Below are 42,497 nucleotides of genomic sequence, written 5' to 3' on the forward strand. Positions count from 1 at the left end.
GCCGCACTGGCGGCCCGACCCGGACGAGCCCCCCGTCCCCACCGCCGCCGCCGCGGGCTACGCGGGGGTGGCCCTCCGGCCCTGACCGGCCCTTGTCGAGTGAACCGACCGGTGCCGATCGACGCCCTGCCGCGCGCGTCGCCCTGACGGCTGCCGCGGTCCCGGGTGTGGGATCTCGCCCTCCCCGCTTCCTCCCGTCACCCGTGCGCCCCCGCGGTCCCGGGACCAGACTGGGTGGTGGACCGCCGCCGCCCCGCGAGGGAGACGCATGCTGCTGGGACTCACCACCGCGCTGGTCGCTACCGTCTGCTTCGGGTTCGGGGCGGTGTCCCAGGCGCGCGGAGCGCGGTCGGCACCGCGCGCGGACCGGGTCCGGGCGGGCCTGCTGGCCGCGCTGCTGCGGTCCTGGCAGTTCATCCTCGGCACCGCCCTCGACATCCTCGGCTTCGTGCTGAGCATCGTCGCCCTGCGCAGCCTCCCGCTGTTCCTGGTGCAGGCCGTCACCAGCGCCAGCCTCGCCGTCACCGCCCTGGCTGCCGTCTGGCTGCTGGGCGCGCGGCTGCTCCGGAGCGACGTCACGGGCATCCTCGCGGTCGTGGTCGGTCTCAGCCTGCTGGCGCTGGGCTCCGGCGCGGAGGGCCGGAACGAAGCCCCGGCGGCCTTCCACTGGGCGCTGCTCGCCACCACCGCCGTGATGCTGCCGGCCACGCTGGTGCTGGTCCGCCGGGACGGCACCCCTGCCGCAGCCGGTCTGGGCCTGCTGGCGGGTATCGGCTTCGGCATCACCAGCCTCGCGGTGCGGGTGCTGGACGCGTCCGGGGTCGTCGCCGTGCTCACCGATCCGGCCGCCTACGCCCTGGCGCTCGGCGGGCTGGGCGGCTACCTGGCGTACGCCCTCGCCCTGCAGCGTGGCACCGTGACGGCCGCGACCGCCGCCGGGACGGTGGCCGAGACCTTCGGTCCGGCCCTGGTCGGGGTGGTGTCGCTGGGGGACTCCGCGCGCCCCGGTTTCGCCTGGTGCGCCCTGACGGGCTTCGCGGTCGCGGTCGGCGGAACGTTCCTGCTGTCCCGGTTCGGTGAACTGGAGGGCGAGTCCGCCGAACTGGCGGCCCCGCACCCGGACGCCGGGGCCGAGCGCGGGCACCGGGCCGGCCCCGCCCCCGGTAGCCCGGACGGCTCTGCCGTGCGAAGGTGACTTGCCGGACAAATCGGACGGCAGAACGTCCACGGAGCGGCAGGTGAGCGATGGCGGAGGACGCCGCGATGGCTGAGGGAGCCCGGTCCCGGCGGTCAGGTTCGACCGACCGTCCCGTCGTGCTGGTCACCGGCGCCTCCTCGGGCATCGGCCTCGCCACCGCCACCCGGCTGGCCGACGCCGGCTGGTGGACCCTGCTCTCCGGTACCGACCGCGCCCGCCTGGACGCCCTCGCCGAGCGCACCGGCGGCACCGCCCTGCCCGAGGACCTGAGCAAACCGGACGGCCCCGCCCGCCTCGCCGAGGCCGCGCTGGCCGCCGCCGGCCGGGTGGACGCCCTGGTCGCCAGCGCCGGCCTCGGCTGGCGGGGACCCTTCGCCGAGACCCCCTCCGACCTCCTCGACCGGATGATCGAGGTCAACCTCGCCGCCCCGCTGCGCCTGGTCCGCCTCCTGCTGCCCGGCATGCTGGAGCGCCGCCACGGCCGGATCGTGCTGCTCGGCTCGATGGCCGGCCAGGTCGGCGTGCGCGACGAGTCCGGCTACTCGGCCACCAAGGGCGGGCTGGCGATGTTCGCCGAGAGCCTCTGGTACGAACTGCGCGGCACCGGGGTCGGCGTGCGGCTCGTCCTGCCCGGCGCGGTGGACACCCCGTTCTTCGACCGGCGCGGCACCCCCTACCAGCGCGAACGCCCGCGCCCGGTCTCGGCCGAACGGGTCGCGGCCACCGTCGTCGCCACCATGGCCACCGAGCGGGACCGCCTCTACGTCCCGCACTGGCTCGGCTTCCCGGCCCGGATCCACGGGGCCGCGCCCGGCGTGTTCCGCCGGATGGCCTCCCGCTTCGGGTGAGCGCCCGGTCCGCGCCCCGGGTCGCCGCCGCGCTCGCCCTCGCGGCGGGTGCGGAGTTCCTGCACCTCGCCCCGGCGGCCGTCCGACTCCCGGCGCTGCGCCGCACCCTGGCCCGCCGCACCGCCGGCTACGGCAGCACCCCCGGCCACCTCGCCCTCACCTTCGACGACGGCCCCGACCCGCGCAGCACCCCGTACGTCCTGGACGCCCTCGACGAACTCGGCGCCCGCGCCACCTTCTTCCTGCTCGGCGCGATGCTGGAGCGCGCCCCCGCCCTCGGCCGCGAACTGGTGCTGCGCGGCCACGAGGTCGCCGTGCACGGCTGGTACCACCGGCAGCAGTGGTACCCGGCTCCGGCCCGCGACCTGCGCGAACTGCGCCGCGCCACCGCTGCGGTGACCGACCTGTGCGGTGCCCGCCCGCGCTGGTACCGCCCGCCGTACGGCGTGCTCACCGCCGGTCCGGCGCTGGCCGCCCGCCGCCTGGGCCTGCGCAGCGTGCTGTGGACCGCCTGGGGCCGCGACTGGACGGCCGAGGCCACCGGCGACTCCGTCTACGCGACCGCCCGCCCCGGCCTCGCCTCCGGGGCCACCCTCCTCCTGCACGACTCCGACTGCACCTCCGCCCCCGAGGCCTGGCGCGCCACCCTCGCCGCCCTCCCGCTGATCGCCGCCCACTGCCGCGCCCAGGCCCTCACCCTCGGCCCGCTGCGCGACCACGCCGTACCGCCCGTCTACCGCGGCGCACGCTCGTCGAGGCCTCGGCTTGACCTCAAGTCGACTTGAGCTGTGAACGTGAGCGGCATGACCGAGAAGACCTTCAACGAGATCACCAACAGGATCACCGACGGGACCACCGGCGGGATCACCCACGAGACCGCGGACGAACCGACCGAGGCCCGGGACGTCCGGGCGATCAGGGAGGTCGTCGCCGTCGTCGAGCGCACGCAACGGGCCAAGGACCCCGACGGCTTCCTCGCCCTCTTCCGCCCCGACTCGCTGTGGACGACCGCCCACGGCAGGGTCCTGGTGGGTTTCGACGCGATCGCCGCCTTCACCCGGGAGGTGCTGCCCCGGGCGGACTGGGACGGCGAGGTGCGGTACGAGGTCGCGCACGTGCAGTTCCTGCGGCCGGACGTGGCGGCCGTCAAGGTCCGGCAGGTCTACCACGGGCCCGAGGGCGACTCCGAGGGCAGTCCGCTGTACGTGATGTCGCGCGACGAGGACGGGCGCTGGCTGCTGCACATCGGCCAGAACACCGCGGTGCAGGCGGCGTAGGGCCGCCCGGCTACCCCAGTCCCACCCGCTCCAGCGCCGACCCGAAACCCTTCTGCCACGCCTTCGGGTCGGCGCCGGTGGACGGTTCGGGGGCCGGGCGGCCGAGGGCGGCGAGTGCGTTGCGGACCACCTCGGCGGGGCGCGCGGTGGCGACGTCGGCGTGGCCGAGTTCCAGCTCGTGCTGGAGGTTGTCCCGGCCGTGGCCCTGGACGACGTCGAGCAGAAGCAGCCGGCGCCCCAGCGCCCGGGCCTCGCTGCAGGTGTCGCCGGAGCTGGTGACGACCAGGTCGGCGGCGGCCATCAGGGCCGGGATCCGGTCGGTGTGGCCGAAGGCGTGCAGCCGCGGCTCCCGGCGGGCGACCGTGCGCAGCCGCTGCTCCAGCTCCCGGTTGCGGCCGGCCACCGCGAGCACGTGCGGCCCGGCGGCGGCCAGTGAGGCAGCGGTGCGGGCGATCGGTCCGAGCCCCCAGGCGCCGGACATCAGCAGCACGCACGGGGCATCCGGCGGCACGCCGAGCTCGGCCCGGGCCGCGGCCCGGGCCGGCGGGCGGTAGAACGGCCGCCGCAGCGGCGCGGGCACCACGGCGACGTCGGCGTCCGGCCGGTAGCGGCGCACGGCGCAGGCGGCGACCTCGGAGGTGACCAGGAACAGGTCGGTGCCCTCCTGCACCCAGAGCCGGTGCGGCGTCACGTCGGTGCAGAACACGAAGTGCCGGAAGTCCCGCCGCGGCAGCCGGTTGACCGCGGAGGTGGCGGTGGCGAACACCGAGACCACCAGCTGCGGCCGCTGCTCCGCGACGAGTTCGCGCAGCGCCGGGACGAGCCGGCTGCGGGCGGCCGCGTCGGCGAGCAGCGCGATCCTGGCGCCCGGGCGCAACGCCGAGAAGTGGAAGGCGTCGTAGACCCCGGGCAGGCCGAGCAGCCGCCGGAAGACGGCCTCGCCGGCGGCCCCCGAGCGCTGCCCGAGCAGGGCCATGGCATCCACGGTGCTGGTGGTCCAGCCGCGTTCGTGCAGGCTGTCGGCGCAGGCCTGGGCCATCACGTCGTGGCCCTGGCCGAGCGATCCGGAGACCAGCAGGGCGTGCGGCATCGGGCGGCCCCCGGTCAGCCGGTGCCGGTCGTGGCGGCGGCGGCCCGGTACCAGTCGGCGTAGCGGCGCACACCCTCGGTGAAGTTGGTCCGCGGCGACCAGCCGAGCAGCCGCTTGGCCTGGGCGGAGGAGATCCGCCGCCCGGTGTAGTCGGCCTTGCGCCCGTCGATGTGCTCGATGGTGACCGGGCCGAACAGCTCGTCGACGGTGTCGGCGATGTCCCGCACCGAGACGGCGGTGGAGCCCTCCAGGGCGAAGGTCTGGTCCTCGGCCGCGGGGGACAGGACCCGGACGTGGGCGTCGGCGAGGTCCTCGACGTAGACGAAGTTGCGGCTCTGCCGGCCGTCCCCGGCGATGGTGATCGGCCGTCCGGCGAGCGCCGCCTGGACGAACCGGGCGACGACCAGCTCGTCGCGCATCCGCGGGCCGTACGGGATGCCGAAGCGCAGGATGGTGAAGTGCTGCCCGTACAGCTCGCGGTAGCTGTGCACCAGCATCTCGGCGGCCAGCTTGGTGGCCACGTACAGGTGCCCGCTGTGTTCCAGCTCGATCGGGACGTGTTCGTCCAACTCCTCTTCGTCGCCGTCGAGTTGCCCACCGCTCAGGGCGGCGCCGTAGACCCACACGGTGCTCGCCAGCACGGTGCGGCTCAGCCCGCTGCGCCGGGCGGCCTCCAGGACGGCCTCGGTGCCGTCGATGTTGGTCCGCACGGCCCGGACCGGGTCGGCGGAGACCTGCTCGACGTCGGCCATCGCGGCGAGGTGGTAGACCACCTCGCTGCCGGCCAGCGTGGAGGTCAGCGCCGGCAGGTCGAGGATGTCGATCCGGGCGTGCTCGGCGTCGGGGTTGAGGTACTTGTCGGTGGTGTCCACGGCGAGGACCTCGTGGCCGGCCGCGATCAGGTGGTCCACGACGTGTGAGCCGATGAACCCGCAGCCCCCGGTGACGGCTATCCGCACGGTCTTGCTCCCTTCGCTCGGCTACCCGGCCAGCCGCCGGTGCACGGCCGTGACGGCCTCGATCACCTGCTCGGTCTCGTCCTCGGTCATGTCGGAGTGCACCGGCAGGCAGACCTGCCGGGCGCAGACGTCCTCGGCCACCGGCAGCGGCCCGCGCCGGTACGGGGCGAGGACCGGCTGCAGGTGCAGCGGCAGGTCGTAGACCTCGCCGGACAGCCGCACGCCGTACTCCTCGGCCACCGCCCGTTTGAAGGCGGCGCGTTCTACGCCGGGCGCCAGCAGCGCCACGTACTTGTAGTAGTTGCCGCGGCTGCCGGGCGGTTCGAGCACCGGCTCCATCCCGTCCAGTGCGGTCAGCGCCGAGTCGTAGCGGCGGGCGACGGCCCGGCGGGTCTCGATGAACTCCTTGAGCCGGCGCAGGTGCACCGCGCCGACGGCCGCGTGCAGCTCGCTCATCCGCCAGGAGTAGCCGAGCCGGACGTGGTGGTTGGTGCTGAAGGAGCCCTTGCCCTGGTCGCGGTAGATCCGGGCCTCGTCGCGCAGCTCCGGCGACTCGGTGAGGACCATGCCGCCCTCGCCGCTGGTGGTGACCTTGGTGGGGTAGAAGGAGAAGGCCCCGGCCAGGCCGAAGGTCCCGGCGGCGCGGCCGTCGTGGCTGCTGCCGTGGGCGTGCGCGGCGTCCTCGACCAGCGGGACGCCGTGCCGGTCGCAGAGCGCGCGCAGGGCGTCCACCTGCGGGGTGACCAGCCCGCCGATGTGGACGAGCACGACGGCCGCGGTGTCCGGGGTGATGGCCGCCGCGAGGGTCTCGGGGGAGAGCGCCAGAGTGGCCGGGTCGACGTCGGCGAACACCGGACGGCCCCCGGCGTGGACCACCGCTCCGGCCGTCGCGTAGAAGGTGACGGCGGGGACGACCACGTCGCGGCCGCGGACGTCGACGGTGCGCAGGATCATCTCCAGGGCCGCCGTGCCGCTGCTCACCGCGACGGCGTGCGAGGCGCCGTGCTCGGCGGCGAAGGCCTGCTCGAAGCGCTCGGTCCACGGGCCGAGCGTCAGGGCGCCGGTGGTGAGCATCTCGGCCACCGCGTCGGCGACGGCCGCGCGGTCGTTCTCGTCGAACACGATGCGGGCGGCTGGCACGCCCATGGGGCACCTCCGGCGGCGGGCTGGGTTCAGCACCGATCGGGACGGGTCGGCCCGAACCGGGTGGAAACGGACGGGCCAGAGGCCCATCACGCTACTTCGCCCGGGCGCTCGCGGCCCGTTCGTCACCTCCGCACGGGTGACCCGCCACTGCTCCCGCCGCAGGCCACAGGGGTGCTCCCGGCTGCTCCCGGTGCGGGGCGTGCGCTCCTCCGTACGGGGGAGGGCCGTACTGCGTCCGCAGTACGCAAACGGCCTGCGCAGGGACGACGACGGAGCAGGGGTCGGCGATCAAGGATTGGTCATGCTGCGAGCGGACCGCCTTCGCGCACCCGCACCCGCACCCGTCCCCGTCCGCACCTTGCTTCCGAATCCGAAGGAGTCCGCTCTCCCGTGGCAACGTTCCTCTACCGCCTGGGCCGATGGGTCTTCGCGCGGCGCCGGCTGGTGGCCCTCCTGTGGGTCGCCGTGCTGGCAGTCGGCGGAGTCCTGGCGGCCAAGGCGCCCGCCGCACCCGACGACGGCTTCTCGATGCCCGGGACGGAGGCCCAGAAGGCCTTCGACCTGATGAACGAGCGCTTCCCCGGCGGCCACGCCGACGGTGCCTCGGCCCGCCTGGTGTTCGTCGCGCCCTCCGGGCAGAAGATCACCGCCGGGCCGAACCAGCAGATCGTGGAGAAGACGGTCGGCGAGCTCGTCCACGGAGAGCAGGTCACCAGCGCGGTGGACCCGTTCAAGATGAAGGGCGCGGTCTCCAAGGACGAGACGACGGCCTACGCCACCGTCAGCTACTCCGCCAAGGCGGGCGAGGTGTCCAAGGGCGCCACCGACGCGCTGCAGCACGCCGCCCAGCACGGGCGGGACGCCGGGCTCAAGGTCGAGGTCGGCGGCAACGCGCTGATGGCCAAGCCCGAGGCGGGCGGCAGCAGCGAGGCGATCGGCATGGCCCTGTCCGCGGTCGTCCTGGTGATCACCTTCGGCTCGCTGGTCGCGGCCGGCCTGCCGCTGCTCACCGCCGTGATCGGCGTCGGCCTCGGCATGTCGCTGATCACCGCGCTCGGCAGCACGCTGGGCCTCTCCTCGACCACCGGCACGCTGGCCATGATGCTCGGCCTCGCCGTCGGCATCGACTACGCCGTGTTCATCGTCTCCCGCTACCGGGCCGAGCTCGCCGAGGGCCGCACCCCGCAGGAGGCGGCCGGCCGGGCCGTCGGCACCGCCGGCTCCGCGGTGGTCTTCGCCGGGCTCACCGTGGTGATCGCCCTCGCCGGGCTCTCCGTGGTCGGCATCCCGATGCTCGCCAAGATGGGCATGGCCGCCGCCGGGACGGTCGTCATAGCCGTGCTGGTCGCGCTCACCCTGGTGCCCGCCCTGCTCGGCTTCATCGGCCGCAAGGTGCTGCCCCGCAAGGTCCGCAGGGCCGAGAAGGCCGGTGGCCCGGTCCAGCCGGCCGGGGCGAAGGAGAACGGCGGCGCCCGCTGGGCCCGGTTCGTGACCCGCCGCCCGCTCGCGGTGCTGCTGCTCGGCGTGGTCGGCCTCGGCGTGCTCGCCTCGCCCGCGCTCGACCTGCGGCTCGGTCTGCCCGGCGACGAGGCCAAGCCCACCTCCACCACCCAGCGCCGCGCCTACGACCTGCTCTCCGACGGCTTCGGCCCCGGGTTCAACGGCCCGCTGACCGTCCTGGTGGACGTCAAGGGCACGCCGGACCCGAAGGCCGCCGCGGGCGAGGTCGCCAAGGCCGTCTCCGGCGTTCCCGGCGTGGTCACCGTGGCGCCGCCGATGTTCAACAAGGCGGGCGACACCGCCCTGCTCAACGCCGTCCCGGCCACCGGCCCGGCCGACGAGGCGACCAAGGACCTGGTCCACACCATCCGCGGCCAGGCCTCCGGACTCAAGGCCTCGACCGGGGCGACGGTCCTGGTCAGCGGTACGACGGCGATGAACATCGACGTCTCGCAGAAGCTCACCGACGCGCTGGTGCCCTACCTCGCGGTGGTCGTCGGCCTGGCGGTCCTGCTGCTGCTGGTGGTCTTCCGCTCCGTCCTCGTCCCGCTCAAGGCGGCGCTCGGCTTCCTGCTCTCGGTGGCCGCCGCGCTCGGCGCGGTCGTCGCGGTCTTCCAGTGGGGCTGGCTGGCCGACCTGATCGGCGTGCAGCAAACCGGCCCGGTGATGAGCATGATGCCGATCTTCATGATCGGCGTGGTCTTCGGCCTGGCCATGGACTACGAGGTGTTCCTGGTCACCCGGATCCGCGAGGACTTCGTCCACGGTGAGCAGCCCCGTGAGGCCATCGTGACCGGCTTCCGGCACAACGCCCGGGTGGTCACCGCGGCCGCCTTCATCATGATCGCCGTCTTCGCGGGCTTCATCGGGATGAGCGAGCCGATGATCAAGATGATGGGTCTGGGCCTCGCCGCGGCCGTCGCCTTCGACGCCTTCGTGGTCCGGATGACGATCGTCCCGGCCGTGCTGGCCCTGCTCGACCGCCGTGCCTGGTGGCTGCCGCGCTGGCTCGACCGCCTGATACCGGACGTCGACGTCGAGGGCAGCAAGCTGCACACCGTCGCCCCCGAACCGGCCCCGGTCCGGGAGCCGGTGACCGTCTAGACCCGGCGCCGGCCGGACCCGGAACCGGCGCCGGCCGGAAGCGGACCCGGCACCACCGGACCCGGCCCGAGCAACCCCTCGGGCCGGGGCCGGTGCCTGGGCCGGTGCCGGTCCGCTCGGACACCGGTTCGAGCGTCAACCGTTACCGTTGCTGTCGGGGCCGCCGCCCGTACGGACGCCCCCGACCCGGCCGCGCCGCCCCCACACCCGGACGCGGCGCGACACCGACTGGCAGAACCCGGCGAGGGTGCGGCCAGGGCACCCCGACCCGGAGAACACGACCATGAGCGACACCTGGCAGCGCCTGCGCCGCGAGCACCCCCGGCTGCTCGACGCCGCCGGAGGTCTGGCCCTGCTCGCGGTCACCGGCCTCGGCGCCACCGTCGACCAGACGGGACACTTCGCCCCGGTCGACCCGGCCACCGGCCTTCTCGCCCTGATCGCCGCCGTGGCCGTGTTCTTCCACCGCCGCCATCCGCGCGCGGTCGCCGCGGTCACCCTGCTCTGCACCATGATGCTGACCTGGACCAGTCCCCGGCTCACCCCGATGCTGGCCACCCCGCTCCTGCTCGCGCTCTACTTCCTCGCCGTGCGCACCGACCGCTCCACCGCGCTGCGCGCCTCGATCACCACGGCCGTCCTGCTCACCGGGATGTCCCTGTTCTTCGGGCCCGGCGGCCCGATCGGCGAGCGGATCGGCGTCCTCGCCTGGGCCCTGCTGCCCGGCGCCCTCGGCGACTCCATCCGCAACCGCCGCGCCCACCTCGCCGCGATCGAGGAACGCGCCGAACGCGCCGAACGCACCCGCGAGGAGGAGGCCCGCCGCCGGGTCGCCGACGAGCGGATCCGGATCGCCCGCGACCTGCACGACGTCGTCGCCCACCACATCGCCCTCGCCAACGCCCAGGCCGGCATCGCCGTCCACCTCATGGACAGCCACCCGGTGCAGGCCCGCGAGGTGCTCAGCCACATCACCGACGCCACCGGCTCCGCCCTTCAGGAGCTGCGCGCCACCGTCGGCCTGCTGCGCCGCGCAGAAGAACCGGCGCCGCTCGAACCCGCCCCCGGACTGGACCGGCTCCCCGACCTGATCAACACCTTCGAGCGGGCGGGCCTGCCGGTCCGGCTCACCGTCGAGGGGGAGTCCCGGCCGCTGTCGCCTGGCGTCGACCTCACCGCCTTCCGGATCGTCCAGGAGTCGCTGACCAACGTCGCCAAGCACGCCCACGGCGCCGACGCCGAGGTCACCCTGTCGTACAGCGGCAGCCGGTTCGCGGTCAGCGTCGCCAACGGCCGCCCGACCACCACCGGCCACCCGCGCACCGCCCTGCTGCCGCCGGCCGTCCCCGGCGAGAGCGGCTTCGGCCTGATCGGCATGCGCGAGCGGGCCGGTGCGGTCGGGGGCCGCCTCACCGCCGACCGCCGGCCCGACGGCGGCTTCCTGGTCACCGCTGAACTCCCGCTGCGCACCGGCGCCCGGGACGACGTCCCTCCCCGGACCGACGGCCCGTCCCGCCCGGACGGCAGCACCGAGAGGGGCGGCCCGGCCGCGCCCGTCGCCAAGGACCGGCCCGCCCACGGCTTCCTGCGCGACTGCGTCGTCCGCCCCACCCGCCCCGACCGCTCCGGCGGCTCCGCCGACCCCGTACGACAAGATCGCGCCATCCGGAAGGACCAGGACCCCGCATGACCATCCGCGTGCTGCTCGCCGACGACCAGGCCCTGCTGCGCGGCGCCTTCCGGGTGCTGATCGACGCCGAGGAGGACATGGAGGTGGTCGGCGAGGCCGCCGACGGCCGCGAGGCGGTGGAACTCGCCCGCGCCACCAAACCCGACCTCGTGCTGATGGACATCCGGATGCCCGGCGCCGACGGCCTCGGCGCCACCGCCGAGATCTGTGCGGACGAGGAGTTGTCCGGCACCCGGGTGCTCATCCTCACCACCTTCGAGATCGACGAGTACGTGGCCCAGGCGCTGCGCGCGGGTGCCGGGGGCTTCCTCGGCAAGGGCGCCGACCCGAAGGAACTGCTGGCCGCCGTCCGCACCGTCGCGGCCGGTGACGCCCTGCTCTCGCCCGCCGCCACCCGGGCCGTGATCGAGCAGTTCCTCGCCCAGCCCGACCCGGCCGCCGCCGCGTCCGCCGAGCGGCTCTCCGCCCTCACCGCCCGCGAGCGCGAGGTGATGTCGATGGCCGCCACCGGGCTCACCAACGAGGAGATCGCCGAGCGGATGTTCGTCAGCCCGTTCACCGTCCGCACCCATGTGCACCGGGCGATGGCCAAGCTGGACGCCCGGGACCGGGCGCAACTCGTCGCGATCGCCTACCAGTCCGGACTGGTCCCGCCCGGCAGACCGTCCTGACGGCCTGTCACCCGTGAGCCCCGCGACTCCCGCCCGCTGCTGCGGTCGCGGACTGAGTCGACGTCAGAACTCCCGCCGGGGAATCCTCCAAGATCCGGTCCTGGCCGAAAACCGACGCCGAACTGGTGTATCAGCGAGTAGTCTGCCGATGACTCAGAATGAGGAGGATGTTCGTGGAAACCAAGGACACGGCCGGCGAGGTGCGGATTCTCCAGCCGTTGCCCGGGCGCAGGGAGGACGGATCACAGGCGTTCGAGTTGCGGCTCGCGCGTCTGCTCCGCGTGCTCGGGGCCGAGGTCGCACCGGGGGCGGACTACCCGAGTGCGGCCCGATGGGAGGTCCACAAGGCGCTCGCCGGGCGGTCCGAGCTGCCCGAGGAGTACTTCGAGCCGCTGCTGGAGGCGGCGGTCCACGACCCCAACCCGAGCTTCAACCGCCGCTTCGTCGAGCCGGCCCTCATCGCCTTCGGCCAGCGCCGGGTCCGGCTGGCCCTGCTCGGCTACCTGCAGACCGGCAGCGACCCGGAGCGCGCCGGCGCCGCCCGGGCCTGGTACTGGACGGCGCTGACGGTCGGCGGCGGCCGGAACGCGACCGCCGACGAGGGTGCGACCGTCCGCGACAGCTGGAACGAGGCCGCGCTGCGGGAGTTCGTCTCCAACGAGGACCTGGACGTCCGCCGTTGCATCCTGCCCGGCCTGCCGCTGGTGCCGCGCGCCTACCCGGCCGAGCTGCACGCCCTGGTCGAGGCGGCGGTCACGATCGCCCGCTCCCACCCCGACGAGTACATCCGCCACCGCGCCGAGGTCCAGACCGGCCTCTGACCTCCGGGTACGCCCGCTCCGGTGCGCCCGCCGAGATGCGTACCCGGAGCGGGGATTCCGGCGGTCCACCGGCAGCGGGGTCAGGTCAGCCGGTGTTGACGGTGATGTCGCCGATGTCCGTGCCGAGGTCGAGCTTGAACTTGCCGTTGGGGTCGTTCTGGACGCCGATGTGCTTCGACCCGATGTCCGTTCCCGCGTTGACGCGGTAGGAGCCGGGCGGGACGGTCAGGCGGATCGCGCCGTTGTCGGTGCTGGCCTTGACGTCCTGGGCCTTGGCGGCGGTGAGCTTGATCGCTCCGCTGTCCGTCTTGGCCTGGATCCGGTCGCCCTTGAGCGAGGTGCCGTCGATGTCACCGCTGTCGGTGCGCAGGTCGACCGCTCCGCTCGCCTGGTCGACCGAGATGCTGCCGGAGTCGGTGTGCACCGACACCGAGCCGACCTCGGTGAGGTGGATCCCGCCGGAGGAGGTGCCGCCGGTGATCGGCAGCCCGGCGGGCAGCTCGACGGTGTAGCTCACCGAGCAGTTGTGCCCGCAGCCGCCGAGCACCAGGACCCCGTCCTCGATCCGGGTGGTCGTCCCGGGCTTGCTGTCCTGATAGGTGATCTTCCGGTGGACGGAGGCACTCCCGGCCCCGGACCTGCCGTGGATGGTGACCGTCCCGGAGGGGTCGTCCAGCTTGACGGCGGTGATCCTGCCCGAGACGGTCGCGTCGTCGCTGACCTCGGTCCCGACCGGGTCGCAGGCGACGAGCGCCCCGACGGCGAGCCCGGCGACCGCGACGGCCCCGGCAAGACGCTGATAGCTGCGGTACTGGACCATGGTGGTTCCCCCCACGTCATGGACGATCGTCGCGTGCGGACCGACTCCGTGTGACCGTCCCGCTCCGGAGCCGTCGCGACGACCGTAGCGGGGGACGGGGCCCCGGGTCCCTGGTGCCAGCCCCCCTATCCGGGGTCCGGAAGTCCCCACCCCCACCGTCGGCTCACCCCCGCAGGTCCCTTTCGTCGCGCCCCGGCGGCCGTTCCGGCGCAGGATGGAAACCCCGGGCGGTGGGCCCGGCGGAGCCGGCGGAGCGGACGGAGCCGTCGGCAGGGCTCGACACGGGAGGTCGAGGTCGTCGTGGTAATCGCTATGGCAGACATCCGCGAGTGGCGCGGCCAGTCGGTGGTCGACGAGAAGGGCCACCGCATCGGCACGCTGGAGTCGGTGTACGTCGAGACGGCCACCGACGAGCCGTTCTTCGCCACCGTCCTGACCGGTATGACCAAGCGCCGCCTGGTCTTCGTCCCGCTGGAGGGTTCGGTGGCCGGCCCGGCCTACCTGCGGGTGCCGTACGCGAAGGCCAAGGTCAAGCAGGCGCCGACGATCGGTACCGACGACATCCTGCCGGCCACCGACGAACCCGAAGTGTTCGCCTACTACGAGCTGCCGTACGCGACCGGCGCCGGAGGCGAGCGCCGACTGGCCCGCCGCTGATCGCGGACGCCTCCGGAAGCCCTCCGCCGGCCGGGCGCGGATACCCCGCCGGGTACACTTGTCGGTCGGAAGTCGATGCGAAAGGCGGCCCGGACATGCAGGTGGACGAGGAGGCGGTCGGCGCGGTCCTGAACCGACTGCGTCGGGCCCAGGGCCAGTTGGCCGGGGTGATCGCGATGATCGAGGCGGGTCGGGACTGCAAGGACGTGGTCACCCAGCTCGCCGCCGTCTCGCGCGCCCTGGACCGGGCCGGGTTCAAGATCGTCGCCAGCGGAATGCGCCAGTGCATGGCCGCCGCCGACGAGGACGGCGCGCCGATGAGCGAGGCGGAGCTGGAGAAGCTGTTCCTCGCCCTGGCCTGAGTCCGGGCCCGGGCTCAGGCCAGGGCGCGGAGGCACCGGCCCCGCCGCCTCCCGGAGGGCCGCGACGGATCACCCGTCGCGGCCCTTCCCGCATTTCCGGCCCCGCCGACGCCCACGGAAACGGCTGACGCCCACGGAAACGCCTCCGCCCCGGAATTCCCGAACCGCCCGATGCTCCGTCACATGCCGTTCATGCCCCGGTCGCTGGCCTTCGGATGAATGGGCCCGCCACAGTTGTACAGCCAACTGTGGGCGTTCCTCCTCCCAGCCTCCGTGACCAGCCGCGCGCGACCCCGGGCACCGTCCCCCGGCGGACCGGCCCGCGCCGGCGGACAGGACAACCGTGGCCGCAGGCAGCGCCCTGACCCCGACCTCCTCCAGCAGCCCCGCCGAAGGCGACCGGCTGACCTTCCACTGGAGCACCGACGCCCCCGACGCCAAGAACTGGGTCGGCATCTACGACGGCGGCCGCCGACCCGGCACCGGCGCCTCGCTGCTCTGGAAGTACACCCCCGGCGCCTCCGGCGACGTCCAGCTCGACACCTCCGCGCTGACCGGCGGCCCGTACACCGCCTACCTGCTGGCCAAGGACGGCTACGGCGTCCTGGCGCAGACCGCTCCGTTCACCTTCCGCGTCAGGCCCCCGGTGGTCCGCCCGCACGCCGCCGTCGACTCCTTCACCGCCACCCCGGTCACCCCCGGCGCCGCCGTGAAGATCAAGCTCGGCGGCCTCTGGTCCCGCCCCAGCGGCAACGCGCCCGGTTCGGCGGCCCACCGCAAGCTCGGCGGCGCGGCCTGGGCCTCGGTCGCCGCGGACGGCACCGTCACCGGCACGGCGCCCGCCGCTCCCGGCCGCAACCCCGAGCTGGTCGTGGTCGGTGTCAAGGACAGCACGGGCGCCACCGACACCGTCACCGTGCTCGTCCCCGTCGTGGACCCGGCCGCCCCGCCCCGGCTCAAGGCCGCCTGCTGGAACCTGCACGAGGCCGGCTCCGGCTGCACCGACGCGCTGGAGAAGCAGCTGAGGATCGTCCTCGCCCAGGGCCTGGACGTGCTCGCGCTGCAGGAGACGGCGGGCGAGCGGGCCCGGACCCTGGCCGACGCGCTCGGCTGGTACGCCCACCAGAGCCCGGGAAGCGTCGGCATCCTCAGCCGCTACCCGCTCACCGAACCGGCCACGGCCACCGCCGAGTTGCCCGCCGTCGCGGCCACCGTCCAGCTGCCGGGCGGTCGCAGCGTCCGGTTCTGGGCCGTCCACCTCGACGAGGCGGGCTACGGCCCGTACGCGGTGCAGGACGGCGGCAGTGCCGCCCAGGTGCTGGCCGCCGAGAACGCCTCCGTCCGGCTCGGGCAGGCCAGGGCGCTGGCCGCCGCCGTGCGCGCGGACCTCGCCCGGGGCGTCCCGGTGGTGCTGGCCGGCTCGCTCTCCTCGCCCTCCCACCTGGACTGGACGGCCGGCACCGCCGCCGCCCACCACGGGGTCGGCGCGCTCAGGTGGCCGGTCACCGCGGCCCTCCAGGAGGCCGGGCTGACCGACGCCTTCCGCGAGGAGAACCCCGACCCGGTCAAGGTCCCCGGCACCACCTGGTCGCCCACCCGTAAGCGGCGCGGCGACCGGCCCGAGCCGCAGGACCGCATCGACTTCGTCCAGTACGCCGGAGCGCTGAAGCTGGTCGAGGCGCACACCCTGGTCGTGGGCTGGCCCCGGCCGGAGCCGAACGCCGCCGCCAACGAGTGGCCCTCCGACACCGCCGCCGCCGTCGCCACCTTCCAGCTCTGAGAGGCCGGTTCACGATGTCCGAGCTCTCCCGCCGCACCTTCGTCGGCGCCTCCGCGGCCGTCGGCGCCACCGCGCTGACCGGCCTGTCCGCCACCGCGGCCGGGGCCGCCCCGGCCGCGTCGGCCGACCCCGCCCTCACCGGCACCATCAAGGACGTCCGGCACGTGGTCGTCCTGATGCAGGAGAACCGCAGCTTCGACCACTACTTCGGCACCCTGAACGGCGTTCGCGGCTTCGGCGACAAGCAGGCGCTCCAGTTCCCCGACGGCACCGACGTGTTCCGCCAGCCCGACGCCCGCCGCAGCGACGGCGGCGTGATGCTGCCGTACCGGATGGACACCTCGAAGTACAACGCGCAGAACGCCGGCGGCCTGGCCCACGACTGGGCGACCGGTCACCAGGCCATCAACAACGGCGCGATGAACAAGTGGATCGCCGCCAAGGGCGAGCGCACCATGGGCTACTTCACCCGGGACGACATCCCCTACCAGTACGCCCTGGCCGACGCGTTCACCCTCTGCGACGCCTACTTCACCTCGCTGGCCGGCCCCACCGACCCCAACCGGCTCTACCTGTGGACCGGCACCGCGGGCCCCGGCCGCGACGGCACCACCGGCCCCTGGATCGACAACACCCCGGTCACCGACAACCCCGTCGCCGACTGGACCACCTACGCCGAACGCCTGGAGGCGGCCGGCGTCAGCTGGCGGGTCTACCACAACCCCAGCAAGGACGACCGCACCGGCGACTACGACGACAACGCCCTCTCCTACTTCAAGCAGTTCCACGCCTTCCCGCACGACGACCCGCGGTACGTCAACGCGATGACCAGGTTCGACCCCACCGACTTCGACCGCCACTGCAAGGACGGCACCCTGCCGACCGTCTCCTGGCTGGTCGCCCCCTACCTGTTCTCCGAGCACCCGGAGGCCGGCCCCGCCTACGGCGCCCACTGGGTCAACCAGGCCCTGCAGTCGCTGATGTCCAACCCCGAGGTCTGGCGGCACACCGTCTTCCTGGTGATGTACGACGAGAACGACGGCTACTTCGACCACATGGTCCCGCCCATCCCCGAGGCCGGCACCCCCGAGGAGTTCACCCAGGGGCGCGCCATCGGCCTCGGCAACCGGGTTCCGCTCTGGGTGGCGTCCCCCTGGTCGCGCGGCGGCTGGGTCAACTCCCAGGTGTTCGACCACACTTCGGTGCTGCGCTTCATGGAGCTGGTCACCGGCGTGGCCGAGCCCAACATCTCCGCCTGGCGCCGGGCCGTCTGCGGCGACCTCACCAGCTGCTTCGACTTCGCCGCCCCGGACCACTCGCTCCCGAAGCTGCCCGACACCAACGCCCTGATGGCCAGGGCGGACGCGGGCACCAAGCTGCCCGGCGTGGCCCTCCCGGCGGTCGGCGCCCAGTCGATGCCGGTCCAGGAGCGCGGCGATCGCCCGCACCGCCCGCTGCCGTACCAGCCGTGGGCCGATGTCGCGGTGGACCGCCGGACCGGCAAGGTCACCTGCACCATGAGCAACGACGGCTCGGTGGCCTTCCCGTACACCGTCTACCCGAACATCCTGCTCCCCTTCGCGGGCACCCCCTACACCGTCGCCCCCGGCGCCGGCGCGACGTACGTCTGGGACGCGGCCGCCACCGACGGCCGCTACGACTTCACCGTGCACGGCCCGGACGGCTTCGTGCGCCGCTTCGCCGGCACGGTGGTCCGGGACGGGCAGGACGGCCAGAACGACATCGGTGTGCCGATCGTCACCGCCGACCTGCGCGGCAGCCTGAAGCTCACCCTCCAGGTGGCCAACGACGGGCTGACGGACGTGGCCTTCACCGTCGCGCCCAACGACTTCGCGGGCAGCGCGCAGACCGTGTGGGTCAAGCCCGGCAAGCAGGTCGACCTCGACTGGCCGCTGGACCGGCAGGGCCGCTACGACGTCGTGGTGACGGCCCACACCGGCCAGCGCTTCGTGCAGCGCTACGCGGGCTGGGTGCACTGAGTCGAGGGGGCCGTGGGCCCGTCCGGCCGGGGGCGCCGATCCGGTGACCCCCGGCCGTGGCTCGGCCGCCGTGACCGGCCCCGCCGCTACGGTCGGGCCCATGCAGAAAATCACCACCTTCCTCTGGTTCGACGACCAGGCCGAAGCGGCCGCCGCCCTCTACACCTCGCTGTTCCCCAACTCCCGCGTCACCGGGGTCACCCACTACGGCGAGACCGGGCCGGGGGAGCCCGGCTCGGTGATGACCGTCGAGTTCGAACTCGACGGCCGGCCCTACGCGGCGCTCAACGGCGGCCCCCAGTTCACCTTCACCGAGGCGATCTCGCTCCAGGTCGAGTGCGACGACCAGCGGGAGGTCGACGAACTCTGGGCGAAGCTCACCGCCGACGGCGGCGAGGCGGGCCCGTGCGGCTGGCTCAAGGACCGCTTCGGCCTGTCCTGGCAGATCACCCCGCGCATCCTGCTCGACCTGATCGGCGACCAGGACCGGGCCAAGGCCGACCGGGTGATGGCGGCCATGCTGCGGATGCAGAAGATCGAGATCCAGCCGCTGCTCGACGCGGCCCGGGGCTGAGCCCGTGACCGCCTTCAGCCACCGGAGCATCGTCTACCTGCGCGCCACCCCGGAACGGGTCTGGCACGCGCTCACCAACGCCGACGAATCCGGTCTCTACTGGGGCCACCGCAACGTCTCCACCTGGCTGCCCGGCGCGCCCTGGGAGCACCAGCGCACCGACGGCTCCGGGATCGCCGACGTGATCGGCGCGGTGGAGGTGTCCGACCGCCCGCACCGGCTGGTCACCACCTGGGCCGGGCCGGAGGGGCAGCGCGCGGAGGGGCCCTCCCGGGTCACGTTCGACCTCCGGCACTGGCAGGACCTGACCAGGCTGACGGTCACCCACGAGAACCTCGCCGACGAGGACGAGCGGGCGGACGCCGAACGGGGCTGGTCGGCGGTGCTGTCCAACCTCAAGACCTACCTGGAGACCGGCCACCCGCTGCCCCAGCAGCCCTGGCTGATGCCCTGACCCCGCGGGACCCACGCGCCGGCCCCGGTTCAGCCCGCCCCGGTTCCGCCCGCCCCGGTTCGGCGGGCTCCGGACCAGGGTCCGGCCCCCGGTTCAGCGCCCGGCCCCCACCGCCGGGCGCTCACGTTCGCCCCGTCGCCGCCCGCCCCGTACCGCGTGGCGCAGCCGGGCGAGGCGGGAGAAGCGCTCCCGGCTCGCCAGCGAGGCCCGGTCCAGCTCCTCCATCAGCCGCCGGCTGCGGTGCTCCAGGTCCAGTTCGTCCAGGATCCGGTCGACCTCGGCCAGCATCGAGCCGTGCAGCTGCCAGGCCTCCGGGTGCTCCTGGATCTTGCGCAGCAGCTCCTGGGCGACGTTCTCCCGGGCGGCCCAGGCCGCCGCCAGCTCGGCGGTCAGCCGCTCCTCGGCCTCCTCGGCGTTGCGGCTGACCTGGGTGGTGACCAGCACCGCGAAGCTGACCATCGCCCCGCCGACGTGCGCCAGCAGCTCCTCCATCCCCACCGCGACCTCGGGCGGGAACAGCCGCTCCTGCGGCCCGCGCCGCTTGGCCAGGTCGGTCAGCGAGCGGGCCAGCACCCGGACCACCACCACGCAGATCTCCAGGGTGTCCAGCCCGGTGCGCAGCACCAGCCGGGAGAGCAGCCCCTCGCTGATCCGGGGGTTGAACCGCAGACTGTCCTCGGCCTGGCGCAGCGCCGCGTCCACCTCCGCGATCGCCTGGTCGAGCCGGCGGGCCTCGTGCAGCCGCTCGGCGGCCCGGGCCACCGGGGTGGGGTGGCCCAGCTGCTCGGAGATGTCGATCAGCAGCTGGCGGGCCCGCCGGGCGAGGTCCTCGATCGACTCCCCGGCGGTGTCCACCCAGACCGGCGGGGCGAAGAGCAGGTTGAACAGCAGGCCGACGGCGGCGCCGATCAGGGTCTCCAGTACCCGGTCCCAGGCCTGGGAAGCCAGCTTGGTGACGCCCAGGATCAGCATCGCGCTGATCGCGACCTCCTGGACGAACTCCTCGACCCGGACGAACCGCCCGATCACCAGGGAGGCCAGGATGATCAGCCCGAGGCTCCACCAGGAGAGCCCGACCACGGAGCTGAAGCCGATGGCGATCAGCACCCCGACCACCACCGAGACGACCCGGCGGACGCTGGTCTTGAGCGTTGAGTAGACGGTGACCTGGACCACCAGCAACGCGGTGAGCGGCGCCGTCAGCGGGGCGGGTTCACTGCTGAGCTGGGTCGCCACCCCGTAGGACAGGGTGGCGGCCACCGTGGCCCGCACGGTCTGGACGGCGAAGGGGTCTCTGGCGCCGCGGCGGAGCGAGGCCGCGAGGGACTCCGGGAGAAGAACCATGTCGGCCTTCTTTCCCCGCAGCCGCCGCTCACACTGCCGGTCGCCGGAGGGACTACACGTCTAGCCCTCGCGGTTGAAGCGCAGCTTCCAGGGCGCGAGGGCGGACTCGACCTGCACGCCGACGCTCATCTTCGAGGCGCCCTCGATCCGCTCCTCGAAGCGGATCGGCACCTCGCGGATGGTCAGCCCGCGCTGGATCACCCGGTAGTTCATCTCGACCTGGAAGGAGTAGCCGTTGCTCTGCACGGTCGGCAGGTCGATGGCTCGCAGGGTGCTCGCCCGCCAGGCCTTGAAGCCCGCGGTGGCGTCCCGGACGCCCAGGCCGAGGATCGCGTTGACGTAGAAGTTCGCCCAGGCCGAGAGCGCCTTGCGGTGCCAGGGCCACTCCTCGGCGGTCGAGCCGCCGGGCACGTAGCGGGAGCCGAGCACCACGGCGGTGTCGTCGGCGAGCAGGACGCGCACCATCTCGGGTATCACCGAGGCCGGGTGCGAGAGGTCGGCGTCCATCTGGACCACGACGTCGGCGCCCTCGTCCAGGGCGCGGGCCATGCCGGCCAGGTAGGCGCGGCCGAGGCCGTCCTTCTCGGTGCGGTGCAGCACGCCGACGGTGCCCCCGGAGTCGGCGGCCAGCTTGTCGGCGAGGTCGCCCGTGCCGTCGGGGGAGTTGTCGTCGACCACCAGCAGGTGCAGGTTCGGTACGGCGAGGTCCGCGAGGAGCCCGGCGAGGACCGGAAGGTTCTCCCGCTCGTTGTACGTGGGGACGACGACAACGACCTTGGGGGAGGCCTCGACCATGTTCTGTTTTCCTCCTGCCGTCGCCGGCCGGCACCCGGTGCCGCACCGGTCCGCTGTCCTGGACGACCTGCGCTGCTGTCAGACGTGCGAGTGTAGCCCGGCCACGGGCCCGCTCCCGCCCGGGGCCGGGCGCACCGGACTCCGGGGCCAGCTACGCCGCGCCGTAGACCGCGGCCAGGTTGTCCCGGGCCGGGTGGGTGCGGCCGGCCGGGCCGGCGGCGAAGGCGCGCAGGACGTTCTCGGTGACCTTGCGGACCACGTCCCCGGCGTGGGAGTCGATGCCGTGGTCGGCCTGGCCGCCGCCGGGGCCGTTCGCGTCCAGGGTCTCGACCCAGCGCATGGTGCCGCTGGCGAAGACCCCGGCGCCGCTGGGCACGGTGTAGTACGCGGTGTCGGAGTGGGAGCGCCGGCCCTCGCAGACCACCGGGGAATGGGCGATCACCTCGATCGGGCGCGGGGTGGGGAAGGCGGTGTCGACCCGGTCGTACTCGACGCCGACCAGGTGCGGGAAGGACGCCCCGGCCGTGACACCGGTGCCCTCGAAGGCCCAGTGGTCCGGTGCGGTGACCACGTACGGTGCGTCGACCGGGTAGCCGTCGTAGATCACGCCGAGCATCGAGCTCTCCGGGTCGGCGCCCGGGCCGACCCTGAAGTCGGTGGTCGCCGGGGCGCCCGCCTGGTGGCCCGGGTCCTGCGCCCAGGCGTCCTTGTAGCAGACCACCGTGCGGTCCGGCCCGAGTTCGGTGGGCTCGAAGCGGACCCGGCGGAAGCAGCAGTTGGCGCCGAAGATCGCCAGGTTCGTCCCGGCGTCGCGGGCCGCGACCACGTTGGCGCGCTGCTCGGGGGACCAGTACTCGTCGTGGCCGAGCGACAGCACGGCGTTCGCCCCGTGCAGCAGCCCCGGGTCGCGGGCCACGTCGATCCCGGTGGTGTAGGCGAGCGGCAGCCCGAGCTTCTCGGCCAGGGCGACCAGCGGCGCCTCGTACACCAGGAACAGGCCGGCGCCGTGGTCGTAGTCGTACGGCCGGTCGAAGACGACCCGCAGCGAGCGGGTGGCGAGGGTGCCGGCCGGGCCGTTGTAGAGGCTGTAGCCGCCCCACTGGTTGTAGGCCTGCCAGGTCGCGGGGGCGCTCATGACCACGGTCCGGCCGGCGGTGCTCGCCGAGCGGACGGTGAGCGGGACGTAGCTGCGGCCGGAGCCGTCCTCGGCGTCCAGCCGCAGCAGGTAGGCGCCCTCGGGCCAGCCCGCGGTGTCGACCGCGAGGGTGCGCTGCCAGCCGGTCAGCACGGTACGGGTGGTCTGGTCCACGTGGGGGGCGGCCTGCTTGGTGCCGGGGACGTGCTCGCGGCGCCAGACCAGCCGGGCGCGGGCGCCGCCGTACCAGCCCATCCGGTAGGCGGAGACGGTGCAGGCGGCGGCCGTGGTGGAGACGTGCAGGCCGAAGGACTCGCCCGGCAGCACGCTGACCCGGTCGGCGAAGCCCTCCACGGCGCCGGCCCGGCCGGGGTCGGTGATCTGCCAGTCGGGGTTGCCGGGCAGGGACTGCTCGTCCGGGGTGTCGCCCTTGAGGCCGGCGTGCTGGGTGGCGGGGGGTGCGACGGTGCCCGGGGTGCCCTGGGCGTCGGGCGTGGGGAGCGGGGCCGAGTCCGGGTGCCGGGCGCCGCACGAGGTGACGGCGGCCGCCATCAGGCCCAGGCCGAGGATCCTCCGCCGAGTCGGTTCCGCCACCGGTGTCTCCCTGCCGCTCCGTTGCCGCACCCCTGGGGCACGTCAAGCCGATGAGTCAACGCGCGCGGACATGTTTACCCCTTTCGAGGAGGTGCCGGACACCGCCGCGCCGGAAGCCCTGATCACGGCCGGTCGGCGGCCGCCACCCGGGAGGGCCGTCCGGGCGCACCCCGGCGTGTTGGCCCGTGCGGCTGCCGGGCGGCCGCGAGCCGGTCACCTAGCCTGACCAGGCCCGCCGTCCGGCGGTCTGGGGGTCCGGCACCGTGCGGCGGCCGGCCGAAGTCGTGGACAGGGGTGCGCGTGGTGTCGTCGGATTCGGCCCAACCGGGAGCCGCTCCCTCGACGCGGGCCGGGAGGTTCCGGGCGTGGATGCTCGAAGGCCTGTCGGACATGGCCAAGCAGCATCCCGGCCCGCACGCGGAGGCGCCCAGGGAACAGGGGGCGCCCTGGTGGCGGGTCATGTGCCTGACGGGCCTCGACTACTTCTCCACCCTCGGCTACCAGCCGGGCATCGCGGCGCTCGCGGCCGGCCTGCTGTCGCCGATCGCGACGATCGTGCTGGTGGTCGTCACCCTGTTCGGCGCGCTGCCCGTCTACCGGCGGGTGGCCGTGGAGAGCCCGCACGGCCAGGGTTCGATCGCGATGCTGGAGCGCCTGCTGTCGTTCTGGCAGGGCAAGCTCTTCGTGCTGACGCTGCTCGGCTTCGCCGCCACCGACTTCATGATCACCATTACCCTGTCGGCCGCCGACGCGACCGCGCACCTGATCGAGAACCCCCATCTGCACACCGCCCTGTCCGGCAAGCAGGTGATGCTCACCCTCATCCTGGTCGCGCTGCTCGGCGCCGTCTTCCTCAAGGGCTTCAGCGAGGCCATCGGCCTGGCCGTGGTGCTGGTCGGGGTCTACCTCGCGCTCAACGTCGTCGTGGTGGTCAACGGCTTCTGGCACGTCTTCAAGGAGCCGCAGGTGTTCGGCGACTGGACGGACGGGCTCACCGCCGAGCACGGAAACGTCTTCGCGATGATCGGGGTGGCCCTGATCGTCTTCCCGAAGCTCGCGCTCGGCCTGTCCGGCTTCGAGACCGGTGTCGCCGTGATGCCGCACATCGAGGGCGACCCGGACGACACCGAGGAGAAGCCCGTCGGCCGCATCCGCGGGGCCCGGCACCTGCTCACCACCGCCGCCGTGATCATGAGCGTCTTCCTGATCGCCACCAGCCTCATCACGACCCTGCTCATCCCGAAGGACGCGTTCGAGGTCGGCGGACAGGCCAACGGGCGGGCGCTCGCCTACCTCGCCCACCAGAACCTGGGCAGTGCCTTCGGCAGCGTCTACGACCTGTCGACCATCGCCATCCTCTGGTTCGCCGGCGCCTCCGCCATGGCGGGCCTGCTCAACCTGATGCCGCGCTACCTGCCGCGCTACGGCATGGCGCCGCACTGGGCGCGGGCCGTGCGCCCGACGGTGATCGTGCTGACCCTGATCGCCTTCCTGGTCACCTGGCTGTTCGACGCCAGCGTCGACGCCCAGGGCGGCGCCTACGCGACCGGCGTGCTGGTGCTGATCAGCTCCGCCGCGGTCGCCGTCACCATCGCCGCGCACAAGGCCGGGGAACGGCGCTGGAGCGTCACCTTCGCGGTGATCGCCGCCGTCTTCCTCTACACCACGGCGGTGAACATCGCCGAGCGCCCGGACGGCGTCAAGATCGGTGCCTGCTTCATCGCCGGCATCGTGCTGGTCTCCTTCCTCTCCCGGCTCAAGCGCGCCTTCGAACTGCGCGTCACCGACGTGGTGCTGGACGAGGTCGCGGAGCGCTTCGTCCGCGACTACATGCACCGCCCGCTGCGGCTGATCGCCAACGAGCCGAACAGCCGGGACGTCGCCGAGTACCGCGACAAGATCCGGCAGATCCGCGCGGACAACGACATCCCGACCGAGGACGACCTGGTCTTCGTCGAGGTCACCGTGCTCGACCCGTCCGACTTCGAGGCCGAACTGACCGTGCACGGCGAGGTGCTGCACCAGCGCTACCGGGTGCTGTCGCTGCAGAGTTCCAGCGTGCCCAACGCGCTGGCCGCCCTGCTGCTGCAGGTGCGCGACCTCACCGGGCAGCAGCCGCACATCTACTTCGAGTGGACCGAGGGCAACCCCTTCGCCCAGTTCCTGCGGTTCTTCCTGTTCGGACAGGGCGAGATCGCCCCGGTGACCAGGGAGGTGCTCCGCGAGGCGGAGCCCGACCGCAGCCGGCGGCCCGCGGTGCACGTGGGCTGAGCCCGTCCGCCGCGGGGGCGGCGTCGGCGCCGGCGTCGCTGAACGGGTGGCGTAGCGGGGAGGGGCGTCGGATCAGCGGGGTGGGTGGTTCCTGCTCCAGGCCGGTGCCACGATGGCCACCAGGGCGACGGCGAAGGCGAGTTGGAGGATGTGGCGGATCCAGTCGATGCCCGAGGTGTGGCGGACGCCGAGCCAGCCGGAAACGGCGTTGCCCAGCCAGGCCCCGCCGGCGCCGAGCAGCATGGTCAGCCACCAGGGGATCGACTGCGGCCCGCGCAGGATCAACTTGGCGAGCACGCCGAGCACGAAGCCGATGAGCAGAATCCACAGGAGCTGGAACATCGCGGTCCCTTCCCGGCGCCGTCGGACGGTACCGGCGCGCCGAATCGTCGAAGACGCGGTTCGTCCCATGATCACCCGGTTCGGCCGAACGGGCACCTCGGCGGGGGTCCTCGCAGGTGACGGGCCCGGCGGTGACCGGTCCGGGGCGGGGGAGGGGCGAGAACGCGCCGCCGGTGGGGCCGGAAAGGCACTGTCCGGCGGGTCCTTCGTGCCGATAGGAATGGCTCCTGGCGCGGACAGGCCGCGTCACCCGAGAAGGAGCCGCCCCGTGACCCGACTTCGAGCCGCCGCCCTCGCCCTCGGCTGTTCCGCCGCAGCCCTCACCCTCACCATGGGCACCGCCCAGGCGGCTCCCGGCAGCACCAGCACCATGTGCTCCTCCTCGCTGACACCGGGCGGGTTCGTGGACGTCCAGTGGTGGAACAGCGCGGGCTGCGGCTCCGGCTTCAACCCGAACACCAAGAAGATCATGGATCTCACCGGCTACCCGGTCGGCACCGTGGTCAACGCCTGCGCCTCGACCTGGCCGCCGGCCGGCTGGACGATCGTCAGCAGCTACTACAGCTCGGGCTGCCAGTACTCCTCCGTGCCGAGCTTCGACAAGAACTCCTGGCAGCTCAAGCGCGTCTCCTGAGTCGGAACCGCCGGCGGATCCAGAGCCCTCAGCGGATCCAAGGCCCCCGGCGGATTCGGAGCCCCCTGCGGATTCAGAGCGCCCGGACGTCCGCGACGGCTACGCGGACGTCCGGGTGCGGATCGGTGGCGAGGCCGTCCAGCAACTCGGCGACACCCGGCGTGGACCAGCCCTGGACCGCCCAGACCAGCTCCCGGCGGACGGACGGGTCGGGGTGGGCGGCCAGTGGGGCCAGGCGTTCCAGCGGACCGCGGCGGCGCAGGCCGAACCAGTGCAGCGCGGCCCGCAGGGCGTCCGGATCGCCGGGCTCGCCCGCCGCCTCGATCCGGGCGAGCAGGACGGCCACGGGCGGCGGCGGCCCGTCCAGCGGGTGCGGACGGCGCTCGCGCAGCCGCCGGCTGCCGTACTCGCCGCTGATCCGGCAGCCGGCGCAGGTGCAGGGGCGGGTGCCGTGGGCGCCCGGGAGGTAGCGCCAGCCCGCGACCTGCGGCACCGCGCGGACCCGGTGCACCTCGCGGGCGGCCACCGCGCGCGGCACGACCACCTCCCAGCCGCGCGGGTCCGGCAGGGCGGCGATCCGCGCCACCGCCTCGGCGGCGGTCAGCCACCGCTGGGCGTCCTTGGCACGGTCCCGGTAGTGCCCGACCAGCACCTGCTGGGCGTCGTCCAGGCGGAGGTGCACCGCGGCCAGTGAGCCCTTCGGGCCGAACCGGGCCAGTTCGCGCAGCCACTGGTGGGTGAGGGTGTAGGAGGGCAGCACGGGGAAGCAGTACACCCCGCGCACACCGCCCTGGCCCCGGCTGTCGGCCCGGATTCCGGCGCGCCGGATGCGCGGCGTGTTCGCCGCGGCCGTCAGGTGCACGAACATCGCCATGGGAGCGGATGGTAGTCGGCCGCGCGGCGCCGGTTCGACGGGTTTTCCGACGGGTTGTCGGGCTACACCCCTTCGACAGGTCCTCCGGGCCGGGCCGTGCCTTCCCAGCCGGTGCGGCGGCTGATCGGCGCGGCCAGGCCGTCCAGGAGGACTACGGCGCACTGTTGGGAGCCGGGGGGTCAGTGCGGTGGGCTGATCCGGCTGCCGTTGTCGAGCAGTGCCTCGACCTGGACGGCGGTCCGGGCGGGCCGCTCGACCGCGAGGGTACGGTCCGGGGCCGGACGGTCGGCCGTCCAGTCCGGGCCCTTGACGGTGAGCCGGCTGACCCGTCGGCTGCCCGCCGCGAGCAGGTACTCGGCGCCCTGCGGGGAGCGCCACCATGTCCAGGCCACGGTGTCCTGTTCGAACCGGCTGCACGAGCGGCCCGGGCCGCCGCCGGTGCGCTGCGGGCCCCGGGCGGAGGGCAGCAGCACGGCGGTGGCCGCGCTGCCCTCGCCCGTCCAGCGGTCGGCGCGCAGGCAGAACCAGGCCGCCGAGCCCGCGTTCTGCGGCAGCGGCTGCACCGCGAAGGCCCACAGGTTGAGCTGCCTGACGCCCGGGGTGCCGTCCGGCGCCGCGCAGCCGGCCCGGGCCCAGGCCTGCAGGGCGTCCTGGGCGGTGGCCTCGCGCGGCTCGCGGTCCGACGGGGCGCGGTCGGGCTGGGCGGTGCCGGGCTGGGTGCGGTCCGGCGGTGGCACGTAGGTCAGGTGGGCAGGGAGGAGGCCGCCGAGATCGGCCAGCAGGAAGGTGTGTTTCTCGGCGATCACCGGGGAGGAGCGCAGCTGGAGCACGGTGGCGCCCCGGCAGTCCGTGAGCCCGCCGCCCGGTGTGGCCGCGGTGACCCCGTCCGGATGGTCCAGCGGGCGGGTGGCGGCGTCGGGCTGGTCGATCCGGCGGGTCTCGGCCGCGTCGACCCAGGGCGCCAGCAGGTACCGCAGCGCGGTGCCGCGGCGGCTCAGCACCACCGCGCCCGCCGTGGTCGGGTCTGCGCCGTCGGCCCGGGCGAGGTCCAGGCCGCCGTCGGGTCCGTCGGTGTAGCGGGCGATCCGGCGGCCGTCGTACAGCACCGCCACCCCGGTGCCGTCCACCGTCCCGGCGTACAGCAGCTGGGGCGCGGTGGCGGGCGCGGCGGTGTCGGTGCCCGGCTCGGCGCGGGTCCGCGGGCCCGGGCGGGACCAGGCGGCCAGGGCACGGCCCAGCAGCGCGCCGTCCTCGCGCCGGTCACCGCGGGCCGGCCAGGCGCCGAAGTCGACCCGGGCCGTGTGCTGCCAGGCGTCCGGTGCCACCCGGACCAGCCGGGCCGGGTCGGTCACGGCTCCCGCGAACCGGCCGTCCGTCCGGGCGGCGCTGCCCGCCGGTCCGGAACCGCCGCCCAGGACGGCCGCCGTCGTGGTCAGTCCGAGCGCCCCGACCGCCAGCACGGCGGTCAGCGTACGGCGGCGGCGCAGCAGGTCGGTGGGCTGCACCCGGACGGCGCACGGGTCGAAGGCGGCCGGCTCCGCCTCGGGCCCGGCCGGGACCTCGGCGGCCGCGGCGACGGCCGCCTCCGGCCGGTCCACCCCGGCCTGCCGCAGTACCTCCGCCGCCTGCCCGTCCGCCAGCCCCTCCACCACCCGCAGGGCGAAGGCCGCCCGGGCGGGGGCGTCGAGGGCGGCGAGCGCGTGGTCGAGCGCCGCGTCCTGCTCGCCGCCGTGCGGGGTGAACAGCCGCAGGCCCCAGGCCCGGGGCGCCGACAGGCGCGCGCCCGCACGCGGCCGCAGTGCGGAGCGCAGCACCCGCAGGCGCAGCGCCGCGTACACCGGGTCCGCTCCGTCGGACCCGGGCTCGGCGCGGCGGGTCCAGCGGAACGGCAGGGCGCGCTGGACGGCACCGTGGGCGGCGAGCACCCGGCTGTGCCGGTCCCGGTCGGCGGGCAGGGCCAGGTAGGCGAGCCGGACCAGCCTGCGGTAGTGCCGCACCAGCGCGGCCTCCGCCTCCGCCACCGGGCGTGCGGCGCCGATCCGGGCCGCTGCCGGTGCCGCGCCCACCGTCCGTCCTGCCAATGGGCCCTCCCGGTGCCGTCAGTGCTGTCCTGGTGGACGGTCCAACGAGTCGATCATGTGATGGTTGCGCCGTCCGGGTGGGGGATGTTCCGCCGCGGGTCGAGAAGCGACGGCGCGGGCGGACCGTTCGTCGGGGAAGTGTTCGAGGGCCGGGGTCCTTGGTCCCACCCGTTCGGCCCCTTGGCCTCTGGCGGTCCGGGCGGCCGGAGGCCATGCTGCCGGTACCGGCCCGGGCGATCCGCGCCCGGTCGGACCAGCACCGTTGGACGAGGTGAACCGGCGTGCCGCATGCCACCGTCGAATCCGTGATGACCAGTCCTGTGGTCCGGGTCGCCCCCGAGACCGGCTTCCGGGAGATCGTCACGCTGCTGACCGAGTACGACATCACCGGGGTGCCGGTGGTGGACCCGGACGGGCGGCCGCTCGGGCTGGTGTCGGAGGCGGACCTGCTGCGCACGCTGGCCGCGCAGGAGGACCCGGGCAGCCTGCTGCCCGCGCCCGAGTCGGCGAAGGCGGCTCACGGCGGCGAGGTCACCGCGGCGGACCTGATGACGGCGCAGCCGGTCTGCACCACGCCCGACACCAGTGTGGTCGCGGCGGCCCGGCTGATGAGCCGGCACGGGTTGAAGCGGCTGCCGGTGCTGGACGAGGAGGGGCGGGTCATCGGGATGGTGAGCCGCGGTGACCTGCTGCGGGTGTTCCTGCGCGAGGACCGGATGATCCGGCGGGACATCGTCGAGGAGGTGCTCGGCCGGATCGAAGGGATCAGCCCGGCGGAGATCGGGGTGGAGGTCGACCAGGGGCGGGTGGTGCTCAGCGGCACCGTGCCCGAGGCGCACCTGGTGCCGATCGTGCTGAACCTGTGCCGCTCGGTGGACGGGGTGGTCTCGGTGACCGACCGGCTCCAGGCCGGGGGAGCCACGGCGTCGATCGGCTGATCGTCCCGCTGCGCCGGTCACCTTGCCTGGCCGCCCTGGCCGCCCTGGCCGCCCTGGCCGTCGTGCCTGCCCTGGCCGCTGCGGTCGCCCCTGCGCGTCCCGCTCGCGTCGGACCGCGGAGGTCCGGTTCGCATACTGCGGAGTGTACCGGGTAACTCACTCTGTGTGCCCGGCGGTTCGGACTGCCGGGGCGCCGGAGCATTGGGGAGGCGGCCGTGGCAGTCGTTTTCGACGCGGACTTCACTTCGACCAGGCAGTGGATCGCCGGGCGCAGCAGTGCGTACCCCCGGATGGGGCCGACCAACCGGAGCGATCACAAGCTCGACTACCTGAGCCACGAGTACTGCCCCGGCGGGGTGTTCACAGCGGTGCGGCGCCGCACCGGCGGGCTCTGGACCTGCAACCTGCTGACCACCGAGGGCAGTCCGGAGGGCTTCCAGGTCCGTACCGGGGACGTGCTCTCGGCGCGGGTCACGCTGCCCGTCGAGATCGGCGCCTGGCCCGCGATCTGGACCTGGCGGGACGGCGGCAACGAGGTGGACGTCTTCGAGTACCACCCGGACAATCCGGACCTGCTGGAGATCTCCAACCACGTTCGGGGCGGCTTCCGTTACTGGCACGGCGGCGGCGTCGGGATCGGCCCGGGGGCGAACTTCGGCCTGCGGGTGGTGCTCGGTGCGAACTCGGTGGACTGGTACGTCGAGGACCGACTGGTCTACGCGGATCTGCACGGGGTCGGGGCCGACTGGCACGCCTATCTGATCGTCAACCTCTCGGTGGCCGACGGCACTTACCACGAGCGGCCGCCGTTCGGCGGGCCGGAGCGGTTGAGCTGGGTCTGCGAGAGCCTGACGGTCGAGCGCTGACCGAGGGGGCTCGGTCCGCGGGCCACGCCTCAGGGGGCGAAGGCGGCGGTGATCGGGCCGCCCGGGCCGGAGCGCTGGAACCATACCGTCCGGCGGTGCCGGCCGATGTGCGCGGGGTCGGTGACGTACAGGTCGTCGTGCGGGGCGCGTTCGTTGCCGGGCGCCAGTGCGGCGTCCACGGCGCGGTCGGCGAGTTCGCGCAGCAGGGCGGTGGCGGTCGCCTCGGCGGCGCTGGGGGCGATGGCCAGGGCGGCGAGTTCGTTCCAGAGCGCGGTGGAGACGTAGGCGATCGGGGAGTGGCCGAGCGCCGGGTGGGGACGGCCGTCGGCGTGGCGGCGGAGCACTGCGGCCGCGACGAGCTGCTCGGGGGAGCGGTGATCGTCGGGTGGGTGGTGGCTCATGGGTGGCAACGCTACCCCGGTGGGCGGGGCGGGATCGCTGGAACGTTTTCTCAGGCTTTCTTCACGGCGCTTTGACGGGGCGCGGGCGCACGATGGTGATGAGGCGCTGATCACCCCGGGCGGCACGGCAGCTCAGGCCGTACGGCGGTCAGTCGTCACGGCATCCCGGGTGGTTCCGGCGCCGAACACCTCGGCGGGCCCGGTGGGCCGGAGGAGGAGGTCCTGATGAGGCATGGGCATTGGCACGGCTACGGGCCCGGATACGCGGGGCCGGGCGGCTGGGGCATCGTCGTCATGGCGATCATCGCCTTGATCATCCTGGCGGTGCTGGTTCTGCTGGCCGTCTCGCTGTTCCGGTACGTCTCCCGCTCGCGGCAGCCGATCGCGCACGGCTTCGGCGCCGCGGGCGTCGGGCCCGGCGGGCCGCAGGGCTGGGCGCACGGTCCGGCTCCGGAACAGTTGCTCGCGGAGCGGTTCGCGCGGGGCGAGATCGACGCCGAGGAGTACCGGCACCGGTTGCAGACGTTGCGCTCGCCGGACGGGCCCGTCGGGCCGGGTGGACCGGCCGGGCCTGCCGGGCCGGGTGGGCCTGCCGGGCCCCGCGGCGGCTGACCGGGTCGACCGGGGGAGGCGGGGGCATCGGAGGGCGGGTGAGGCCCGCCGCACGCGGGGTGCGGCGGGCCTCACGGCGCGAACGGGCCCGACTTACTCGACGACCAGCTCGACCGGGATGTTGCCCCGGGTGGCGCGGGAGTACGGGCAGACCTCGTGGGCCTGCTTGACCAGCTGCAGGCCGCTCTCGCCCGAGAGCGCGTCGGGCAGCTCGACGCGCAGCACGACGGACAGGCCGAAGCCGGCGTCGTCCTTGCCGATGGACACCTCGGCGGTCACCGAGACCTCGCTGGTGTCCACCCGGGCCTGCCGGCCGACCAGGCCGAGGGCGCTGGCGAAGCAGGCGGCGTAGCCGGCCGCGAACAGCTGCTCGGGGTTGGTGCCCTGGCCGCTGCCGCCGAGCGCGGGCGGCATCGCGAGGGTGAGGTCCAGCTGGCCGTCCGAGCTGACGGCGCGGCCCTCACGGCCGTTGGCGGTGGCGACTGCGGTGTAGAGCGCGTCCATGGTGGGTCCCTTCGTGATGCGCTTCCGTGGTGCGTGGAGGTGCGCGGGGGCGTGCGAAGTCGTGGTGCTTCGGCGGCGGGCCGGTCCCTGTTCGAGGCCCGGCTGCCGGCCGCTCCACAAGTAGAGCACGCAACTCAATTGCGCACAACTCAATCGCGCGACTCCGATCGGTACCATGGGGTCATGACCACGCTCCCCGGCATGGCGGACGAGGAACTGCTCCGCCTCGACCAGCAGATCTGCTTCTCGCTCAACGCCGCCTCACGCGCCTTCGGCGGCGTCTACCGGGTCCTGCTCCGGGATCTCGGGCTGACGTATCCGCAGTACCTGGTCATGCTCGTGCTCTGGGAGGACGGCGAGCTGCCGGTCAAGCGGATCGGCGAACGCCTGCGGCTCGACTCCGGCACCCTCTCCCCGCTGCTCAAGCGGCTGGAGGCGGCCGGACTGGTGCGCCGGGAGCGCAGTCAGGAGGACGAGCGGTCGGTCACCGTCACCCTCACCGCCGAGGGGTCGGCGCTGCGCGCCCGGGCCGGCCAGGTGCCGCGCCGACTGCTCGCGGCGACCGGGCTGCCCGTCGAGGACCTGGCCGCGCTGCAGGAGCTGCTGGACCGGGTGACCGTCGCGCTGGACTCGGCGGAGGTGGAGCCGGCGCCGTAGGGCCGTCGGCCGATCGCGACGGGGTCGCCGCGGGGCTTGTCAAGCCAGCCTGCGGCGGAATGTGATCTGGGTCACGCAGGGTCCGTCGGGTGGTGGTCCGGGGGTGCGAACGGGCAGGTCAGCGGCACTGTTCGAAAGTGAACGGAAACCTTCGCCAATTGTCCGCCCGATCCGGTCAACAACCCGCGCCTCCCGGACGGTTACACCACGAGCCCCCAAGAGGGCCGTCGGCGTGCCACCCGGTGGGCCGGCCAGCTGACCCAGGAAAGGGGGGCGTGTGAACACTCCCGGGCCGGGCGAGGAGCGGAGCCTGCGGGCCGACCCGCTCGACGACCTGCCGAACGACTTCGAGGCGTTCTACACCCGCGAGAACACCGGCTACCTCCGCTACGCCCAGCAGCGACTGCGCCATCGCGAGGACGCCCAGGACGCCGTGCAGAACGCCGGCACCACGCTCTACAAGAACTGGCGACGCGCCCTGGCCAGCGAGGACCCGCAGGCCTTCGCCTTCAAGATCGTCAAGGACGCCGTGGTCGACGTCCTGCGCGAACGCCGCCGCGCCGAGCGCAAGCGGCTGCGGGTGATCGCCCAGCGCCGCCCCGACACCAGCCAGGACGAACTGGAGGAACTCGCCGAGCTGGACGCCCTGGACTGGGCGATGGACGAGCTCGCGCGGGCCGCGCCGGTCCAGGCCGACGTGGTCCGGCTGCGCCAGGCCGGCCTGTCCTACCCCGACATCGGCCGGTCGCTCGGCATCGCGCACACCACCGCCCGCACCTACTACAGCCTCGGGCGGCGCCACCTGGAGTACCTGTTGGAGCACCCGGACGACGAGCAGGCGACATGAGGGTCACCGCGCTGCTGCACGCGCACGCCGCCGAGCTGGACCGGGACTTCCACGACCACGACCCGGCGGCCTTCACCCGCCGGCTGGCCGAGCGGCTGGCCGCCGCCCGGCGGGCCGTTCCGGCCGGGCGTGGCCGCCCGGTCCGGCCGCCCGCGGCCGCCCGGCCGCCGCACGCCCCCGCGGCCGGGGACCGTCCCCGGACCGCCGGGCGCTCGGAACTGCGGCGCGACCTGCGGCACCTGTGCGCGGGAGTGGCCGGAGCGGCGGAGCCGGGAGAGCTGGCGCTGGACCTCGAACTCGCCGAGAAGGCCGCCTTCCGGACCCTCGGCTGCCTGCTCTACGGCATGGGCCGTACGGCGGACGGGGTCTTCTGGTGGCGGATCGCCGCCCAGTACGGCGACCACCTGGCCGTCCACTGCCTGGCCGTGCACTACGCCGCCGAGGGCGAGCTGCGCGACGCGGCCCGCTGGGCCGCCGAGGCCGAGGACCTCAGCGACCCGGGCCGGCTGCCGGAACTGGCCCCCCGGGCCCGTCCGGGCTGCGCCGCCGAGCTGGCCCGGCTGCTGGCGGAACGCTACGACGGGGAGATCCTGCTGACCCTGCGGGAGGCGGTGGCGGCACGGCCGGGGGCCGGCGCCGCCGGGCGGCTGGGCGTACGGGCGGTACGGGGGCGGGGGGCGGCCCGGATCCGCTGAGGGGCGGGGGACGGCCCGGATCCCGTGACGGGGTGCGGGGGCGGCCCGGACCCCTGGGAGGGCGCTGGTCAGGTGAGGCCGGAGAGGGCGCTGCCGAGGTAGTCGGCGCCGAGCACGAGCGGGACGGCGGTCATGATCGCCGCATTGTGCGCCGCCGTCCAGGCGCGCCACTCGCCCATGGCGTGGGCGGCGCGGTCGGCGCCCCGGAGCTGGACGGCGAGCGGCACGAGGGTGCCCAGCGAGCCGATGAGCACCAGGACGGCGGCGGCCGCGGCTGCTGCCCCGGTGCCGGGCCGGGCGACGGTGATCGAGGCGGCGCCGCCGACGGCCGGGAGCAGCGTCCTGGGACGGGTCACGACCAGGGCCACGGCGAGTCCGGCGGACCTGGTGGGGGTCAGGCGGTCGATCCCCAGCAGCCAGGCCGGGGGCGCGGTGACGTGCCCCGGGCGGGGACGGTCGCGCCACTGCTCGGCCGCCAGAAGGAGCAGCGCGGCGCCGAGGGCGAGCTTCAGCCATGACGGCCAGGTCGGTGCGCCGTCGGCCGGGTCCAGCGCGCTGCCCGCCGCCACCACCGCGGCCACGACCGCTGCCAGGCCGAGCACCCAGCCCGCCGTGAACGCGAGCCCGTTGGTCCGGCCGCGGGGCGAGGCGAGGATCAGCAGCACAGCGATCAACGGCAACGGACTGAGCGCGACCGCCACCGCCGAGGCCAGCACCGGACCGATCGCCTCACCCATCCCGGACCTGCCTTCCCGTCGGCGGGCGCCGTCCGCCATTCAGCTACCTGCGGGGGCGTCGTGCACGGCGGGTCGGCCGTTCGAGCGAGGGCGGCTGCCTTCCGCTCGCGGAACCGCCGGGGGCCGTCGCACCGGTGCGGTGCGACGGCCCCATGGACCGGCCGGACGGGCTGCGCCCGATCAGTCGGTGCCGGACTCGATCGCCGCGTGGTCGAGCGCGGTGGACTCCGCCTCGTGGCCGGTGCCCGCGGCGATCGGCGCCGCGCCGCCGGGGGCGAGCTCGCCGATCAGGCCGCTCCACTGCGACAGCTGGCCGTGGCCCGCGTACAGCTCCAGCTTGCTGCGCGAGTCGGCGATGTCCAGGTTGCGCATGGTCAGCTGGCCGATCCGGTCGTCCGGGACGAACGCGGCGTCGACGCTGCGCTCCATCGACAGCTTCTCCGGGTGGTAGCTGAAGTGCGGGCCCTGGGTGTCGATCACCGAGTAGTCCTGGCCGCGCCGCAGCCGCAGCGTGACGCTGCCGGTGACGGCCTGGCCGACCCACTTCTGCAGGCTGTCGCGCAGCATCAGCGCCTGCGGGTCGAACCAGCGGCCCTCGTACATCAGGCGGCCGAGGCGCCGGCCCTGGGTGTGGTAGGTGGCGAGGGTGTCCTCGTTGTGGATCGCGTTCAGCAGGCGCTCGTAGGCGATGTGCAGCAGCGCCATGCCGGGGGCCTCGTAGATGCCGCGGCTCTTGGCCTCGATGATCCGGTTCTCGATCTGGTCCGACATGCCGAGGCCGTGCCGCCCACCGATCCGGTTGGCCTCGTGCACCAGCTCGACGGCGCTGTCGAACTCACGGCCGTTGATCCGGACCGGGCGGCCGAACTCGAACTCGACCGTGACGTCCTCGGTCTGGATCTCGACGGCCGGGTCCCAGAAGGCGACGCCCATGATCGGGGCGACGATCTCCAGCGAGGCGTCCAGGAACTCCAGCCGCTTGGCCTCGTGGGTGGCGCCCCAGATGTTGGCGTCGGTGGAGTAGGCCTTCTCGGCGGAGTCGCGGTACGGCAGGTCGCGCTCGGCGAGCCACTCGGACATCTCCTTGCGGCCGCCGAGCTGGTCGACGAAGGCCTGGTCCAGCCACGGCTTGTAGATCCGCAGGTTGGGGTTGGCCAGCAGGCCGTAGCGGTAGAACCGCTCGATGTCGTTGCCCTTGTAGGTGGAACCGTCGCCCCAGATGGAGACGCCGTCCTCCTGCATGGCCCGCACCAGCAGGGTGCCGGTCACGGCGCGGCCGAGCGGGGTGGTGTTGAAGTAGGTCTGCCCGGCGGAGCGGATGTGGAAGGCGCCGCAGGCGAGGGCGGCCAGGCCCTCCTCGACCAGCGGGGCCCGGCAGTCGATCAGGCGGGCCTGCTCGGCGCCGTAGGCGCGGCCACGGGCCGGGACGTCGGCGAGGTTCGGCTCGTCGTACTGGCCGATGTCGGCCGTGTAGGCGTAGGGGACGGCGCCGTGCTCGCGCATCCACGCGACCGCGACGGAGGTGTCCAACCCACCGGAGAATGCGATGCCGATCCGTTCACCGACCGGCAGCTTGCTCAAGACCTTCGACATGCATGCACCCTTGACCCACCCGCGCGGCGCGGGCTCCTGATTTAGCGACGTGTGAGGCGATTCGGCCTGATTGATCCGATGCCCGCACTCTGGCATAGATTTGCAGAGTACCGCAAGAGCATACGAACGCGTCGGTCGGGGCGGCCGCTTGCGAAGACTGCTCCGGGCGGGCATCGGACGGGTTCCGGGCGGGTTGCGGACGGGCCAAGTCGGTGGAGCGGAAGGCCGGTTGGGGGCGGATGCGGGACGGGCCGGACTCCCGGGGGTTGGGGTCCGGCCCGTCTGTGGTGCGGCGGTGCGGCGGTGGAGCGGTCAGGGGGTGAGGCTCGGTTCCCGGTCCTGCGGGCCCCGGCGGTGCCGTTCCCGCGGGCGCCGGCCCCGGGGGAGCGGGCGACCGGCGCGGGCCGCCAGCCAGGGGGTGCGGGAGGCGAGAACACCCAGCCCGAGGGCCACCAGGTGTCCGGCGTCGGCCAGTTGCTGGTCCGTCGCCCAGGCGCCGGCCAGCGCCAGGGCGAGGGCCGGCAGGCCGTACCGGCGCAGCACGGGCGGACCCAGGGCCAGCAGGCAGCCGGCGGTGGCGACCAGCCCGTAGCTGATCCCCACATCGCGGGCCCGGGAGAGCGCCCCCGGGATCCGGGCGACCAGCATCACCCACATGGCGCCCTCGGTGAGCAGGGTCGCGCCCACGTGCCCGAAGGCGAAGACCGCGCCCGCGCGGGCCGGGCCCCAGCGCCACTCGGCCAGGCCCAGGACCACGGCGACGGCGGCGATGCCCGCCCAGGCCGGGACCCCGTCGACCACCAGGCCGCTGGTGAACAGCGTCCACCACTTGCCCACTTGCATGTGATGGACGTTGCTGCTGTTGTGCCGGACGAACCGGGCCCGCTCCGCGTGCCCCTGGGTGGCGAGCCAGGAGGCGGTGACGGTCAGCAGGAGCACGTAGACCGTCGTGAGCCGCAGGCGGACGGCCGTCGCGGCGGCGTTCGCCCTGAGCGCGGCCGTTCCGGAGCGCGCCGCGGCGGCGGCCGAGTCGCTGTCGGTCCGTTCCGTTGGCTCGGTCGGTTCGGTCGGTTCGGTCAGTTCGGTCGTTCCGACGCGGTCCCTCATGGTGCCTGGCGCCCTTGCTGTGCGGTGTCCGGTGCCCGGCGGCTCCACGGGCGGCCGGAGAACCAGCCTATGCCAGTTCGGGAGGGCCGCCGTGGCGCCGGTTCGCGGCCGGACACCCTCGGCGGCGCCTCGGTGCCTCGGCGCCTGGGCGGCGGGCGGAGCAGGGAACGGAGGCGGGAGCGGGCGGCCGGTGCTGATCACCCGTACGGCTCGTCGCAGCGGCGGGTGGAGCCCGAGGCGGGCGAGGGTGAGGAGGACTGTCGAGGAGGCGCCGATGAGCGGCAGCGCCACCAGGGTGCCGCAGACGCGCCGGGAGGCCTGGTGGGCGCGGGCGGCCCGTGCGGTGTGGCGCTACGTCCGGCGGGCCCCCGGCACCTACATCTGGCTGGCGATCCTGCTCGTCACCACGCAGGTGATCCGGCACGTCGACCCGGCGACGGCCGACCGCATCCTGCAGCGCCGCTCGACCAACCTGCACCACCTGCAGGTCTCGCCGGCCCGGGTGCTGGCGACCAGCGCGCTGTGGATCGCGGGCGGCGGCTGGCTGGGCTACTTCGCGCTCTACAACCTCTTCCATGTGCCCGCCGAACGCTGGCTGGGCACGCTGCGCTGGCTCTCGGTGGCGGTGCTGGCGCACGTGGGCGCCACCTACCTCAGCGAAGGCGTCCTCGGCTGGGCGATCCACCGGGGGCTGGCCGCGCCGAAGGCGGTCTACACGCTCGACTACGGCGTCAGCTACGCGCTCGCCGGGGTGGTCGGGGTGCTCACCTACCTGATCGTGCGGCTCTGGCGGTACCTGTACCTGGCGGGGGTGCTGGCCGTGTACCTGTTCGGCCTCTTCCGGACTCGCGCGGGCATCGGCCATCTCAGCGCGGTGCTGATCGGGCTCGCCTGCTACCCGTTGACCCGGGAGCGGCCGGGGGAGTTCGACCCGGTCGCCTCGGGGCGTGCGCTCCTGCGGTGGCTGCGTTCGCGCCTTCGGCCGCGTCGGGGCTGAGAACGCCGACAACGCCGACAACGCCGCCAGGGCCGCCAGGGCTGAACAGTTGACCGGCTGACCGGGCGTCGGATTGTGGCGGTTGTCGGGCATTCCGTGAATACCAACTGTTCGGAACGGTACGGCTCTTAACCGTTTCTTACCGTACGGATCTTCCCCGGGTGACGCGCACCGACCAGGCTTGGCCCCCTGTTTCGCCGGGGTCGCGCGACCGCGCGGCCGGCCACAGGGGAGGACCGCACCCGTGCCCATCAGGCAACACCGACGGCTGCTGCTGAGCGCCGTCACGCTCACCGCTCTCGGACTGACCACCAGCCAGGCGCTCGCCGCACCGTCGGCGCCGTCCGCACCGCAACCCTGGCAGGTGCAGCACCAGGCGGACATCGGCAAGCAGCACGCCAAGAAGACCGCGGCCACCAGCACTCGGTCGACCTTCAGCCCCAAGGCCGACTCGGCGGCCGGCGACGGTGGCGACGAGGCGGAGAACTCCGCCGAGGGCGTCGCCCAGTACACCGAGGCGCGCACCGCGCCGGGCGTCGTCGCGCCGGGTGCGTACGGTGCGGCCTGGTCGCAGCTGCAGTCGATGCCGCACACCGACGGCGACTGGAGGCACGTCACCGACAAGCCGTACAACTCGGACGACCCGCGCTACCGGGACGTCAACTCCAACTCCAGCGGCGGCGCGGGGCTGGTGACCGGCCGGATCACCGGCATCGCTGCCGACAGCAACGGCTACGTCTACGCGGGCGGCGCCAACGGCGGCGTGTTCCGCTCCCGCACGGGCGGCGGGCACTGGGAGCCCATCGCCGACAAGCTGCCGACGCTGTCGACGGGCACGCTGAACCTGGACGAGGGCGGGCGGCTCTGGTACGCCACCGGCGAGTCCAACACCGGCGCCACCTCGTACGTCGGCACCGGCGTGTACGTGCTCTCCGACCCCCAGCACGGGAAGTTCCAGCCCGGCAACCGGGTCGGTGGCGCCGAGCTGGAGTCGACTATCATCCACGCGCTGCGCTTCGGCGGCGGCAAGGTGTGGGCGGCCACCAGCCGGGGCGTCTGGAGCCACTCGACGGCCGACCTGTCCGGCCCGTGGACGCTGGAGTTCGCGCCGAACCCGGACTACCTGCCGGGCGGTCCGAAGGCCAAGGACCCGAGCGCGCCGTACAAGAACATCGCCAACGACATCGCGATCGACCCCAAGGACCCGTCCAAGGTGATCCTGGCGGTCGGCTGGCGCGGCGGCGACAGCTACAACGGCTTCTACGGCAGGGCCGCGGACGGCAGCTGGCAGCGGGTGTCCGGGCTCGGCGACCTTCCGACCGACGCCGCGAACGTCGGCAACGTGACCTTCGCCCGCTCGGCGGACGGCTCGCGCTACTACGCCATCGACCAGTCCCCGGACGTGATGGCGCACAACCCGGACACCGGGCTCAAGGGCATCTACGTCTCCAAGTCCGGTTCGCCCTACGGTCCGTGGACGCTCATCGCGGACAAGGACAAGCTGAAGGGGTCCGGCTCCGCCCTTCAGGACCCGGGCTACCAGCCCGGCATCCAGTCCTGGTACAACCAGTCCCTCCAGGTCGACCCGGCCAACCCGGACCATGTCTACGCCGGGCTGGAGGAGGTCTTCGAGACCACCGACGGCGGTGCCAAGTGGGCGACCGTCGGGCCGTACTGGAACAACGGCTTCCCGTGCTGGAGCATCGACCCGAGCAAGCAGACCGGTGACTGCTCGCCGACCGTCCACTCCGACCAGCACGCCGTCGCCTTCGGCAGCAGCCAGGGCAGGGTGAACGTCTACGTCGGCAACGACGGCGGCATCTACCGCCGCCCGGGCAACGGACAGTTGGACGCCTGGGGCCACGGCAGGGACTGGACGTCGCTCAACGACGGCACCATGGACACCCTGCAGTACTACTCGGTCGGCGTCGGCAAGGACCCGGCGGACAAGTCCGGCAGGGGCGTCATCGTCAGCGGCGGCCTGCAGGACAACGGCGAGTCCGTCCTGCGCGCCCACGACAAGGTGATGGGCTCCAACTTCGGCGGCGACGGCGGCGACACCATGGTCGACCCGGCCAACGGCTGCAACATCGCCGAGGAGTACGTCTACCTCGACATGTGGGTCACCCAGAACTGCGCCGTCAACGACGGGAGCTGGACGAAGGACCCGAGCAAGGCCACCTCCTACGAGGTCGCCCCGCCGGACAAGGACACCAGCGCCGCCCGGTTCATCGCCCCGATGACCAGCGACCCCAAGGACCCCAACACCTGGGTGGCCGGCGGCCGGCACATCTGGGTCCAGCACAAGGGCTACGCGATCCGCAGCGGCAGCGAGTGGACCTCCGCCTACGACCTGGGCGCCGGACACGTCGCCACCGCCGTGGCCACCGTCAACGGCACGGTGTACGCGGGCTGGTGCGGCCCCTGCAACAACCAGGGCTTCAGCCGCGGCATCGCGGTCGGCAACACCGACGGCACCGGCTGGCACCAGCTCAACCTGCCCGTCGACGGCACCGTGCCCAACCGCTACATCTCCTCCTTCGCGGTGGACGAGAAGAACGCCCAGCACGTGTTCGTCGCGATCAACGGCTTCTCGCGGACCTGGACCGAGGGTCCCGGGGCGGGCAACGGCCACCTCTTCGAGACCCACGACGGCGGCGCCACCTGGACCGACGTCTCGGCCAACCTGCCCGACGTCCCGGCGACTTCGGTCAAGCTCCTGCCGAACGGCGGCCTCGCCCTCGGCACCGACCTCGCCGTCTTCTACCGCGCCCCGGGCGAGCGCGACTTCTCGGTGCTCGGCCGCAACCTGCCCACCACCGCGGTGCCGCAGCTCAAGACCGGCCCCGACGGCCGCCTCTACGCCGCCACCTTCGGGCGCGGCATCTGGTCGATCAACCCGGACGAGCTGTGCCAGGACGGCAACAGCCAGGGTGACGACAACCAGGGCTGACGGGTTCTGTTCGTTCCGGTGCCCGGCCCGCTCCCGAGGAGCGGGCCGGGCACCGGCGCTCTCCCGTCCGTGGACGGGTGAGCCGGGGCCGGGCTACCGGCCGACGCGCTGGGCCAGGCAGAGGATGTTGCCCTCGCTGTCCTTGAACCAGGCGGCGCGCATTCCGTCGCCCTCGGCGACGCCGTTGACCGTCTTGAGGCCGGGGAAGTCGTACTCCTCGAAAGTGATGCCGCGCTCACCCAGGGCGGACATCTCGCCGTCGAGGTCGGCGACCTTGAAACTGGCGAGGGTGTGGGCGGCCTGCCCGCCGCTGGGCGTGCGGTAGATGGTGAACTGGGTCGCGCCGCATTCGCAGGTCAGTTCCTCCTCACCCTCCTCGACGACCTTGAGGCCGAGGACGTCGGTGTAGAAGGCCTTGGCGCGGGCGAGATCGGTGGCGGGGATGACCCACCTGATTCGGGCGCAAGCCCGGTTCTTCAGGGCCGGGATAGCCCGTGCGGCCCGAGGCGCGGAGCGTTCCGGCCTCGGGCCGCAGCGTTTCAAGCTGGCCGTTGCTGCTGCTCGATGTA

At 73.8% G+C, this 42,497-nt stretch carries 41 protein-coding genes (1 of these 41 running past the window's edge); 25 read left to right on the top strand and 16 right to left on the bottom strand.

All coding sequences use genetic code 11. The annotated features are described in order from the left end of the window. The 5 genes from ACZ6Z8_RS18650 to ACZ6Z8_RS18670 all read left to right on the top strand — a co-directional run. Positions 1 to 85, top strand: partial view of an SAM-dependent methyltransferase gene (locus ACZ6Z8_RS18650; RefSeq protein ID WP_465611037.1) — the 3' portion only. Its footprint begins 719 nt before the window's first position; the window shows 85 of its 804 coding nt (coding positions 720-804); its start codon lies beyond the left edge, outside the window; its stop codon occupies positions 83 to 85. 183 nt (positions 86 to 268) lie between these two features. Next, a complete protein-coding gene (locus ACZ6Z8_RS18655) occupies positions 269 to 1,195 on the top strand; it encodes a hypothetical protein (RefSeq protein WP_465611039.1) in 927 nt (308 codons plus the stop codon). Between the two features lie 68 nt (positions 1,196 to 1,263). Next, complete coding sequence (locus ACZ6Z8_RS18660; RefSeq protein WP_465611041.1) at positions 1,264 to 2,046, top strand: SDR family NAD(P)-dependent oxidoreductase; 783 nt, start codon at positions 1,264 to 1,266, stop codon at positions 2,044 to 2,046. Next, entirely contained in the window at positions 2,043 to 2,831 is a 789-nt protein-coding gene (locus tag ACZ6Z8_RS18665; protein WP_465611043.1) for a polysaccharide deacetylase family protein, read from the top strand. Before ACZ6Z8_RS18660 ends, ACZ6Z8_RS18665 begins: the two co-directional genes overlap by 4 nt. Before the next feature lie 18 nt (positions 2,832 to 2,849). Beyond that, positions 2,850 to 3,323, top strand: a complete 474-nt coding sequence (locus tag ACZ6Z8_RS18670; RefSeq protein ID WP_465611045.1) for an SgcJ/EcaC family oxidoreductase — start codon at positions 2,850 to 2,852, stop codon at positions 3,321 to 3,323. A gap of 10 nt (positions 3,324 to 3,333) precedes the next feature. Here the strand turns inward: ACZ6Z8_RS18670 and ACZ6Z8_RS18675 are convergent, their stop codons facing one another. Genes ACZ6Z8_RS18675 through ACZ6Z8_RS18685 form a run of 3 tightly spaced genes read right to left on the bottom strand, consistent with a single transcriptional unit; the run spans position 3,334 to position 6,518 of the window. Further along, positions 3,334 to 4,413 carry an MGDG synthase family glycosyltransferase gene (locus ACZ6Z8_RS18675; RefSeq protein ID WP_465611047.1) on the bottom strand — a complete coding sequence of 360 codons (1,080 nt, stop codon included), beginning with the start codon at positions 4,411 to 4,413 and terminating at the stop codon, positions 3,334 to 3,336. A 14-nt stretch (positions 4,414 to 4,427) separates the two neighbouring features. Further along, positions 4,428 to 5,372: an NAD-dependent epimerase/dehydratase family protein gene (locus ACZ6Z8_RS18680; RefSeq protein ID WP_465611049.1), complete on the bottom strand. Its 945-nt coding sequence runs from the start codon at positions 5,370 to 5,372 to the stop codon at positions 4,428 to 4,430. Between the two features lie 21 nt (positions 5,373 to 5,393). Then, entirely contained in the window at positions 5,394 to 6,518 is a 1,125-nt protein-coding gene (locus ACZ6Z8_RS18685; RefSeq protein ID WP_465611051.1) for a DegT/DnrJ/EryC1/StrS family aminotransferase, read from the bottom strand. A 390-nt stretch (positions 6,519 to 6,908) separates the two neighbouring features. Here ACZ6Z8_RS18685 and ACZ6Z8_RS18690 point away from each other — a divergent pair, with 390 nt between their 5' ends. The 4 genes from ACZ6Z8_RS18690 (at position 6,909) to ACZ6Z8_RS18705 (ending at position 12,304) form a co-directional block, all read left to right on the top strand. Continuing rightward, complete coding sequence (locus tag ACZ6Z8_RS18690; protein WP_465611053.1) at positions 6,909 to 9,122, top strand: MMPL family transporter; 2,214 nt, start codon at positions 6,909 to 6,911, stop codon at positions 9,120 to 9,122. 283 nt (positions 9,123 to 9,405) lie between these two features. Further along, a complete protein-coding gene (locus ACZ6Z8_RS18695; RefSeq protein WP_465611055.1) occupies positions 9,406 to 10,812 on the top strand; it encodes a sensor histidine kinase in 1,407 nt (468 codons plus the stop codon). Further along, positions 10,809 to 11,483, top strand: coding sequence for a response regulator transcription factor (locus ACZ6Z8_RS18700; protein WP_465611057.1), 675 nt, complete (start codon positions 10,809 to 10,811; stop codon positions 11,481 to 11,483). Before ACZ6Z8_RS18695 ends, ACZ6Z8_RS18700 begins: the two co-directional genes overlap by 4 nt. Before the next feature lie 173 nt (positions 11,484 to 11,656). Beyond that, positions 11,657 to 12,304 carry a hypothetical protein gene (locus ACZ6Z8_RS18705; protein ID WP_465611059.1) on the top strand — a complete coding sequence of 216 codons (648 nt, stop codon included), beginning with the start codon at positions 11,657 to 11,659 and terminating at the stop codon, positions 12,302 to 12,304. 85 nt (positions 12,305 to 12,389) lie between these two features. Here the strand turns inward: ACZ6Z8_RS18705 and ACZ6Z8_RS18710 are convergent, their stop codons facing one another. Then, positions 12,390 to 13,139 carry a DUF4097 family beta strand repeat-containing protein gene (locus ACZ6Z8_RS18710; RefSeq protein WP_465611061.1) on the bottom strand — a complete coding sequence of 250 codons (750 nt, stop codon included), beginning with the start codon at positions 13,137 to 13,139 and terminating at the stop codon, positions 12,390 to 12,392. 297 nt (positions 13,140 to 13,436) lie between these two features. On the opposite strand from ACZ6Z8_RS18710, the gene ACZ6Z8_RS18715 reads away from it, so the two are divergent. The 6 genes from ACZ6Z8_RS18715 (at position 13,437) to ACZ6Z8_RS18740 (ending at position 18,951) form a co-directional block, all read left to right on the top strand. Continuing rightward, on the top strand, positions 13,437 to 13,781 hold the full coding sequence (locus ACZ6Z8_RS18715) for a PRC-barrel domain-containing protein (RefSeq protein ID WP_465611063.1): 345 nt from the start codon (positions 13,437 to 13,439) through the stop codon (positions 13,779 to 13,781). 95 nt (positions 13,782 to 13,876) lie between these two features. Continuing rightward, complete coding sequence (locus ACZ6Z8_RS18720; RefSeq protein ID WP_030553044.1) at positions 13,877 to 14,143, top strand: metal-sensitive transcriptional regulator; 267 nt, start codon at positions 13,877 to 13,879, stop codon at positions 14,141 to 14,143. A gap of 343 nt (positions 14,144 to 14,486) precedes the next feature. Further along, positions 14,487 to 15,923: an endonuclease/exonuclease/phosphatase family protein gene (locus ACZ6Z8_RS18725; protein ID WP_465611066.1), complete on the top strand. Its 1,437-nt coding sequence runs from the start codon at positions 14,487 to 14,489 to the stop codon at positions 15,921 to 15,923. Positions 15,924 to 15,937: 14 nt separating this feature from the next. Then, on the top strand, positions 15,938 to 17,923 hold the full coding sequence (locus ACZ6Z8_RS18730; RefSeq protein WP_465611068.1) for a phosphocholine-specific phospholipase C: 1,986 nt from the start codon (positions 15,938 to 15,940) through the stop codon (positions 17,921 to 17,923). Between the two features lie 100 nt (positions 17,924 to 18,023). Continuing rightward, positions 18,024 to 18,497, top strand: a complete 474-nt coding sequence (locus ACZ6Z8_RS18735; protein ID WP_465611069.1) for a VOC family protein — start codon at positions 18,024 to 18,026, stop codon at positions 18,495 to 18,497. Positions 18,498 to 18,501: 4 nt separating this feature from the next. Beyond that, positions 18,502 to 18,951: an SRPBCC family protein gene (locus tag ACZ6Z8_RS18740; RefSeq protein WP_465611071.1), complete on the top strand. Its 450-nt coding sequence runs from the start codon at positions 18,502 to 18,504 to the stop codon at positions 18,949 to 18,951. Positions 18,952 to 19,044: 93 nt separating this feature from the next. Here ACZ6Z8_RS18740 and ACZ6Z8_RS18745 read toward each other — a convergent pair whose 3' ends face one another. The 3 genes from ACZ6Z8_RS18745 to ACZ6Z8_RS18755 all read right to left on the bottom strand — a co-directional run bounded on the left by ACZ6Z8_RS18745 (position 19,045) and on the right by ACZ6Z8_RS18755 (position 22,819). Further along, positions 19,045 to 20,295 carry an FUSC family protein gene (locus ACZ6Z8_RS18745; protein ID WP_465611073.1) on the bottom strand — a complete coding sequence of 417 codons (1,251 nt, stop codon included), beginning with the start codon at positions 20,293 to 20,295 and terminating at the stop codon, positions 19,045 to 19,047. A gap of 60 nt (positions 20,296 to 20,355) precedes the next feature. After that, entirely contained in the window at positions 20,356 to 21,090 is a 735-nt protein-coding gene (locus ACZ6Z8_RS18750) for a polyprenol monophosphomannose synthase (protein ID WP_465611075.1), read from the bottom strand. Positions 21,091 to 21,241: 151 nt separating this feature from the next. Beyond that, positions 21,242 to 22,819 (bottom strand): N,N-dimethylformamidase beta subunit family domain-containing protein, encoded by a 1,578-nt coding sequence (locus ACZ6Z8_RS18755; protein WP_465611077.1) that lies wholly within the window; start codon positions 22,817 to 22,819, stop codon positions 21,242 to 21,244. A gap of 369 nt (positions 22,820 to 23,188) precedes the next feature. On the opposite strand from ACZ6Z8_RS18755, the gene ACZ6Z8_RS18760 reads away from it, so the two are divergent. Beyond that, positions 23,189 to 25,090, top strand: a complete 1,902-nt coding sequence (locus tag ACZ6Z8_RS18760) for an APC family permease (RefSeq protein ID WP_465611079.1) — start codon at positions 23,189 to 23,191, stop codon at positions 25,088 to 25,090. A gap of 72 nt (positions 25,091 to 25,162) precedes the next feature. Here ACZ6Z8_RS18760 and ACZ6Z8_RS18765 read toward each other — a convergent pair whose 3' ends face one another. Next, complete coding sequence (locus ACZ6Z8_RS18765; protein ID WP_465611081.1) at positions 25,163 to 25,432, bottom strand: GlsB/YeaQ/YmgE family stress response membrane protein; 270 nt, start codon at positions 25,430 to 25,432, stop codon at positions 25,163 to 25,165. A gap of 268 nt (positions 25,433 to 25,700) precedes the next feature. Between ACZ6Z8_RS18765 and ACZ6Z8_RS18770 the strand changes: the two genes are divergently transcribed. Next, on the top strand, positions 25,701 to 26,066 hold the full coding sequence (locus ACZ6Z8_RS18770; RefSeq protein ID WP_465611083.1) for a hypothetical protein: 366 nt from the start codon (positions 25,701 to 25,703) through the stop codon (positions 26,064 to 26,066). A gap of 73 nt (positions 26,067 to 26,139) precedes the next feature. Here ACZ6Z8_RS18770 and ACZ6Z8_RS18775 read toward each other — a convergent pair whose 3' ends face one another. Together ACZ6Z8_RS18775 and ACZ6Z8_RS18780 are read right to left on the bottom strand one after the other, a co-directional pair. Next, positions 26,140 to 26,940, bottom strand: coding sequence for a HEAT repeat domain-containing protein (locus ACZ6Z8_RS18775; protein ID WP_465611085.1), 801 nt, complete (start codon positions 26,938 to 26,940; stop codon positions 26,140 to 26,142). Positions 26,941 to 27,119: 179 nt separating this feature from the next. Further along, entirely contained in the window at positions 27,120 to 29,006 is a 1,887-nt protein-coding gene (locus ACZ6Z8_RS18780; protein ID WP_465611087.1) for a hypothetical protein, read from the bottom strand. Between the two features lie 323 nt (positions 29,007 to 29,329). Between ACZ6Z8_RS18780 and ACZ6Z8_RS18785 the strand changes: the two genes are divergently transcribed. Continuing rightward, positions 29,330 to 29,959 carry a CBS domain-containing protein gene (locus tag ACZ6Z8_RS18785; protein ID WP_465611149.1) on the top strand — a complete coding sequence of 210 codons (630 nt, stop codon included), beginning with the start codon at positions 29,330 to 29,332 and terminating at the stop codon, positions 29,957 to 29,959. A gap of 215 nt (positions 29,960 to 30,174) precedes the next feature. Then, positions 30,175 to 30,825, top strand: coding sequence for a LamG domain-containing protein (locus ACZ6Z8_RS18790; protein WP_465611089.1), 651 nt, complete (start codon positions 30,175 to 30,177; stop codon positions 30,823 to 30,825). 29 nt (positions 30,826 to 30,854) lie between these two features. Here ACZ6Z8_RS18790 and ACZ6Z8_RS18795 read toward each other — a convergent pair whose 3' ends face one another. After that, entirely contained in the window at positions 30,855 to 31,226 is a 372-nt protein-coding gene (locus ACZ6Z8_RS18795; protein ID WP_465611091.1) for a hypothetical protein, read from the bottom strand. Positions 31,227 to 31,451: 225 nt separating this feature from the next. Between ACZ6Z8_RS18795 and ACZ6Z8_RS18800 the strand changes: the two genes are divergently transcribed. After that, a complete protein-coding gene (locus tag ACZ6Z8_RS18800; RefSeq protein ID WP_465611092.1) occupies positions 31,452 to 31,838 on the top strand; it encodes an SHOCT domain-containing protein in 387 nt (128 codons plus the stop codon). 93 nt (positions 31,839 to 31,931) lie between these two features. On the opposite strand, the gene ACZ6Z8_RS18805 is transcribed toward ACZ6Z8_RS18800, so the two are convergent. Then, on the bottom strand, positions 31,932 to 32,342 hold the full coding sequence (locus tag ACZ6Z8_RS18805) for an organic hydroperoxide resistance protein (RefSeq protein WP_465611093.1): 411 nt from the start codon (positions 32,340 to 32,342) through the stop codon (positions 31,932 to 31,934). A gap of 183 nt (positions 32,343 to 32,525) precedes the next feature. On the opposite strand from ACZ6Z8_RS18805, the gene ACZ6Z8_RS18810 reads away from it, so the two are divergent. The 3 genes from ACZ6Z8_RS18810 to ACZ6Z8_RS18820 all read left to right on the top strand — a co-directional run bounded on the left by ACZ6Z8_RS18810 (position 32,526) and on the right by ACZ6Z8_RS18820 (position 34,541). Beyond that, the gene (locus ACZ6Z8_RS18810; protein ID WP_465611095.1) at positions 32,526 to 32,999 is read left to right on the top strand and encodes a MarR family winged helix-turn-helix transcriptional regulator; all 474 of its coding nucleotides are present in this window, start codon (positions 32,526 to 32,528) and stop codon (positions 32,997 to 32,999) included. A 277-nt stretch (positions 33,000 to 33,276) separates the two neighbouring features. Next, the gene (locus tag ACZ6Z8_RS18815) at positions 33,277 to 33,846 is read left to right on the top strand and encodes an RNA polymerase sigma factor (RefSeq protein ID WP_465611097.1); all 570 of its coding nucleotides are present in this window, start codon (positions 33,277 to 33,279) and stop codon (positions 33,844 to 33,846) included. After that, complete coding sequence (locus tag ACZ6Z8_RS18820; protein WP_465611098.1) at positions 33,843 to 34,541, top strand: hypothetical protein; 699 nt, start codon at positions 33,843 to 33,845, stop codon at positions 34,539 to 34,541. The genes ACZ6Z8_RS18815 and ACZ6Z8_RS18820 overlap by 4 nt, the downstream gene beginning before the upstream one ends. Before the next feature lie 68 nt (positions 34,542 to 34,609). Here the strand turns inward: ACZ6Z8_RS18820 and ACZ6Z8_RS18825 are convergent, their stop codons facing one another. The 3 genes from ACZ6Z8_RS18825 to ACZ6Z8_RS18835 all read right to left on the bottom strand — a co-directional run bounded on the left by ACZ6Z8_RS18825 (position 34,610) and on the right by ACZ6Z8_RS18835 (position 37,978). Continuing rightward, on the bottom strand, positions 34,610 to 35,278 hold the full coding sequence (locus ACZ6Z8_RS18825; RefSeq protein WP_465611100.1) for a GAP family protein: 669 nt from the start codon (positions 35,276 to 35,278) through the stop codon (positions 34,610 to 34,612). Between the two features lie 180 nt (positions 35,279 to 35,458). Continuing rightward, entirely contained in the window at positions 35,459 to 36,871 is a 1,413-nt protein-coding gene (gene argG / locus ACZ6Z8_RS18830) for an argininosuccinate synthase (RefSeq protein ID WP_465611102.1), read from the bottom strand. A gap of 312 nt (positions 36,872 to 37,183) precedes the next feature. Beyond that, complete coding sequence (locus ACZ6Z8_RS18835; RefSeq protein WP_465611104.1) at positions 37,184 to 37,978, bottom strand: rhomboid-like protein; 795 nt, start codon at positions 37,976 to 37,978, stop codon at positions 37,184 to 37,186. Between the two features lie 274 nt (positions 37,979 to 38,252). Between ACZ6Z8_RS18835 and ACZ6Z8_RS18840 the strand changes: the two genes are divergently transcribed. Further along, on the top strand, positions 38,253 to 38,975 hold the full coding sequence (locus ACZ6Z8_RS18840; RefSeq protein ID WP_465611106.1) for a rhomboid-like protein: 723 nt from the start codon (positions 38,253 to 38,255) through the stop codon (positions 38,973 to 38,975). A gap of 244 nt (positions 38,976 to 39,219) precedes the next feature. Beyond that, on the top strand, positions 39,220 to 41,928 hold the full coding sequence (locus tag ACZ6Z8_RS18845; RefSeq protein ID WP_465611108.1) for a glycosyl hydrolase: 2,709 nt from the start codon (positions 39,220 to 39,222) through the stop codon (positions 41,926 to 41,928). Between the two features lie 93 nt (positions 41,929 to 42,021). Here the strand turns inward: ACZ6Z8_RS18845 and ACZ6Z8_RS18850 are convergent. Next, positions 42,022 to 42,497, bottom strand: a 476-nt coding sequence (locus tag ACZ6Z8_RS18850; protein ID WP_465611110.1) for a VOC family protein, incomplete at its 5' end; no start/stop codon positions are given.

The organism is Kitasatospora sp. NPDC101108 (assembly GCF_055584725.1).

Coding starts and splice junctions, on each gene's coding strand:
- ACZ6Z8_RS18655 (WP_465611039.1), top strand. CDS start 269: ATGCTGCTGGGACTCACCACCGCGCTGGTCGCTACCGTCTGCTTCGGG.
- ACZ6Z8_RS18660 (WP_465611041.1), top strand. CDS start 1,264: ATGGCTGAGGGAGCCCGGTCCCGGCGGTCAGGTTCGACCGACCGTCCC.
- ACZ6Z8_RS18670 (WP_465611045.1), top strand. CDS start 2,850: ATGACCGAGAAGACCTTCAACGAGATCACCAACAGGATCACCGACGGG.
- ACZ6Z8_RS18675 (WP_465611047.1), bottom strand. CDS start 4,413: ATGCCGCACGCCCTGCTGGTCTCCGGATCGCTCGGCCAGGGCCACGAC.
- ACZ6Z8_RS18685 (WP_465611051.1), bottom strand. CDS start 6,518: ATGGGCGTGCCAGCCGCCCGCATCGTGTTCGACGAGAACGACCGCGCG.
- ACZ6Z8_RS18695 (WP_465611055.1), top strand. CDS start 9,406: ATGAGCGACACCTGGCAGCGCCTGCGCCGCGAGCACCCCCGGCTGCTC.
- ACZ6Z8_RS18700 (WP_465611057.1), top strand. CDS start 10,809: ATGACCATCCGCGTGCTGCTCGCCGACGACCAGGCCCTGCTGCGCGGC.
- ACZ6Z8_RS18715 (WP_465611063.1), top strand. CDS start 13,437: ATGGCAGACATCCGCGAGTGGCGCGGCCAGTCGGTGGTCGACGAGAAG.
- ACZ6Z8_RS18720 (WP_030553044.1), top strand. CDS start 13,877: ATGCAGGTGGACGAGGAGGCGGTCGGCGCGGTCCTGAACCGACTGCGT.
- ACZ6Z8_RS18730 (WP_465611068.1), top strand. CDS start 15,938: ATGTCCGAGCTCTCCCGCCGCACCTTCGTCGGCGCCTCCGCGGCCGTC.
- ACZ6Z8_RS18735 (WP_465611069.1), top strand. CDS start 18,024: ATGCAGAAAATCACCACCTTCCTCTGGTTCGACGACCAGGCCGAAGCG.
- ACZ6Z8_RS18745 (WP_465611073.1), bottom strand. CDS start 20,295: ATGGTTCTTCTCCCGGAGTCCCTCGCGGCCTCGCTCCGCCGCGGCGCC.
- ACZ6Z8_RS18750 (WP_465611075.1), bottom strand. CDS start 21,090: ATGGTCGAGGCCTCCCCCAAGGTCGTTGTCGTCGTCCCCACGTACAAC.
- ACZ6Z8_RS18760 (WP_465611079.1), top strand. CDS start 23,189: ATGCTCGAAGGCCTGTCGGACATGGCCAAGCAGCATCCCGGCCCGCAC.
- ACZ6Z8_RS18765 (WP_465611081.1), bottom strand. CDS start 25,432: ATGTTCCAGCTCCTGTGGATTCTGCTCATCGGCTTCGTGCTCGGCGTG.
- ACZ6Z8_RS18775 (WP_465611085.1), bottom strand. CDS start 26,940: ATGGCGATGTTCGTGCACCTGACGGCCGCGGCGAACACGCCGCGCATC.
- ACZ6Z8_RS18785 (WP_465611149.1), top strand. CDS start 29,330: ATGACCAGTCCTGTGGTCCGGGTCGCCCCCGAGACCGGCTTCCGGGAG.
- ACZ6Z8_RS18795 (WP_465611091.1), bottom strand. CDS start 31,226: ATGAGCCACCACCCACCCGACGATCACCGCTCCCCCGAGCAGCTCGTC.
- ACZ6Z8_RS18800 (WP_465611092.1), top strand. CDS start 31,452: ATGAGGCATGGGCATTGGCACGGCTACGGGCCCGGATACGCGGGGCCG.
- ACZ6Z8_RS18805 (WP_465611093.1), bottom strand. CDS start 32,342: ATGGACGCGCTCTACACCGCAGTCGCCACCGCCAACGGCCGTGAGGGC.
- ACZ6Z8_RS18810 (WP_465611095.1), top strand. CDS start 32,526: ATGACCACGCTCCCCGGCATGGCGGACGAGGAACTGCTCCGCCTCGAC.
- ACZ6Z8_RS18820 (WP_465611098.1), top strand. CDS start 33,843: ATGAGGGTCACCGCGCTGCTGCACGCGCACGCCGCCGAGCTGGACCGG.
- ACZ6Z8_RS18825 (WP_465611100.1), bottom strand. CDS start 35,278: ATGGGTGAGGCGATCGGTCCGGTGCTGGCCTCGGCGGTGGCGGTCGCG.
- argG (WP_465611102.1), bottom strand. CDS start 36,871: ATGTCGAAGGTCTTGAGCAAGCTGCCGGTCGGTGAACGGATCGGCATC.
- ACZ6Z8_RS18835 (WP_465611104.1), bottom strand. CDS start 37,978: ATGAGGGACCGCGTCGGAACGACCGAACTGACCGAACCGACCGAACCG.
- ACZ6Z8_RS18840 (WP_465611106.1), top strand. CDS start 38,253: ATGAGCGGCAGCGCCACCAGGGTGCCGCAGACGCGCCGGGAGGCCTGG.